The organism is Kitasatospora sp. NPDC056076, from assembly GCF_042266305.1.
GTDB lineage: Bacteria > Actinomycetota > Actinomycetes > Streptomycetales > Streptomycetaceae > Kitasatospora.
The window spans coordinates 1-57671 of sequence record NZ_JBHJWG010000022.1 but is presented as its reverse complement, the minus strand read 5'-3'; the positions used below and the strand labels follow the sequence as shown (position 1 = coordinate 57671).

The 57671-nt window shown below is 75.0% G+C and carries 27 protein-coding genes (1 of these 27 running past the window's edge); 12 read left to right on the top strand and 15 right to left on the bottom strand.

What is annotated here, in order from left to right:
• The 7 genes from ACFC1T_RS20010 to ACFC1T_RS19980 all read right to left on the bottom strand — a co-directional run.
• Nucleotides 1-2207: the 5' portion of an acyl-CoA reductase gene (locus ACFC1T_RS20010; RefSeq protein ID WP_375890433.1), read on the bottom strand. Its footprint begins 373 nt before the window's first position; 2207 of the gene's 2580 nt are visible here — the first part of the coding sequence; its start codon is at nucleotides 2205-2207; its stop codon lies off the left edge, out of view.
• Between the two features lie 44 nt (nucleotides 2208-2251).
• Complete coding sequence (locus ACFC1T_RS20005) at nucleotides 2252-3418, bottom strand: acyl-protein synthase (RefSeq protein ID WP_375890431.1); 1167 nt, start codon at nucleotides 3416-3418, stop codon at nucleotides 2252-2254.
• 47 nt (nucleotides 3419-3465) lie between these two features.
• A complete protein-coding gene (locus tag ACFC1T_RS20000) occupies nucleotides 3466-4611 on the bottom strand; it encodes a GNAT family N-acetyltransferase (RefSeq protein ID WP_375890334.1) in 1146 nt (381 codons plus the stop codon).
• Complete coding sequence (locus ACFC1T_RS19995; protein ID WP_375890332.1) at nucleotides 4611-5969, bottom strand: MFS transporter; 1359 nt, start codon at nucleotides 5967-5969, stop codon at nucleotides 4611-4613. Before ACFC1T_RS19995 ends, ACFC1T_RS20000 begins: the two co-directional genes overlap by 1 nt.
• On the bottom strand, nucleotides 5966-7228 hold the full coding sequence (locus tag ACFC1T_RS19990; protein ID WP_375890331.1) for a phenylacetate--CoA ligase family protein: 1263 nt from the start codon (nucleotides 7226-7228) through the stop codon (nucleotides 5966-5968). The genes ACFC1T_RS19995 and ACFC1T_RS19990 overlap by 4 nt, the downstream gene beginning before the upstream one ends.
• 492 nt (nucleotides 7229-7720) lie before the next feature.
• Nucleotides 7721-8182, bottom strand: coding sequence for a hypothetical protein (locus tag ACFC1T_RS19985; protein ID WP_375890329.1), 462 nt, complete (start codon nucleotides 8180-8182; stop codon nucleotides 7721-7723).
• 377 nt (nucleotides 8183-8559) lie between these two features.
• Nucleotides 8560-9723 carry an alpha-hydroxy-acid oxidizing protein gene (locus tag ACFC1T_RS19980; RefSeq protein ID WP_375890327.1) on the bottom strand — a complete coding sequence of 388 codons (1164 nt, stop codon included), beginning with the start codon at nucleotides 9721-9723 and terminating at the stop codon, nucleotides 8560-8562.
• Nucleotides 9724-9937: 214 nt separating this feature from the next.
• On the opposite strand from ACFC1T_RS19980, the gene ACFC1T_RS19975 reads away from it, so the two are divergent.
• Entirely contained in the window at nucleotides 9938-10774 is an 837-nt protein-coding gene (locus ACFC1T_RS19975) for a class I SAM-dependent methyltransferase (RefSeq protein WP_375890326.1), read from the top strand.
• Between the two features lie 81 nt (nucleotides 10775-10855).
• On the opposite strand, the gene ACFC1T_RS19970 is transcribed toward ACFC1T_RS19975, so the two are convergent.
• Nucleotides 10856-12436 carry an amino acid adenylation domain-containing protein gene (locus ACFC1T_RS19970; protein WP_375890325.1) on the bottom strand — a complete coding sequence of 527 codons (1581 nt, stop codon included), beginning with the start codon at nucleotides 12434-12436 and terminating at the stop codon, nucleotides 10856-10858.
• A gap of 392 nt (nucleotides 12437-12828) precedes the next feature.
• Between ACFC1T_RS19970 and ACFC1T_RS19965 the strand changes: the two genes are divergently transcribed.
• The 10 genes from ACFC1T_RS19965 (at nucleotide 12829) to ACFC1T_RS19920 (ending at nucleotide 47568) form a co-directional block, all read left to right on the top strand.
• Nucleotides 12829-13656 carry an aminotransferase class IV gene (locus ACFC1T_RS19965; protein WP_375890323.1) on the top strand — a complete coding sequence of 276 codons (828 nt, stop codon included), beginning with the start codon at nucleotides 12829-12831 and terminating at the stop codon, nucleotides 13654-13656.
• A gap of 176 nt (nucleotides 13657-13832) precedes the next feature.
• Nucleotides 13833-22079: an amino acid adenylation domain-containing protein gene (locus ACFC1T_RS19960; RefSeq protein WP_375890321.1), complete on the top strand. Its 8247-nt coding sequence runs from the start codon at nucleotides 13833-13835 to the stop codon at nucleotides 22077-22079.
• 39 nt (nucleotides 22080-22118) lie between these two features.
• Complete coding sequence (locus ACFC1T_RS19955; protein ID WP_375890319.1) at nucleotides 22119-32924, top strand: amino acid adenylation domain-containing protein; 10806 nt, start codon at nucleotides 22119-22121, stop codon at nucleotides 32922-32924.
• The gene (locus tag ACFC1T_RS19950) at nucleotides 32921-39967 is read left to right on the top strand and encodes an amino acid adenylation domain-containing protein (protein ID WP_375890317.1); all 7047 of its coding nucleotides are present in this window, start codon (nucleotides 32921-32923) and stop codon (nucleotides 39965-39967) included. Before ACFC1T_RS19955 ends, ACFC1T_RS19950 begins: the two co-directional genes overlap by 4 nt.
• Entirely contained in the window at nucleotides 39964-40965 is a 1002-nt protein-coding gene (locus tag ACFC1T_RS19945) for a methyltransferase (RefSeq protein ID WP_375890316.1), read from the top strand. The genes ACFC1T_RS19950 and ACFC1T_RS19945 overlap by 4 nt, the downstream gene beginning before the upstream one ends.
• A 52-nt stretch (nucleotides 40966-41017) precedes the next feature.
• Nucleotides 41018-42163 carry a tryptophan 2,3-dioxygenase family protein gene (locus ACFC1T_RS19940; RefSeq protein ID WP_375890315.1) on the top strand — a complete coding sequence of 382 codons (1146 nt, stop codon included), beginning with the start codon at nucleotides 41018-41020 and terminating at the stop codon, nucleotides 42161-42163.
• Nucleotides 42157-42921: a thioesterase II family protein gene (locus ACFC1T_RS19935; protein ID WP_375890314.1), complete on the top strand. Its 765-nt coding sequence runs from the start codon at nucleotides 42157-42159 to the stop codon at nucleotides 42919-42921. Before ACFC1T_RS19940 ends, ACFC1T_RS19935 begins: the two co-directional genes overlap by 7 nt.
• The gene (locus ACFC1T_RS19930; protein ID WP_375890312.1) at nucleotides 42912-43736 is read left to right on the top strand and encodes a mycofactocin-coupled SDR family oxidoreductase; all 825 of its coding nucleotides are present in this window, start codon (nucleotides 42912-42914) and stop codon (nucleotides 43734-43736) included. Before ACFC1T_RS19935 ends, ACFC1T_RS19930 begins: the two co-directional genes overlap by 10 nt.
• A 38-nt stretch (nucleotides 43737-43774) precedes the next feature.
• Nucleotides 43775-46750: an amino acid adenylation domain-containing protein gene (locus tag ACFC1T_RS19925; protein ID WP_375890310.1), complete on the top strand. Its 2976-nt coding sequence runs from the start codon at nucleotides 43775-43777 to the stop codon at nucleotides 46748-46750.
• A 47-nt stretch (nucleotides 46751-46797) separates the two neighbouring features.
• Nucleotides 46798-47568 (top strand): SDR family oxidoreductase, encoded by a 771-nt coding sequence (locus tag ACFC1T_RS19920; RefSeq protein ID WP_375890309.1) that lies wholly within the window; start codon nucleotides 46798-46800, stop codon nucleotides 47566-47568.
• Between the two features lie 63 nt (nucleotides 47569-47631).
• Here ACFC1T_RS19920 and ACFC1T_RS19915 read toward each other — a convergent pair whose 3' ends face one another.
• From ACFC1T_RS19915 to ACFC1T_RS19895, 5 genes are all read right to left on the bottom strand, one after another.
• Entirely contained in the window at nucleotides 47632-48759 is a 1128-nt protein-coding gene (locus ACFC1T_RS19915) for an NADH:flavin oxidoreductase (RefSeq protein WP_375890307.1), read from the bottom strand.
• A gap of 177 nt (nucleotides 48760-48936) precedes the next feature.
• On the bottom strand, nucleotides 48937-50373 hold the full coding sequence (locus ACFC1T_RS19910) for a leucyl aminopeptidase (RefSeq protein ID WP_375890305.1): 1437 nt from the start codon (nucleotides 50371-50373) through the stop codon (nucleotides 48937-48939).
• Nucleotides 50370-52898: a hypothetical protein gene (locus ACFC1T_RS19905; RefSeq protein WP_375890303.1), complete on the bottom strand. Its 2529-nt coding sequence runs from the start codon at nucleotides 52896-52898 to the stop codon at nucleotides 50370-50372. The genes ACFC1T_RS19910 and ACFC1T_RS19905 overlap by 4 nt, the downstream gene beginning before the upstream one ends.
• A gap of 304 nt (nucleotides 52899-53202) precedes the next feature.
• On the bottom strand, nucleotides 53203-54348 hold the full coding sequence (locus ACFC1T_RS19900; protein WP_375890301.1) for an aminotransferase class V-fold PLP-dependent enzyme: 1146 nt from the start codon (nucleotides 54346-54348) through the stop codon (nucleotides 53203-53205).
• On the bottom strand, nucleotides 54345-55586 hold the full coding sequence (locus ACFC1T_RS19895) for an MFS transporter (RefSeq protein WP_375890299.1): 1242 nt from the start codon (nucleotides 55584-55586) through the stop codon (nucleotides 54345-54347). The genes ACFC1T_RS19900 and ACFC1T_RS19895 overlap by 4 nt, the downstream gene beginning before the upstream one ends.
• A 75-nt stretch (nucleotides 55587-55661) precedes the next feature.
• On the opposite strand from ACFC1T_RS19895, the gene ACFC1T_RS19890 reads away from it, so the two are divergent.
• Nucleotides 55662-56417, top strand: a complete 756-nt coding sequence (locus ACFC1T_RS19890) for a hypothetical protein (protein ID WP_375890297.1) — start codon at nucleotides 55662-55664, stop codon at nucleotides 56415-56417.
• Nucleotides 56418-56451: 34 nt separating this feature from the next.
• On the opposite strand, the gene ACFC1T_RS19885 is transcribed toward ACFC1T_RS19890, so the two are convergent.
• A complete protein-coding gene (locus ACFC1T_RS19885) occupies nucleotides 56452-57198 on the bottom strand; it encodes a G1 family glutamic endopeptidase (RefSeq protein ID WP_375890295.1) in 747 nt (248 codons plus the stop codon).
• Between the two features lie 275 nt (nucleotides 57199-57473).
• Nucleotides 57474-57671 (bottom strand): hypothetical protein (locus tag ACFC1T_RS19880; protein ID WP_375890294.1); only part of this gene is annotated, 198 nt, incomplete at its 5' end.

Below are 57671 nucleotides of genomic sequence, written 5' to 3'. Positions count from 1 at the left end.
CAGGGGCAGACGCCTTCGACGGCCCGGCCGAGGTCGCCGATCTGGTAGCGCTCCAGGCGCTGCCCGGCCCGGGTGCGGCTGGTGAAGACCAGGCGGCCCGGCTGCCCGGCGGGCGCCGGGGTGTCGGCCTCCGGGGCCAGGATCTCCAGGGTGTGCAGGTCGGTCAGGACGTGGTGGACCGAACCCTCCGAGTGGGTGCACTGGTAGCCGAGCGGCCCCAGGTCGGTACTGCCGTACGCCGCCGAGCGGATCACCTCGACGCCGAACTCCTCGGTGAGCACCCGGCGTTGTTCCGCCGTGAAGTGCTCGCCGCCGTAGAACACCTTGCGGATCCCGCCGTACGCCCGCAGCGCGGTGGCCTGGTCGTGGAACAGCTGCCAGAGGTACGAGGGCATGCCGAACACGGTGTCCGCCCGGTGCGTCACCAGGGCCTCGGCGGTGGCGGCGTGGTCGGGGCCGGCGGCGATCGGGAGCTGGGTGGCGTTGAGGCGCTCCAGGATCGAGAAGAAGCTGATGAAGCTCCCGTACATGCCGCCGCAGTAGAACAGGTTGGCGGCGCGGTCCCGGGCCGGGTCGAACCCGGCGGCGAGCAGGCCGTCGGCGGAGGCCCGCATCTGGGTGTCGTAGTCGGCGTTGGTGAACACCGACAGGGCCGGGGCCCCGGTGCTGCCGCCGCTGCGGAAGTGGAGGTGGGCGTGCTCGGGGGCGAGGGCGCCCAACTGCTCCTGCACCCCGGCCTTGTCCAGCAGCGGGCCGTCCGGTGCGGCGGGGACGAAGGCGGGGGCCGCCAGGTCGTCCAGGCAGGCGGTGGTGGCGAAGGCCTCGTCGGCCCGGACGCTGACCCGGCGGCTGTAGCGCTGGAGTGCGTACACGCCGTCGTGGGGCTCGCCGTGGTAGCCGTCGAGCATCCCGCCGACCGGGGTGACCCGCAGCACGCCGGCGGCGAGCACCGCCTGCGACAGCCGGGCGACGTCGGCCCGGCTGCCGCCGATCGCGGCGGTCTGCAGGTAGCGCCGCATCGGGCGCAGCACGGTCATGACGGAGCCGCGGGGCAGCGGCTTGACCCAGACGCTGCGGTGGAGCGGCGAGGCGGCCAGGGCGGGGCGGGTGTCGGCGAGGACGCGCCAGGACCCGTCCTCGGCGGCCAGGACCCGGGTGAGGCCGAGGTGTTCCTCCAGGCGGGCGATGAGTTCGGTGGTGGTGACCTCGGCGTGCTCGGCCGGTTCGAGTGCGGGCCGGGGGAGGCGGGCGGAGGCCTCGGCGAGGTGGGCGGCGAAGCGCTCGGCGAAGGCGAAGACCTCGGTGGCGTCCGTGGCTTCGGCGTCGCTCTCGGTGCTCTCGGTGCCCTCGGTGTCGAGGTAGATCACCTGGGGGCTGGAGCAGGCCTGCTGTTCGAAGCGGCAGACGTCGGCGGCCAGCGCGTCCAGGGTCCGCGGGTCCGACCAGGCGTCACGGGTCAGGTAGGCGAAGGAGATCCGGTGGCCCCACTCGACCAGGCGGCAGCCGGCCGGGACCAGTTCGGCGACCGAGCGGACGGCGTCCTCGCCGCCCCACACCGCCACCGCGTCGGCGGGCTCGCACAGCAGGCGCAGCCACTCGGTGCGGGAGGAAGGGAAGCGCAGTGCGACGATCCGGCGGGCCAGCGCGCCGGTCGGGTCCGCGGCGGCCAGCTCGGCGAGCAGGAGCTGGGGGAGCAGCGTGTCGTTGCTGCTGGTCTTGAGCACGTTGAGGTTGCCGGTGAGCAGGCCCTCGATCACGCTCAGCGGGGCCACGGCGGCGGCGTTGCCGGGGGCGATGTGGACCAGGAGCCCGACCGGCGCCCACGCCTCGAAGGTGGTCTCCCGCGCGTCGGGCCGGGTGAGCCGCTCGGGGCGCAGTCCGCCGAGTTCGCGCCGGAGCTTGAGTTCCAGGGCCGGGCGGGCGATCGCGCCGGTGATCTCGGCGAGCGTCGCGGCCGCTTCGTCCGGGTCGACACCGTCGCCGCCGGTGACGAGTTCGGCGAGGAGGCGGGTGCGGACCGGGCTGCCCGGCGTCGCGAGGGTGTCGGCGAGGCGCTGGCAGGCGCTCAACACCAGCTCGGTGGGCAGGGGTTCGGCGAGGACGCGGGCGGCGAGCGCCGGGAGCTCGGCGAGCCGGCGGGCGGCCTCGGCGTCGTCGATGAACGAGCCCTGCCAGAAGTGGGGCCCGGTGCCGGCGAGTTCACCCATCGCGGGCGCAACGGTCGCGGGTTCGGTGGTCATGGGTTCGGTGGTCACGACATCCCCTTCAGGAGTTCGGCGGCGGCCGCCGCGCAGTTGCGGTTCCGGCTGACCCCGGCGCGGCCGTGGATGGTGAACCACGGGGTGGGCAGCGGGCAGGGGCACTCCTGCCCGGGGTGCAGCGAGGCGAGGTCGCCCATGACGACGCTCTGCGCCGGCACCGAGGTGATGTACGGGGAGACGAGGTGGAGGAAGCCGCGTTCGCCGTACGGCAGCGGCTCCAGGGTGCGGGTGTCGCGCACCGCCGCCCGCGACCAGACCGGGACGTGCAGGCGGTGGTGCCCGCACTCGATGTACGGCACGCAGTGCTCGACCGAGCCGAAGGTGTCGCGGATGCGGTCCGAGGGGATGCCCAGCTGCTCCGTCACTCCGGCGTAGAACTGCTCCTTGCCGATCTGCCGGTCGGTGTGCCCCTTCCAGCCGCCCCCGAGCAGGACCAGGGAACCGGCCGGGAGCCGCAGCGGCGGGAGGCCGAGGGCGCGCATGCGCTCCAGGGTGAAGTGGAGGAAGGACGGGAAGCCCAGGATCCGTACCGGCAGGCCCTCCTCGGCGTAGCGCTGCAGGGCCTCGATGCAGCCGTGGACGTCGAACTCGTGGCCGCTGCCGGTGTGCCGCAGCGCGTGCGTGGTGTGGTTCGCCGGGGCGAAGTCGCAGAGGTAGTTGTCGGTGAACGAGGTGCCGAGTTTCAGCTGCGGGGCCGGCTCGTAGCTGTACAGCAGGTAGTTGACGGGCTGGTCGGGCGTGATCCAGCCGTAGTGGTCGAAGATGCGGGCCACCATGCGCTGCGCGGAGCGGATCGTCCAGCTGTCGAAGAACATCTGCGACTTCTGGCCGGTGGTGCCGGAGGAGGTGAGGTGGAGGAACACGTCCTCGCGGGGGATGGAGAGCACCTCGTGGCGCTTGAAGAAGTTGGCGTGCACCAGGGGCGTGCGGATCCCCTCGCCGACGGTCGGCGCCGGGGTCTCCACCGGGCCGTCCAGCAGGGACCGGAGGAACGGCGAGCGCTGTGCGTGCCAGGCGTGGGACTCGGCCATCGCGGCGGCGAACAGGGCGTCGGTCTCCGGCCCGGCCGTGTACGGGGCGGCGAGGTCGCAGAGCTGCTGGACGTGTGGGAGCGCGGCCGGGTCGGGGACGGTGACCGGCGCGAGATGGGTGTTCACGGGTCGGTCGGCCGGGTGGTCGGCCGGGTGGTCGGTCAGGTGGTCAGTCATCGTGAGACCTCGGGAAGGGGTAGGTAGGTCGACGTCCAGGCGGTCAGGTAGGCCAGCAGGTACGGCTGGAGCGGACTGCTGACGGCCGCGGCCCGGAAGTCGATCTGACGGCTGGTGCGGGAGAGCACCACGTAGTCGTGGAACCGGTCGCCGATCCGGCGCATCGCCGGGTAGACGGCGCTCGGGATGAACCCGGCGGCCAGGAACGCGTCGAGCCCGGCGGTGTCGGCCAGCGGCAGCAGCGTCTCGACGTAGTCGGCGCCGGCCCGGGTGACGGCCGCCATCAGCGGCTCCAGCGCCCCGGTGAGGGCCGCCGGGGACGGGTGCACCGCGATCAGCGAGCAGCTCGCCGCGACCCGGTCCAGGTCGGCGTAGGCCTCGAACGCGCCGTCCGGCGGGGTGAGTACGGCGTTCGGGACGTGCAGCGGGAAGAACCGCTCCCCCGGATCGGGGAAGAGTTCGAGGAAGCGGCGGCGGACGAAGGCGGGTGCGGTGACCAGCTCCATCGGCGCGGTGACCGGCGCGGTCCGTCCCAGGGCCGGGGCGGGGGCGTCCGTCGGGCGGGGGTGCCCGTAGTCGACGCCGGTGCTCTGCCGGGCCGCCTCCAGCAGCGGGACCAGGGCCCGGGGCACGGCGTCGACGTGCTCCCGGCGGGCCAGGACGCCGTCGGCGTGCCGGGCGAACAGGGCGAGGCTCTCGCACCCGGCCACCTCGACGGCGTTCGGCATCAGGCCGAGCGCCTGGAAGCCGTTGCGGGAGAGGACCTGCTGGGGGCCGGGGGTGACCACCCGGGCGGTCGCGTAGACCGAGTCCAGGGTGCCGGCGGCGAAGGCGTCCGCGCAGACGGCGGCGGTCAGCCGTCCGGCCAGCCCGGCGCCGCGCTGGTCCGGATGGACCGCCAGGCCCACCAGTTTGCCGATCCGGCCGCCGGGGTCGGTCTGCACCGCCACCGAACCGGCCAGCCGGCCGGCACCCTCGGGGCGGGCGGTCAGCCAGTGGGTGTGCGGGTCGTCGATCAGGCGGCGCATCTCGGCGGGGTCGCTGCCGAGCGCGACCGGGTAGCCGTGGCCGTAGACGTCGAAGTAGAGCTGCCGCAGCTGCGCGACGTCCTGCGGTACGGCCGGGGCGAGCGTCACGGTCATCACACGGCCCCGTTCGGCTGCGCGGTGGCGGTGGCGGCGGCGCTGGTGTCGATGGCCGGGGCCGGTTCGCGGCGGCCGGTCCACCACAGCGCGGCGGCGACCGGCAGCACGCCGACGGCCTGGACCAGGCACAGCGTCCGCGCCGGGAGGTGGTCGCCGAGCAGGCCGAACGCCAGCGAGGACACCGGGAAGGTCGCCCCGAGCAGCGCCTGCATGACGGCGAAGAAGCCGGGGCGGTCCTCGGCCGGTACCAGGCGTTGGAACAGTGCCACGAACCGTACGCCGATCACGCCGACGCACCAGCCGGCGACGGCCATCGCCCCGACGGCCGGCGCCTGTCCCACGGCCAGGCCGGGCAGGCCGAGCGCGGCGGCCATCAGGCCCAGACAGCCGGCGCCGACCGCGGTCGGCGAGCCCGGGAGCCGGCCGCCCGTGAAGGAGCCCACCAGGGTGCCGGCACCGAGGGCCGCCTCCAGGGCGGCGACGGTCGAGCCGTCGGCGTGCAGCACGGTCCGGGTGTACAGCGGCATCACCACGAACACCGCCGTGGTGAACACGTTCGCGGCGGCGAAGCAGAGCAGCACCCGGCGGATGAAAGGGAGTTCGGCCAGGATGCGGCGCAGCGGACGCCGGGCGGCGGGCGACGGGACGTCCGCGGTTTCCGGGCCGTCCACGCCCGGGGCGGCGGGGGTGCCCGGGGCTGCGGGGGTGCCCGGGAAGCGGGTCGCGCCGACCAGGGCGGCCGCCAGCAGGTAGGCCCCGGCGCACCCGGCGACGATGCCGGGCAGACCCGCGCCGTCGACCACCAGCGGGCCCAGCAGCCCGCCGGCGAGGCCGGCCAGCGACTGGGTGGCGAGTTCGAAGCCGGTCGCGGCCTCGATGTCGGCGTCCTGGACCAGCTCGGGGACGGACGTGGTCAGACAGGGGTCGAAGACCGCCTGGCAGCCCGCCAGCAGCAGCGCGGCACCGTACATGACCGCCATCGGCGGTGTCGCGGTGTACGTCCAGCAGGCCGTGCCGAGCGCGACCAGACCGGCGACGGCCGCGGAGGCGGCCAGCACCGTGCGGTGCGGGCGGCGGGCGATGAGCGCGGCCACCAGCGGGGCCAGCGCCACCGCGGGCAGGGTGCTGACGGCGAGGAAGGCGCCCGAGGCGAGGCCCCGGTCCGGGCCGGCGGCGTAGCCGATCAGCCACCACACCGCGCCGACCTGGAACATCCGTCCGGCGGCCTGGGTGAGGACCTGCGCGCCCCAGACGGCGGCGAAGCGCCGGTTGCGCAGCACGAGCGGCAGGCGGCGGGCGGCAGCCTCGGTCGCGTCGACCGCTTCGGCTGCTCCCGCAGCCCGGCTCCTCGTCACGAGTGCGGCCGTTCGTCGAGGACGCGGATCAGCTTGCCGGTCCGCGGGTTGACGGCGAGTTCGTGCGGACGCACCCACGTGACGGACAGCGGGTGGACGTGGCCGGCGGCGGCCGCCTCCGGGTACAGCGGCCGCGCCGTGTGGACGGCGGTCGTGACGGCGGCGGCCAGTTCGGGGAGCCCGGTGGGGTCCCCGTCGCAGGCCAGCCGCAGGACCAGCCCGTCGCGGCCCTCCCAGCGGCGCACCACCAGCTGGACGCCGATCACCCGGCCGGCCGGGTCGGCGGCCCGGACGAGGTCGAGCACGTCCTGGGTGTACAGCGACACCGGCCCCACCCGTACGCCCTCCTGGGCCCGGCCGAGGATGCGGAACCGGCCGGTGGCGACGTCGGTCCACTCCGCGCGGTCTCCGACGGGGTAGCGCAGGACGGGCATCAGCCGTCGCCGCAGGTCGGTCACCACGACCCGGCCCGGTACGCCCTCGGTGTCGATCGGCTCGCCGGTGTGGTCGTCGAGGATCTCCACCACCGTCTCCGGGGTGAACGCCCGGTGCACCCGGGTGTCCGGCCCCGGCACCGGGCGGCCGAGCAGCCCGGCATCGACGGCGGCGTAACCGATCGACGAGACACGGGCGTTGGGGAACACCTTGCCCAACAGCGGCTGCTGGTCCTGGTAGAGGCCCTCGCCGCCGAACAACAGCAGTTCCACGGAGGGGAGTTCGCGGCCGGAGGCCAGGAGGTGGTCGGCCAGGGCGCACAGTGTCGTCGGGGTGCCGGCGACCACCTCGACCTGGAACTGCTCCAGGGTCTGCGCGGTCGACTCCAGGGGCGCCGCCCCGCCGATCGGCAGTCGGACGTTGGAGACGGGCGAGCGGTGCAGCGAGTCGAGGATGAAGGTGTAGCTGGCGTACAGGTCGCCCGCGTAGAAGAGGTCGGCGACCCGGTGCCCCGGGCGCAGCCCGGCGTCGACCAGTCCGGCACCGAAGGAGGTGGTGAACTCCCGCCACTCCTCCCGGCTGTAGAAGGAGAACTTCGGCGAGCCGGTGGTGCCACCGCTCTTGAAGACGACGGCCTCCTCCAGCGGCCCGGTCAGCAGCCGGTTGTCGCGGGGCGTGTTGGCCTGCCAGAACTCGGCCTGCGGGACGACCGGGAGGTCGGTCAACCGCGCGGTCGGGTCGGGCAGGCCGGCGTACAGCTCGGCGTAGAAGGGTGAGTTGCGGCGGGCGAAGCGTATGAGCTCCGCCAGGGGTTGAACGGGCATCAGTTCCTGCTTTTGGGCGTGCGAGGGCGGAGCGAGGTCGTGCGGGTGCACGAGCTCGCCCTACGGGTCGGAGGCGATCTTGGAGCCGGCGGTCGGTGGAATTCGATTCCGGTGCGACGCGGCGGGCCATGGGTTCGGGAAACGGACCGAGCGTGCGCACCGAGGTTCATTGGTGCGCGGATGGTTCGTCAGCTGATGCGACATCGGGGTCTGTGGGGTCACCCGCTCGCAGAATGCAAGGCTATCACCAGGATATGCCTTCGGAATCCTGGTTGAGTTGTCGTCGAATGGTATGGATACGACCCGAGCCTTCATTGCTGCCGTGTTACGGCGATATGACGCGCGGAGGGTGAGGTGGATCTCCCGGTGGCCGGACGGGGGCGGGGGGTCCGCGCCCCCGTCGGCCGGTATTCGCCATTCAGTTAGTTGAATTGACGACATTTCATGCTCGGACTGCCTGATGGCGGACCGGAAGTCGGAATTGCCGACGCCTCAGGAGGTGCGGGCGGCCAGGCCCTCGGCGACGGGGGTGAACAGCAGCCCCCAGTTGCCCGGGAGGGCGGCGATCGCGGCGGTGAGGTAGCCGCGGGCGACCGTCCATTCGTCGGGGTGGTGCGACGGGCCGTGGGTGGCGACGGTCTCCAGGCAGTCGTCGACCGTGTCGGCGAAGTCGTCGTCGTCCGGCGCGGCGTGGCCGAGGCGCTCGCAGGCCCGCGCGAGTCCGGCGGGCAGGTCGGTGGCCGGGTCGAGGTCGGTGGCGGCGTCGAGGAGGTAGAGCAAGTGTCCGCCCGGCTCCGGGAGTTCGGTGCGCAGGGCGTCGGTGCGGAACTCCCGCTCGGCGTCGTCGTCGACCAGGGCGGAGGCCTCGGCGGCGTCGGCCACCAGGGCCGCCCAGTAGGCCCGGTCGTGCGGGCCGTCGCTCTGGCGCAGGTGGGCGGCGGCGAACGCGGCCATCGCGTCCGGGTCGTCGACGAGGGGCGAGACGACCAGGTCGCTGCGGTGGTCGAAGGCGAAGTAGTGGCGGCGGCCGTCGAGCGTGAGCGACTCGATCCCGGCGACGTGGCCGACCCGCCCGGGCAGCGGTTCGTGCGGGGAGCCGTCCCGGGAGCTGTGCGGGGAGCCGTCCGGGGCCTGTGGTGGGACGCGTGCGGGGAGGTCTGGGCGGCGCTGATGTCCATGGCCGGACCGTAGCGGGGGCCGCCGACAACGCCGGGCGCCGTGCGCTCCCCGCCCACCTGGACGGGCCGGGCCCGGATCCGGCGAACTCGCCCCGGCGGCAGCCGCGTTCGGGCCCGGCCGGGAACGGCCGACCGGGCCCGGGCGTCCCCGTCTCAGAGCCGTACCAGCGCCTCGGGGGTCAGGTCGGCCAAGGTCGGGTAGCCGTCGACGGCCATGAGGAGGTCGGCCTCGGCGAGCAGGGAGCGCAGGACGTGGACGATGCCGTCCGTGCCCTCCAGCGCCAGCCCGTAGGCGTACGGGCGGCCGACGCCGACCGCCGTGGCGCCGAGGGCGAGCGCCTTGACGACGTCGGCGCCGGTGCGCACCCCGGAGTCGAACAGGACGGGCAGGCCGGCCGCGGCCTCGACCACGCCGGGCAGCGCGTCGAGCGCGGGCAGGCCGCCGTCGGCCTGGCGGCCGCCGTGGTTGGAGCAGTAGATGCCGTCGACCCCGCCGTCCCTGGCGCGGCGGACGTCCTCGGGGTGGCAGAGGCCCTTGAGGATGATCGGCAGGTCGGTGAGGGACCGCAGCCAGGGCAGGTCGTCCCAGGTCAGCGGGTTGCCGAAGACGCCCGCCCACTCCAGGACGGCCGCGCCCGGGTCCTCCTCTGGGGCCTTGGCGAGGCGGGCCCGGAAGACCGGGTCGGAGGTGTAGTTGGCGAGGCAGTGGCCGCGCAGCTGGGGGAAGTTGGAGGCGGCCAGGTCACGCGGGCGCCAGCCGGTGATCCAGGTGTCCAGGGTGACGACGATGCCCTTGAACCCGGCGGCCTCGGCGCGGTGGACCAGGCTGGCGGCGAGGTCGCGGTCGGTGGGCGTGTAGAGCTGGAAGAAGCCGGGGGTGTCGCCGAACTCGGCCGCGACCTGCTCCAGCGGGTCGACGGTGAGGGTGGAGGCGACCATCGGCACGCCGGTCCGGGCGGCGGCCCGGGCGGTGGCGAGGTCCCCGTGGCCGTCCTGGGCGCACAGGCCGATCACCCCGACCGGGGCCATGAACAGCGGCGACGGCAGCCGCAGCCCGAACAGCTCCACCGACAGGTCCCGCTCCTTCGCGCCGACCATCATCCGCGGGTAGAGGCCCCAGCGCTCGAAGGCGGTGACGTTCGCCCGCTGGGTGGCCTCGGCCCCGGCCCCGCCCGCGACGTACGACAGCACCGACGGCGGCAGCGCGGCCTGCGCCCGCGCCTCCAGCTCCGCGAAGGCCATCGGCATCGTCGGCAGCACGCCGCCGAGCCCGTTGAGGTAGATCTCGTTCTGGTAGTCGCCGAAGTGCTGCGCCATGGTTCTCGGGCCTTCCTCGTCGGTGTCGGTCCAACGGTCGCGAAGGTACCCCGGGTACGGCGCCCGCCCGTGGGGCGGGTGGTGGGGGTGGGGGCGGGCGGGGTGGCGGGGCTCGGTGGAGGGGCGTGACGGCCCCATTCCCTTGGGCATGTTCATGCTCTAGCTTGTTGGTGGTGGTCGATCTCGCTAGTGATCCTTGGGGAGGATGGAAACCATGCGTCCCATCGCGAACAAGCACCACGCAGAGGCCTGGAACGGTGAGGAAGGCGCCCATCGGGCGGAGAACGCGGACCGGTACAACGCGATCGTGGAGGCCTTCAACGAGGACCTGTTCCGGGGGGCCGCGATCGGCCCCGGGGACCGGGTGCTCGACGTGGGCTGCGGCACCGGGCAGGTCGCGCTGCTGGCCGCCCGGCAGGCGGCCGGGGGGCAGGTGCTCGGAGTGGACCTGTCGGTGGCGTCACTGGCGCGGGCCCGCGCCGACGCCGCCGAACAGGGCGTCGGGAACGTCGAGTTCGCGGAGGGGGACGCGCAGGTCTACCCGTTCCCCGACGGCGGGTTCGACGTCGCGCTGAGCCGGGGCGGGTGCCTGTTCTTCTCGGACCCGGTGGCCGCGTTCGCCAACATCCGGTCCGGGCTGCGGGAGGGCGGCCGGCTGGTGTTCATGGTTCCGCAGGCGGGGTCGGCCGACAGCCCGATCGCGCGGGCCACGTCGGCGCTCGTTCCGCTGATGCGGATCCCGGCGCCCACCGCCCAGGGCATGGACTCGCTGCTGGAGCCGGACCGCATCCGCGAGGTGCTCGGCGGGGCCGGGTTCGACGGCGTGGAGATCGCGCCGGTCCGGGCGCTGATGAACTTCGGCCAGGACGCCGACGACGCGGCCGAGTTCATCCTCGGCCAGGGCGGTGTGCGGATCAACCTCAAGGACGCGGACGACGCGGTCGTCGAGCAGACGCGGCAGGGGCTCAAGGACGGGCTGCTGGGCCACGAGACGGCGGAGGGCGTACTGATCCCCGGGGACGTCTGGCTGGTCAGCGCCGTCCGCCCCTGAGGCCGGAGGCGACGGCGAGGCCCCCGGACCCGGTTGCGGGTCCGGGGGCCTCGGCCGGTACGGCTGCGGTTGCGGTTGCGGCTACCCGCGGGCCGACCGGGCCAGCAGGGCCTTCTCGTCGACCTTGCCGTTGAGGGTGAGCGGGAGTTCGGGCACGGGCACGTACACGGTCGGCACCATGTAGGCCGGGAGCGTGCGCGCGAGTGAGTCGCGCACGGTCTCCACGGGCACGGCCTCCTCGAGCACGAGGTGGGCGACCAGCCGCTGCGCGGGCGGGGCGGTGTCGAGCAGCACATGGCAGTCGAGGACCCCGGGCAGGCCGCGGAGCGCGGTCTCCACCTCGCCCAACTCGATCCGGTAGCCGTTGAGTTTGGTCTGCCGGTCCAGCCGGCCGAGGTAGACCAGGTCGCCGTCGGCGGTGCGCAGCACCTCGTCGCCGGAGCGGTACCAGCGGCGGCCGGGTTCCACGTCCTCCCGGAACCGGGCCGCCGTCATCGCGGGGTCGCCCAGGTAGCCGAGCGCCAGTCCGGCCCCGGAGACCAGCAGTTCACCGGGGGTGCCGTCGGGGACCGGCCGCAACTGCTCGTCGACGACGCGGACCTCCAGGTCCGGGAGCGGCCGGCCGATGGTGCCGGGGCCGCCCGCCTCGGCGTCGCGCGGCGACAGCCTGGCGCAGGTCACGTGCACGGTGGTCTCGGTGATGCCGTACATGTTGATCAGCTCGACCGCGTCCCCGGCCAGGGCGTACCACGGGCGCAGCGCGCCGGGGTCGAGCCGCTCCCCGCCGAGGACCACCCGGCGCAGCGCCAGCCGGTGCGTCTGCTCGGGGGTGAGGACGGTGCACAACTGCCGGAAGGCGGACGGGGTCTGGTTGAGGACGGTGACCGCCCGGTCGCCGAGGAAGCGCGCGAAGTCGGCGGGCGTGCGCTTGGTCCCGGGCGGCACGATCTCCAGCCGGCCGCCGTGGAGCAGGGGGCCGAACAGCTCCCACACCGAGAAGTCGAAGGCGGGGGAGTGGAACAGGCACCAGACGTCGTCCGGGCGGAAGTCCAGGTGCCGCGCGCAGGAGCGGAACAGCCGCAGCACGTTGTGGTGGCTGACGACCACGCCCTTGGGCACGCCGGTCGAGCCGGAGGTGAAGATGACGTAGGCGGGGGACTCCGGGTGCGGCTCCGCGGGGGCGAACGGCAGGCCTGCGGGGGCGAACGGCGGCTCCGCGGAGGGGAGCGGCGGAAGGCCGTCGGCGGCCGCCATCGCCTCGGAGATCCGGACCGGCCGGACGCCGGGCAGCGCGGGCAGTCCGGGGAGCACCTCGTCCTCCGCGAGGAGCGGCAGGGCGAGGAACTGTTCGAGGATCCGGCGCATGCGCTCCGGCGGGCTGTCGGGGTCGACGGGGACGTAGGCCTTGCCGGCCCGCAGGACGGCCAGCACGGCGGCGACCAGGTGGAGCCCCGGCCGGAGCGCCAGGCCGACGTACGGGCCGCGGGCCGTCCGCCGGAGGTGGGCGGCCAGGCTGCCGGACACGGCGTCGAGTTCGGCGTAGGTCAGCTCCCGGTGGCCGTCGCGGACGGCGACGCGGTCGGGGTGGTCGGCGGCGGCGCGTCGGAAGGCGGCGTGCAGGGACGTCGGCGCGGTGCCTGGCCCTTCGGGTGCAGCGGACAACGAGGACTCCTTCGGGAAGGCGGCCCGGTTCGTATTTCACCGGTATTTCGACGTCTTTGCTGGTCAGCGAGCCCGAGGTGATTGTAGTTCGGGCCGGTGGCCGTCGTCTCGGGTTTGACGCGACGGGAATCGCTTCCGGTGGCATCGGTGACACCGGGAACGGCGGTGGCCCGTGGGGTTCCTGACGGCTCCTGGGCGGGGGAGGGTTAGCCGGGTGTGCCGGGTGGTGGGGGATGTATCGGGATTGACTGACATGGTCATGAATGTTAATCTATTGAAGATCATGGAACTGGCGAGTCGTGAACCGCCCTTCTGGTCCGACCGTCGTACTTCATTTGCTATCGGATTTCCGGCACCTGTCGAATCCTGGGCGAAAGTGGGGTCATGGGGTCATGAAGGTGTGGATCAACGGCGGGCTGTTCGATCCGGAAGAAGCTTCGATATCGGTGTACGACCACGGCCTGATCGTGGGCGACGGCGTCTTCGAGACGGTCAGAGCCGGTCACGGCCGACCCTTCGTCCTGACCCCCCACCTGCAGCGCCTGGCGCGCTCCGCCGAGGGCCTCGGGCTCCCCGCCCCGGACCTGGACGCCGTCGAACGCGGCGTCCGGGACGTGCTCGCCGCGGCCCCCGCGTGGGCGGTCGGCTGGATCCGGATCACACACACCAGCGGCGTCGGCCCGCTGGCCTCGAACCGCGGCGACCAAGGGCCCACCACCGTGGTGGCCGTCGCGGAGGGATGGTCGTTCCCGGCCCCCGCGGACGTGGCCGTGGTGCCGTGGCCCCGGTGCGAGAACGGTGCCCTCGTCGGCCTGAAGACCACGTCGTACGGCGAGAACGTCAAGGCCCTGGACCACGCGCGGCAACGGGGGGCCGGCGAGGCGGTCTTCGCCAACCTGGCGGGGAACCTCTGCGAAGGCACGGGGAGCAACGTCTTCGTGGTCGTGGACGGGAGGCTGACGACCCCGCCGCTCTCCTCCGGGTGCCTGGCCGGAATCACCAGGGAACTCGTCCTGGAATGGTCCGGTGGTGAGGAGGCCGACCTGCCGATCGAGCAGTTCGCGCATTGCGAGGAGGCATTCCTGACCTCCACCACGAGGGACGTCCAGCCGATTCGACTGGTGGACGGAAAAGCGCTCCCGGCGGCACCCGGACCGGTCACCTCCCGGGTGCGGGAAACCTTCGCCGAACGCAGCGCGAAGCTGCTGGAATCCTCCTAGAACCCCCTTCCTCCGACAAGGCGTTCCACCCCGGGAAACGGTGTTCCGTCCCCGCCGCCGACCCGGGTGACATTCGCGCACAGAAATACCGCCAAGGCGTTCCGGCAGAACTCGCCGCGAACTCCGTCGGCGTGCCCGTTCCTTCGTCAGCGCCGGAGCTCGGCCGAGGAGAGAGAATGCGACTGCCTGGCCGTGGAACGAGTCATCCGTTCTTCGTGGATGCCGTCCTCGCACACGCCCGCCGGGATCCCGACCGGACCGCGGTGGAGTCCGACGGGGGCCGGCTGACCCGCCGGGAGCTGGCGGTCCGGAGCGGAGAGCTGGCCGCCGTCCTGCGCGGCGCGGGCGTCGTCCCGGGCGACCGGGTCGCCATGATCGTCGGCCGCGGGGTGGAGATCGCCGTGGCGCTCCTGGCGACGCTGCGGGTCGGTGCGGTGTACGTGCCGGTCGACGTCTCGTGGCCGGACAACCGGATCCGTACGATCCTGGCGGACGCCCGGGCCGCGGCCGTCGTCTGCGACGGGGACAACGGGCGGCGGGACTGCTTCCCCTCCGGGCAACTGCTGCTCGGCGTCGGCGACCACGAGGCCGACAGGGGAACGGACTTGACGGCGGCGGACTCCACGGCAACGGACTTCACGCCGGACGGCTCCCACCCGGCGTACATGATCTACACCTCGGGGAGCACCGGCCGTCCGAAGGGCGTCGTGGTGCCGCACGGGGCGCTGGCCGCCCGCCTGGGGGCCTTCGAGCACGTCTTCCGGCTGAGCGGACGGGACCGCTTCCTCGCCCAGTCCTCGGTGGCGTTCGACGCCAGCATCCTCGACCTGTTCCTGCCGCTGGCCCTCGGCTGCCGGACCTTCATCGCCTCCGACGCCCAGCGCCGCGATCCCGACGAGGTGCGGGCCCTCCTGGAGTCCCGCTCGCTGAACGCCACCTTCGCCACCCCGACCCAGTGGCGCTCCCTCGTCCTGGTCGGCTGGCAGGGCGGCCCCGACATGCGGATGCTGTCCAGCGGCGAGGCGATGCCGCCCTCGCTCATGGAACAACTCGCCCGGCGCGGAACGGTGTTCAACGCGTACGGGCCCACCGAGGCGACGGTCGTGGTGTCGGTGGCGGACCTGCGCGCCGGGGACGCGGTGCACCTGGGCACGCCGCTCCCGGAGGTGGAGCTGAGCATCGAGGACGAGGACGGGACTCCCGTCACCGAACCCGGGCGGGCGGGCGAGCTCTTCATCGGCGGCCCGCACCTGGCCACCGGGTACTGGAACAACCCGGAGCTGACGGCGGAGAAGTTCGCCGGCGGCCGGTACCGGACCGGCGACCTCGCCTCCTGGAACGCCGACGGCTGCCTGCTGTACCACGGCCGGGTCGACGACCAGGTGAAGGTGCACGGCCACCGGATCGAGCTCGGGGAGATCGAGGAGGCCGCGCGCTCGCTCGGGCTCGTCGACGAGATCAAGGTCGTCGTGGACGACGGGGACCCGGTACGGCTGGCGGCGTTCTACACCCCGGCGGGACGGACCCCGGCCGAGGTCCGGGCCGCGCTGGCCACCGAACTCCCGGCGTACATGGTGCCCGCGGTGTGGACCGAGGTGGCGGCGCTGCCGCAGGGGACGACCGGAAAGGTGGACCGGCAGGCCCTGTTGGCACTCCTCGACCGGCGCCCGACCGGTGGAACCGCAACCGTGAGCGCGCACCGACCCGTGGCCGGAACCGCGCAGGAACCCACCGGCGGAGCCGACGACGGGCCCGCCGCCGTCGAGGCGGCGCTGCTGGACATCTGGCGGGACGTCCTGGACGAACCCGGCCTGACCGCGGAGAGCGACTTCTTCGCCAGCGGCGGCAACTCGGTGCTCGCCGTCCGCACCGTGAGCCGGGCCCGGGAGGCCGGCATCTCCTACCGGATGTCGGCGCTGTTCGCGAACCCGACCGTCCGGGAGCTGGTGACGACCGGCCTGGCGGTGCCCGAGGCCGCCCCGGGGGAGGGCCGGGCCCCGGCCGGGGCCCCGGAACGCTTCGCCCAGCTGCCGAACGCCGAACAGCTGCTGCGCGGCGGCGGGTTGGACGTCGCGCGGGTGCAGGACGCGTACCCGCTCAGCTCCGTCCAGGAGGGCATGCTGGTGCGGTCGCTCACCGCGCCGGAGAGCGGGGACTACCTGATCCGCATCCTGTGCGACCTGCGCGGGGAGCTGGACCAGGAGGCCTTCCGCCGGGCGTGGGAGGAGGAGGTCGCGAGCCAGGACCTGTTGCGTTCGGTGTTCGCGTGGCACGGTCCGTTCCCCTTCCAGGCCGTCCTCGCCGGGCCCGTCCTGCGCTGGGAGGCCCACGACTGGCGGGAGTTGGGGCGGCGGGCCGCCGAGGAGGCCTACCAGGAGCTGAGCGCGGCCCGCTTCGCGGAGGGGCTGGAGTTCGACGCGGCACCGCCCCTGCGGCTCGACCTGATCGATTTCGGCGCAGGAGCCGCCCGGCTCCTGCTCACCTTCCACCACCTGCTCCTCGACGGCCTGAGCATCCCGCTGCTGCTCCGGCGGGTCCTGCGCCGGTACGACGGGGACCCGGCCGTCGCGGGGGAGCCGGTCCTGCGGTTCGGCGACTACGTGTCCTGGACCCGCCGCCCCGCCGGAGAGCCGGCGCAGGCGTTCTGGCGGGACCACCTGGGCGGGAACGGCGGGGAACCGGCTGCGTCCCTGGTGGCCGACCGACCGGACGGTGGCGACGGCGGCCACGGCCACGGGGCCGACGGCGCGCACCTGTCGACCGCCCTGCACCTGGACCCGGACCGCTGGTCCGCCGTCGTCCGGCGCTGCCGCCGGGCCGGGATCACGCCGAGCAGCCTGGTGCAGGCCGTCTGGTGCCGGGTGGCGCAGGCCTACACCCAGGCCGACCGGGTCGTCTTCGGCCTGACCCAGGGCGGGCGCGGCCTCCAGCCGGCCGGGGCGCAGGAGGCGGTGGGCACCTTCGTGGTCACCGTGCCGGTCGCGGTCGTCCCGGGCGCCCACGACTCGCTGACCGCGGTCGCCCGCTCCGTGCAGGAGGCCAACGCCCGGACGGCGGAGCTGGACCACGTTCCGCTCAAGGACCTCCAGCGGATGGCGGGGGCGGGCCCGGACCGCCCGCTCTTCGACTGCCTGCTCTCCTTCGACCGGGAATGGACCCCGCTCACCGTGGGGCGGCTGTCGGTGGTCGCAAGCGAAACGCTGGAGACGACCGAGTACCCGGTCACCGTCAACGTGCTGGAGGGCCGGGACGGCGGCTGCGAGGTGCTCTTCGCCTTCGCGCGCGGCGCCGTCAGCGCCTTCCGGGCGGAGGGGGTGAGCGGACTCTTCGAGCGCCTGATCGGGCTGTGGGCGGACGGCGCCTCCGACCTCCTCCCGGAGCTGCCCGGCGCACCGGCCCGCGACGCGGAACAGCCCCCCGGGAACGCGCGGTTGTACGTGCTGGACCGGACGTTGGCTCCGGTGCCGCACGGCGCACCGGGGGAGCTGTGCCTGGCCGGGATCGTGCCGGCGGGCCAGGAACCGGCCGGGCGGGAACCGGCGGGCCGGCTCGTGCAGGCCCCGTGGGCTGAGGGGCAGTGGCTGATGCGCACCGGGCAACGGGCCCGGCTGCGCCCCGACGGGACGGTCGAGCACCTCGGCGTGCTCGACGCCCGGGTGCCGTCCGAGCCGGAACCCGAGGCAACCGCAACCGCAACCGCTACCGCTGCCGCTACCGATCCCGCGCCCGACACCCCGCCCGACGCCCGCCCCCGGACCGAGGCCGAGCACGCGATGGCCCAGGTCTGGCGCGAGGTCCTCCGGGCGGACGCCGTCGGACGCGACGACAGCTTCTTCGCCCTCGGCGGCGACTCGATCCTCAGCCTCCGGGTGCTGGCGCTGGCCCGCGAGGCCGGCTGGACGGTGGAGCTGCGCGACCTGCTCCGCACGCCCAGGCTGCGCGACTTCGCGGCCACCGCCGGCCGGACCGCCACCGTCGACGGTTCCGCGTCCCCCACCGAGTCCGGCCGCCGCCCCGGCTCCGAGCTGCTGACGGAGGCCGACCGGCGCGCCCTCCCGGCGGGGATCGAGAGCGCGTTCCCGCTGACCACCCTGCAGTCCGGCATGGTCTACCACACCCAGCTCGACCGGACCGGCGCGATGTACTGGGACGCCTTCGTCTACGAGATCGAGGGCCGCTTCGCCACGGAGGCGTTCCGTGCCGCGCTCGCCGGGCTGGTCGAGCGCCACCCCCTCCTCCGGGCCCGCTTCGAGCTGGCCGCCTTCCGGGAGCCGCTGCAACTGGTCGAGCGGGCCGTCGAGCCCGCGCTGACGGTGGCGGACTGGCGGGCGGTGCCGGACGCCGTGCGGCGCCGGCGCCTGACGGACTGGCGGGACGACCTCTCGGCGCCCTTCGACGCCCAGCGGGCACCGCTGTTCACCGTGGACGTCATGCTCCTGGACGAGGGCCGGTTCGCCGTCGGGCTGCGGCTGTACCACGCGATCGCCGACGGCTGGAGCCTGGCGTCGATGGTCACCGAGCTGCTGCTCGACTACCAGCGGCGGCTCACCGGGGAGGGCGAGCCGATCGCGGCGCCCCGGGCCGACTACGCCGAGTTCGTCGCGCTGGAACGCGCCGCGGTGGCCGACCCGGACCAGCGGGCGTTCTGGTCCTCCTACCTGGGCGACGCCGAGACCGTACGGCTGCCGACCCGCCGCCCGCTGCGGGACGCCGACCGCCTCGGCACCCGCGAGCTGCGCAGGTACGCGCTCCCCCGGGAGCTGGTGGGCGCGCTGGACGCGCTCGCCGCGGAGCTGGACGTGCCGGTCCGGCAGCTCTTCCTGGCGGCCCACTTCCGGGTGCTGTCGATGATCTGCGGGCAGACGGACGTGGTCTCGGGGGTCGTCATGAACGGCCGTCCGGAGACCCTGGACGCGGACCGGGTGGTCGGCCTGTTCCTCAACGCCGTCCCGCTGCGGCTCGACCTGCGCGGCGGCCGGTGGCGGGACCTGGTGCGCGCGGTCGCGGACACCGAACTCGCCGTCGTGCCGCACCGCCGGTACCCCGTCTCGGAGATCAAGCGGCACTGCGTCTCGGGCGGCCTGTTCGACGTCGCGTTCAACTACGTGGACTTCCACGTCTACACCCGGGCCGCCGAGCAGCTGCGGGCGGTGCGGATCCGCGGGATGGAGCACCGCGACGTGATGAACTTCGCGCTCTGCGCCACCTTCTACCGCGGCTGGCCGTACGACAGCGAACTCACCCTCGCCCACGACCCGGACTGCTTCACCGCCGAGCAGATCGACGACTTCGGCCGCTACTACCTGGCGGCGCTGACGGCCATGGCCCGGTCCGGCGACGCCCCGTACCAGGCGCCCCTGCTGGACGCCGCCGAACGGGACGGCCTCGCCCTGGCCGGCCCGCCGCCGACCGACCGGGCCCCGCTCCTCGACCGGGTGTGGGAGCACGCGGCCCGCACCCCGGACGCCCCGGCGGTCACGGACGCCACGCGCACCCTCGGCTACCGCGAGCTGGCCGAGCTGACCGCGGCCGTCGCGGCCGCCCTGCGGGAAGCGGGCGCGGGCCCCGGCGACGTGGTCGGGGTGAAGGTGCGCCGGGACGCCCGGCTGCCCGCGGCCCTGCTGGGCGTCATGGCGGCCGGAGCCGCCTACCTCCCGCTCGACGGCCGGGCCCCGGCCGACCGCGAACGCTTCCTGCTCGACGACGGCGGGGCCGCCCTGGTGCTCTGCGACGCGGACACCCGCGACACCCTGCCCGCGGGCACCCGCACGCTGGACCTGGACGGGATCACGTCCGCGCGCACCCCCTGGCCCGGCGCCGCCCCGACACCCGACCCGGAGTCGGCCGCCTACCTGATCCACACCTCCGGCTCCACCGGGCGGCCGAAGGGCGTCCTGGTCCGGCACCGCAACCTGGACAACCTGCTGGCGGGGATGGCCGGGAGCCCCGGCCTCGGGGCCGCCGACCGGCTGCTCGCCACCACCGCCGTCGGCTTCGACATCGCGGCCCTGGAGCTGTTCCTTCCGCTGCGCCAGGGCGCCCGGGTGGTGGTCGCCCCGGACGCCGTCACACGGGACCCGCTGGCCCTGGCCGGCCGGCTGGAGGCGCACGACATCACGGTCATGCAGGCGACCCCGTCCCAGTGGGCGCAACTGCTGGACGCGGGCTGGCGAGGGAAGGCCGACCTCAGGGCGCTGTGCGGCGGCGAGCCGCTGCCGGGCCCGCTGGTGGCGCCGCTGCGGGCCGCCTGCCGCGAACTGTGGAACATGTACGGCCCCACCGAGACGACCGTCTGGTCCTCCTGCGCCCGGGTCGAGCCGGGCGAGCCGGTCCGGCTCGGCACGCCCACCGCCGACACCCGGATGTACGTGCTGGACGCCCACCTGGCCCCCGTACCGCGCGGCGTGGCCGGGGAGTTGTGCATCGCCGGCGGCGGCGTGGCGGCCGGCTACCGCGACCGGCCCGGACTGACCGCCGAGCGCTTCGTCCGCGACCCCGCCGACGGCGGCCCGATGTACCGGACCGGCGACCTCGCCCGGATCGACGAGCACGGCCGGGTCGAGTACCTCGGACGCCTCGACCACCAGGTCAAGATCCGCGGGCACCGGATCGAACTCGGCGAGGTCGAGAACCTCCTCGAACGGCACCCGGACGTCGGCAAGGGGATCGCCGCGCTGCACCGCCACCCCGAGCGCGGCGGGGAGCTCGTCGGCTACGTCACGCTCGCCGCCGGCGCGCTCGCCCGGCGCTCGGCCGCACTGCACCGCGCCCAGGTGGCCCACTGGGAGGACGTCTGGTCCTCGGTCTACTCCGGCGCCGACGATGCCGACGACGGTGCCGAGGCTGCCGAAGCCGCCCCCGGACTGCTCAACCTGGCCGGGTGGAACAGCAGTTACACCGGCGGGCCGATGCCGGACGGCGAGATGCTGGAGTGGATCGACACCACGGTCGAGCGGATCCGGTCGCAGGGCGCCCGGCGGATCCTGGAGATCGGCTGCGGCACCGGCCTCCTGCTGGGCCGCCTGGCCCCGCACTGCGACCGCTACGTGGGCACCGACGTGTCCGCCGCGGCCCTCGACCGGGTCCGCGAAGGCGTGCTGTCCGCCCCCGGACTCGCGGGCTGCGACGTGCGGTTGGTGCAGGCCCCGGCCGACGACCTGAGCCGGCTCGGCGACGAGCGCTTCGACCTGGTGGTGCTCAACTCGGTCGTCCAGTACTTCCCCAGCCGCGCCTACCTCGACCAGGTGCTCGCCGGGGCCGTCGCGGTGCTCGACGGGGCGGGCCGGGTGCTGGTCGGCGACGTACGGCACCTCGACCTGGCCGCCGCGATGTACGCCTCGGTCGCCGACCACCGCGGCACCCTGGCGGGTTCGACGGTCGACGAGGCGGTGGCGCACGGACGGTCGCAGGAGAAGGAACTCCTGCTCGCCCCGGGCTACTTCACCGGTCTTGCGGAGCTCGGCGTCACCCGGGCCGAGGTCCTGCTGCGCCGGGGAGCCGTCCACAACGAGCTGACCCGCTTCCGCTACGACGCGGTGCTGCACGTCGGCGCGACCGCCCCGACCGTCGAGGTCGACTGGATCGGCGGGACAAACGGGATCGACGGGATCGACCGGACCGACGGGGGCGCCGGGCCGCTCGAACTCGCCGCGCTGGAGCGCCGGTTCGGCACCGGCGCGGCGTTCGGCCTGCGCCGGGTCGCCAACGCGCGGCTGGCCCGGGAACGGCTCCTCCTCGGCGGCGAGGCCGACGGCGCCGGGGTGCCGGAGGCGGACGTCGAGGTGCTCAGCGCCCTCGCGGAGCGGTACGGCTACCGGGCCCACGCCAGTTGGGCCGCCGAACACCCGCTCGGCGCGTTCGACGTGGCCTTCGTCCCGCACACCCTGGCGGGCGTGCCCGACGTCCCGGTGGCGCCGCGCCGCGACCGCCCGACCAACACGCCGCTGCTGGCGGAGCTGGAGCGCGGCCTGGTCGCCGAACTCCGAGCGGCCCTGGCCGCCGAGCTGCCCGAAGCCGCCGTGCCCACCCAGCTGGTGCTGCTGGAGGCGCTGCCGCTCACCCCCAACGGCAAGGTCGACCGCGGGCGGCTGCCCGACCCCCGCTCGGCACCGGCCGGCGACGCGTACGTGGCGCCGCGCAACGACGCCGAACGGCGGCTGTGCGAGCTCTGGGCCGACCTGCTCGGAGTGGAACGCGTCGGCGTGCACGACGACTTCGTCCGGCTGGGCGGCCACTCCCTGCTGGCCACCCGGCTGATCACCCGGGTCAACCGGGCCTTCGCCCGGGACCTGCGGCTGCGCGACCTGTTCGCCACCGCCACCGTGGCCGGGCTCGCCGCGGAGATCGAACGGCGTGAACCGCCCGCCGATGACCGGGCGGCCGAACGCCCCCGGATCCAGCGCCGACGGCGTGCTGCCCGATGACCCCACCGAGCGACACCACGCGACGACCGGAGACGCCCGATGCAGCCTGACGTTCTTCCCCTGTCCTTCGCCCAGTCGCGCCTGTGGTTCCTGGAGCAGCTCTTCCCGGGGCGGGCGACCTACCACCTGCCGCTGTTCGTCACCCTGGACGGCCCGGTGGACCAGGAGGCGCTGCGAACGGCGCTCGGCGAGGTCGCCGACCGGCACGAGGCGCTGCGCTCGACCTTCCCCGACCGGGCCGGCGAGCCGCGCCAACTCGTCCACGAGCGCGCGGTGGTGGACTTCGCGGTGGTCCCCGCGGAGGCCGACGTCGACGCGCAGCTGCTGCGGCTGGTCGGGCGCCCCTTCGACCTGGCGGCCGGACCGCTGTGGCGGGTGCGGCTGCTGCGGGTCGGGCCGCGCGCGCACGTCCTCGCGGCGGTGTTCCACCACCTGGTCGGCGACGGCTGGTCGTTGGGGATCTTCACCCGGGAGCTCGGGCACCACTACAACCGCGCGGTGCGCGGCGGCGACAGCGCCCTCGCCGAACCCGCCGATCCCACCGAACTCGCCGAGCCGGAGATCCAGTTCGGCGACTACGTGCTCTGGGAGCGCGAGCAGCTGTCGGACGAACGCCTGGCGCGCGGGCTGCGGTTCTGGAAGGAGCGGCTGGACGGCGCCCCCGACCTGCTCGCCCTGCCGACGGACCGGCCGCGCCCGGCGGTGGCCTCCGACGCGGGCCGGCTGTTCGGGACCCGGCTGCCCCGCACGCTGTCCGAGGAGGTCCGCCGCCTCGGCGCGCGCGAGGGCGTCACGCCCTTCATGGTGCTGCTGGCCGGGTACGCCGTCCTGCTGCACCGCTACGCCCAGTCCCCGGACCTCGTGGTGGGCGTCCCCACGGCCGGCCGTTCGCAGCCCGAGACCGAGGGCGTGATCGGCTACTTCGCCAACACCGTCCCGCTGCGCCTGCGGGTCGACCGGGGCCAGGGCTTCCGCGAGCTGCTCCAGCAGGTCAAGCAGACGGCCCTGGACGCCCACGACCACCAGGACATCCCGCTCGACCTGCTGGTCGACGAGCTGGGGGTGGCGCGGGACCTCAGCCGCAGCCCGCTGATCCAGACGCTGTTCGTGCTGCTGGAGGAGGGCCGCTCCACGCTCGGGGCCGGGCGCAGCGGGCTGGAGCTGGACGGGGTGACGGCCACCGGCCGCCGTCCGGTGACCGGGCACGCCAAGTTCGACCTGTCGCTGGTGGCCGAGGAGACCGGGCGGGGCTACGCCCTGGAGTTCGAGTACGCCACCGACCTGTTCGTCGAGTCCACCGTCCGGCGGATGGCGGAGCACTACGCCCGGCTGCTGGCCGGGGCGGTCGCCGACCCGGCCCGGCCGGTGGGCGAACTCCCGCTGGAGGACCCGGCGGTGGTGGCCGAGCGGGTCCGGTCCCTGAGCGGCGCGGACCTGCCGCACGACCGGGACGTCCTGCTGCACCAGTACGTCGAGCGGTTCGCGCGGAGCACCCCGGACGCCCCGGCGCTCCGGGGCGAGCACGGCGACCTGACGTACCGCGAACTGAACGAGCGGGCCAACCGCTTGGCGCGGGCCCTGGTGGCGCGCGGCGCGGGGCCCGGCGCGGTGGTCGGGATCGCGCTGCCGACCGGGCCCGAGCTGGTGACCGCGATGGTCGCGGTGGTGAAGACCGGGGCGGCGTACCTCGCCGTCGAGGTGAACCACCCGGCCGAGCGGATCCGGTCGGTGCTGGCCGACGCGGGCGCGGCGGTCGTGGTCACCACGCCCGGGCTGCGCGCGACCGTGGCGGGCGGCGCCGAGGTGCTGGTCCCCGCGGACCCGGCCGTGCGCCGGGGCATCGAGGAGCTCGGGTCGGCCGACCTCGGGGTGTCCGTGGGCGCGGACGCGATGGCCTACCTGGTGTACACCTCCGGGTCGACCGGCGAGCCCAAGGGCGTGCCGATCACCCACCGCAACGTCACCCGGCTCTTCCCCGACCCCGATCCGCTGTACGCCTTCGGGCCGGACGACTGCTGGACCCTGTTCCACTCCTGCGCGTTCGACCTCTCGGTCTGGGAGATCTGGGGCGCGCTGAGCCACGGCGCGGTGCTGAGCCCCGTCCCGCCGACGGTCGCCCGGGCCCCGGAGGAGTTCGCCGACCACCTGGTGCGGCACCGGGTCGGCGTGCTCAACCAGACCCCGGCGGCCTACGAGCAGCTGCTGGACCACTTCGCCCGGCACGGCGTCCCCGACGGGCTCCGGCTGCACACCGTGATCGTGGGCGGCGAGGCGTGGGGCGAGGAACTCGCCGAGCGGCACCGGGTGTTGCTCGGCGGGGTGGCCCTGTTCAACGAGTACGGCCCGGCGGAGGCGGCGGTGTGGACGGCGCACCGGCTCGTCCACGACCCGGTGACGAAGCGCTCGCACCCGGTCGACCTCGGTGTGCCGCACAGCGGGAGCCTGGTCGTGGTGCTCGACGAGGGCGGCCGGCCGGTGCTCCCGGGGGCGGTCGGCGAGATCTGCCTCGGCGGCGAGGGGCTCACCCGGGGCTACTGGAAGCGGCCGGAGCTGGACAAGGCCGCGTTCTTCGAGGCGGTCCTGCCGGGGGCCGGGGCGCAGCGGCTCTACCGCACCGGGGACCTGGGCCGGTGCACCGCCGACGGCCGGGTCGAGTTCGTCGGCCGCAAGGACCGCCAGGTGAAGATCCGCGGCTACCGGATCGAGCTGCGCGAGGTGGAGCGCGCGCTGCTGGCCCTGCCCGGGGTCCGGGAGGCGCTGGTCACCGCCGTCGACGGGCGGCTGGTCGCCCATGTGGTGCCGGAGCCGGGGGCCGGCGCCGGCGTTGACGCCCGAACCACCGAAGCCGCCCTGACCGGCGCGCTGCGCGCCCGGCTGCCGCTCCACCTGGTCCCCGCCCACGTGGTGCTGCTGGACGCGTTCCCGCTGACCGCCAACGGGAAGGTCGACCACGACCGGCTGCCCGCGCCGCGTCCGGCGGACCGCGCCGCCGGGGTGGAGCCGAGCACCCCGACCGAGAAGCTGGTCGCCGGGGTGTTCGCCGAGACCCTCGGCGTCGACTCCGTCCCCGCCGACGCTGACTTCTTCGACCACGGCGGGCACTCGCTGCTCGCGACCCAGGCCGCCGCCAGGATCGCCGACCGGTCCGGCCGGCCCTGCCCCGTCCGCGCGCTGTTCGAGTGCGGCACGGCGACCGCGCTGGCCCGGTGGCTGGACGAGGCCCGGGCGGCGGCCGGCGGGCCCGCCGCCCCGGACGGCCCGGCGCTGCCGCGGATCGTCGCCGACCCGCAGCGGCGCTACGAGCCCTTCCCGCTGACCGACGTGCAGCAGGCGTACTGGGTGGGGCGGACGGGCGCGCTGGACTTCGGCGAGGTCTCGGTCCACTGCTACGTGGAGTACGACGTGCCGGACCTCGACGTCGCCCGCCTGGAGCGGGCGTTCAACCGGCTGGTGCGCCGGCACGAGGCACTGCGGCTGGTGGTGGAGGAGGGCCGGCAGCGGATCCTGCCCCACGTCCCGGAGTACCGCATCGCGGTGGCCGACCTGGCCGGGCACGGCCCGGAGGAGGCGCAGCGGGCGCTCGCGGCCACCCGCGACCGGATGGCGCACCAGGTGCTGCCCAGCGAGCGCTGGCCGCTGTTCGAGATCGCCGCGAGCCGGCTGCCGGACCGTCACCGGCTGCACCTCAGCCTGGACGCCCTGGGGCTCGACGCGTGGAGCCTGAACCTCGTCCTCAACGAGTGGGCCCGGCTCTACCGCGACGAGGACGCCGAACTGCCCGCGCTGGACCTGAGCGTGCGCGACTACGTGCTGGCGGAGCGGGAGTTCGCCGGCACGGCGGCCTTCCGCCGCTCCCAGGACTACTGGACGGGCCGGCTGGACACCCTGCCCGCCGCCCCGGCGCTGCCCCTGGCGGCGACCGCCCCGACCGGGCCGCGCCGCTTCGACCGGGTGCAGCGCCGGCTCCCCGCCGCCGACCTGCGCGCCCTGCGCGAACGCGCCGAGCGCCGCGGCCTGTCGCTGTCGGCCGTCCTGGCGGCGGCCTTCGCCGACACCCTCGCCACCTGGAGCGCCGAACCGCACTTCACCGTCACCACGACCCTCTTCAACCGGCTGCCGGTCCACCCCCGGATCAACGCGATCGCCGGGGACTTCACCTCGGTGAACCTCCTGGAGCTGGACTGGTCGGAGCCGGACGTCCCGTTCGCCGAGCGCGCGGGCCGGACCCAGGGCCGGCTCTGGGAGGACCTCGACCACCGCCACTTCGGCGGCGTCCGCGTGCTGCGCGAACTGGCGCGCACCCGGGGGCTCGACGGGGGACCGCTGATGCCGGTGGTGTTCACCTGCCTGCTGGGCGGCGAGGGCGGGGCGGACGGCTGGGAGAGCCTCTTCCCCGACGAGGTCTTCAACATCACCCAGACCCCGCAGGTCTGGCTGGACCACCAGGTCTACGAGTCCCGCGGGGAGCTGGTGCTCTGCTGGGACCACGTGGCGGGGCTCTTCCCGGACGGCCTGGTGCGCGACATGCACGCGGCGTACTGCGCCGCGCTGCGCGCCCTCGCCCGGGACGAGCGGGCCTGGGACCGCGCGCGGCTCACCCCGTTCCCCGAGGCCCAGGCCGAACGCCGGGCCGTGGTCAACGACACCGCCGGGCCGGAGTCGGACCGGCTGCTCCACCAGCTCTTCGAGGACCGGGCCGCGAGCGGCCCCGATGCCGTCGCGGTGGTCGCCGAGGACCGCACCCTGACGTACCGGCAGCTCGACACCGCCGCCAACCGGGCCGCCCGGCGCCTGACGGCCGCGGGCATCGAGCCGGGCGGGCGGGTGGCCGTCCTGGCCGGCAAGGGCTGGCGCCAGGTGGTGGCCTGCCTGGCGGTGCTCAAGGCGGGCGCGGCCTACCTGCCGGTCGACGCCGGTTCGCCGCAGCAGCGGATCGAGGACCTGCTGCGCCGCGCCGAGGTGGGCGGCGTGCTGGCCGACCCGGACCGGCTCGCCCGGGTCACCGGGCCGGCCGGGCGGTGCGCCCCGGGCGGAGCCCCGGTGCTGCCGGTGGACGAGGACCTGCTCGCACCGGTCGCCGAGGGCGAGGACGTCAGCACCCCGCCGACGTGCCGGACGCCCGCCGACCTCGCCTACCTGATCTTCACCTCGGGGTCCACCGGCGAGCCCAAGGGCGTGATGATCGACCACCGGGGCGCGGTGAACACCGTCCTGGACATCAACGACCGCTACGGGATCGGCCCGCGGGACCGGGTCCTGGCGCTCTCCGCGCTGGGCTTCGACCTGAGCGTCTACGACGTCTTCGGCCTGCTCGCCGCGGGCGGCGCGGTGGTCGTCCCGCCGGACGACCAGGTCCGCGAACCGGCGCGCTGGGCCGACTGGGTCCTCGACCACCGGGTCACGGTGTGGAACACGGTGCCGATGTCGATGGAGATGTTCACGACGGCCGTGAGCGGCCGCCCGGACGAGTTCCGCGAGCGGCTGGCGCACAGTCTGCGGCTGGTGCTGCTCAGCGGGGACTGGATCCCCACCGAGCTGCCCGGCCGGGTCGCGCAGGTGTTCGGCGACGTACGGACGGTGGGCCTCGGCGGCGCCACCGAGGCGTCGATCTGGTCGATCGCCCACGAGATCGACCGGGTCGACCCGGGGTGGGCGAGCGTCCCGTACGGACGGCCGCTGCGCAACCAGACCTTCCACGTCCTGGACGGGGCCCTGCGGTCCCGCCCCGACCACGTGCCCGGCGACCTCCACATCGGCGGCACCGGGCTGGCCCGGGGCTACTGGCGGGACGAGGAGCGGACGGCGGCGGCCTTCGTCGTCCACCCCGACACCGGCGAGCGGCTCTACCGCACCGGCGACCGCGGCCGCTACCTGCCGAACGGCGAGATCGAGTTCCTGGGCCGCGACGACCTCCAGGTCAAGGTGGGCGGCCACCGGATCGAACTCGGCGAGATCGAGCACCACCTGGCCGGGCTCCCGGGCGTGCGGCACGGCCTGGCGCACGTCGTCAGGCCGGACGGGCGCACCCCGCGGCTCGCCGCGTACCTGCACGTCGACCTGCCGGAGGAGGACGAGGAGGCCGAGGCCGCGGCGGTCGAGTTCCGGCTGGCACAGCCCGGGCTGCGCGTCCTCGACGGGGAACTCCACCCCCTCGGCAGCGGCACGGACAGCGCCGACGCCGACGCCGCGCTGAGCACGCGCAAGAGCTTCCGGGCCTTCGAGGGCGCCGAGCCGGACCCCCGGGCACTGGCCGACTGGCTCACCGGGGCCCTGGCACCCCGCCCCGCGCCGGGCGACGACCGCTCGGTCGCCGCCGCCGTGCGCCCGCTGCTGGCCCGCACGGTCGAGGGCTCCGCCCTGCCCCGGCGGCGCTACGGATCGGCGGGCTCGCTGTACCCCGTCCGGACCTACCTGGTCGGTGACCGCGACGCCGAGGGTCTGGCCGCCGGGGTGTTCTACCTCGACCCCGTCCGGCACGGGTGGGTCCGGGTGGGCTCCGGCGAGGCGGCGGCCGCCTGGCGCGCCGCCCACGGCGGCCGGGGCCCGGCCCTGCTGCTGGTGGCCAAGGGCTCGGCGATCGAGCCGCAGTACGGCGGGCGGAGCCTGCGCTACGCGGCGGTCGAGGCCGGGTCGATGGCCCAGCTGGTGAGCGACGCGACCGGGGCGGCCTGGCGGCTGCGGCAGGACCGCGAGGCGGGCGGGCTGGCCCCGCTGGTGCTGGAGAGCCCGGACTGCCGGCTGCTGGGCGTGCTGGAACCCGGCCCGGTGGACGAGGCGGCCGGTGGCGCCGTGGACGAGGTGCTCCCGGACGGCCTCACCGTGCTGGTGCACGTCAGGCCGGGCGCCGTCCCGGCCGGGGCCGGCGGCGGACTGTCGGCGGGCTGGCACCGCTGGGAGGGTGGTCGCTGGGCCGGCTTCGCCGGGCCGGAGCCCGCACCCGACCTCAGCAACCCGGACAACTGGTCGATCTACCAGGGCGCGACGGCCGCCGTGTTCCTGCTCGGCCCCACGTCCGGCGGTCCCACGCCCGGGGTGGAACGGGAGCCCGGGGCAGCCGAGTCGGCGGCCGGCCGGCTGGTGCAGCGGCTCGCGGACACCGGCCACCGCCACGGACTCGGCGGCTGCTCGATCGGCGAACTCGACCCGACCGGCGACCGGATCGTCCGGGCCGCGGCCGGCGGCGGCGAGGTCCTGCACGCCTTCTTCGCCGGTCCGGTGGCCGACGCCCAGCGCGCCGACCCGCGGCCGAGCGAAGCCGTCCCGTTCCGCCGGGTGCTCGCCCGGCTGGCCCGGACGGCGCTGGAGCGCCGGCTGCCCCCGTACATGGTCCCCGAGCACTACCTGGTGCTCGGCGAGCTGCCGCTGTCGCGCAACGGGAAGGTCGACCGCGGCCGGCTGCCCGCCCCGGCGGCGGCCGCGGCGCAGCGGCCCGCGCGGCCCGCGGGCGACGGGCGGCCGTACGGCGCGACCGAGCAGGCGGTCGCCCGGCTGTGGGCCGAGCTGCTGGGGGTCACGCCCGGGCCGGAGGACGACTTCTTCGCCCTCGGCGGCCACTCGCTGACCGCGACGCTCCTACTCAACCGCGTCCGGGAGGTCTTCGGGGTCGAACTCCAGCTGCGCGGCATCTTCCTGCACCCCGACGTGGGCGGGCAGGCCGGGCTGATCGAGGCCGCCCGCGCCGACGGCCCCGCGGCGGTGGTGGTGGCGGCGGACCGGACCCCGGCCCTGCGGCGGCGCTCGGCCACCCGGGCACCGGCCTCCTCCGGCCAGCAGCGCCTGTGGTTCGCCGAGCAGCTCGCCCCGCCCGGGCTGCGCGGCGCCGTCTACGCGATGCCCTCGGCCGTCCTGATCGAGGGGGCGACGGACTGGCCGCTGCTGTGCCGGGCCGTGCAGCGGATCGTGGACCGGCACGAGGTGCTGCGGACCACCTTCCGGATCGCCGACGGGCGGATCGAGCAGGTCGTCCACGCGCGGATGCCCGTCGACCTGGAGGTCGAGGACTGCCCGGGCGTGGACGAGGCCGACCGGCGGGCGTACGCCGACCGGCGGCTGCGCGAACTGGCCGGGCACCGCTTCGACCTGGCCCACGGCCCGCTGTTCCGCTTCCACGTGCTCCGGCTGGCCGAGGACCGCCACCTGCTGTTCAGCGCGCTGCACCACATCGTCTCCGACGGCTGGTCGGTCGGCGTCTTCGCCGCCGAGCTCGACCTCGCCCAGCGGGCCGAACGCGACCGACAGGCTCCCGAACTGCCCGAGTTGGCGCTCCAGTACGCCGACTACGCGGCCTGGCAGCAGGAGCCCGCCACCCAGCGGGCCGCCACCGCGCGGGTCGACTTCTGGCACCGGACGCTGTCCGGGGCGCCCGCCACCTCGGTGCCGCCGGCCGACCTGCCCCGGCCCGCCCGGCAGGACTTCACCGGATCCAGCGTCAGCCGGCCGCTGCCGCCCGGACTGGCCGCCCGGATCGAGGAGCACTGCCGCACCCTCGGCGTCACGCCCTTCGCCTTCCACCTGGCGGCCTACACGGCCTGGCTGTCCCACAGCACGGGCCAGGACGACCTGGTGGTGGGCACCCCCGTCGACTCCCGCCACCACCCGGACCTGGAACGGCTGATCGGCTTCTTCGCCAACATGCTGGCCCTGCGCGTCGACCGGGCGGCGCGGAGCACCTTCGGCGAGCACGCCCGGGCGGTGCAGGAGCGCCTGCTGGCCGCCCACGAGCACCGGGAGGTGCCGTTCGAGAGCGTGGTCGACGCGCTCGGCCTCGACCGCCGCTCCGGCCGGCACCCGCTCTTCCAGACCACCTTCGTGCACGAGAGCGCCGACCGGGCCGCCACCCTGCCCGGAGCCGTCCCCGTACCGCTGGAGTCGACCGTCGCCCGCTACGAGGTCAGCGTGCTGCTGCGGCCGCGCGGCGGAGAGTGGGAGCTCACCGTCGAGTACGCGACCGGGCTCTTCCTGCCCGGGACGGCGCACCGCTGGCTCGACGAACTCCTGCTGCTGCTGGACGCGGCCGCCACCGACCCGGGGGCGCGCCTCGACGAGCTGACCGCCGTGCTGGACGCCGCCGAACAGGACCGCACCGGAGGCCGCCGCGGCCCGCACCGCCCGCTGTCGGAGACCACCGTCGCCGAGCGCTTCGAGGAGATGGCGCGGCTGCACGCCGACGCGTGCGCGATCCGCTCCGGCGACGGCGGCCGGGAGACGCTCACCTACCGCGAACTGGACGCCCGGGCGAACCGGATCGCCCGGCTGCTGCTCGCCCACGGGGCCGGACCGGGGCGGGTGGTGGCCGTCCGCCTGCGCCGTACGGCCGACCTGTTCGCCACCTACCTGGCCGTGCTCAAGACCGGCGGCTGCTACGCGGCGATCGACGGCGGCAACCCGCCCGCCCGGATCGCCGCCCTGCTGGCCGACCTGGCGCCCGACCTGGTCGTCACCGACCGGGCCGACGCCGCCCCGACCACCGACGGCCCCTGCCTGGTGCTGGACGAACGGTCGGGCGCCGACCTCGACGACGGCCCCCTGCCCACCGCGGCCGGCCCCGACGACCTGGCCTACATCGTCCACACCTCGGGCTCCACCGGCGAGCCCAAGGGCGTGCGGATCCGGCACCGCGGCGTGGTCAACCTGGCGCTCTCCCAGCACGACCACTACGAGGTCGGACCGGGCCGCCACGTGCTCTCCCTGGCGTCCTGCGGGCACGACGGCTCGGTCTGGGAGTGGACCACGGCGCTGCTCAACGGGGCGACGCTCAGCATCGTGGCGGACTCCGCCGCCGAGGTGGTCAACCGGCTGCACCACCCGGACCGGCACCCGCCGGTCCACCTGGCCGCGCTCACCCCGACCGTGCTGGCCACCCTGCCCCCACACGCCCTGCCCGACCTCCAGGTGCTGGTGGTCGCGGGGGAGAGCTGCCCGCAGAGCCTGATCGACCGGTGGTCCGGCCGGGCCCGGATGTTCAACTTCTACGGGCCCAGCGAGGCCACCGTGACCGCCACGGCCTTCCCCGTCGACGGGCGGCGCGGCGCCGCCACCATCGGGCTGCCCGTGCGCAACACCGAGGTCCGGCTGCTCGACGAGCGGCTCCGCCCGGTGCCCCCCGGCGGCAGCGGCGAGATCTGCATCGGCGGCGTCGGACTGGCCGAGGGCTACCACCGGCGGGACGGCGAGACCGCCGCCGCGTTCGTCGAGACCGTGATCGGCGGCCGCCCCACCCGGCTGTACCGCACCGGCGACCGGGGCCGCTGGTCGGCCGACGGCCTGCTGGAGTTCCTCGGCCGGCTCGACGAGCAGGTGAAGGTCCGCGGCGTCCGGGTCGAGCCCGGCGAGGTCCGCGCCCGGCTGCTCGACCTGCCGGGCGTCGACCAGGCGGCGGTGGTCGCCGACGCCGGGTCGGGCGAGGTCCGGCTGCTCGGCTACCTGGTCGCGGCACGACCGCTCGACCTGGACGCGCTGCGGGACCGGCTGCGGGCCGCCCTGCCGGACGCGATGGTCCCCGCCTGGCTCTGCCAGGTCGACGCCCTGCCCCGGGCCCTGAGCGGAAAGGTCGACGCGGCGCGGCTGCCCCGGCCCGAGGCGGCCCCGGCGCCGGAGGAGGCCTCCCCGGGGGCCGGCTCGACCGTGCAGCGCCTCCAGGGGCTGATGGAGACGGTCCTGGAGGGCCGACGGCTCGGGCCCGAGGACGACTTCTTCCGCCACGGCGGCCACTCGCTCAAGGCCGTCCAACTCGTCACCGCCGTGTACGAGGAGTTCGGCACGGAGCTGGAGGTCCGGGACGTGTTCGACCACCCCACGGTGGCGGAACTGGCGCAGCTGATCGACGACAAGGGGCAGACCCGATGACCGGCGCACCCACCCGGACCCGGCGTCAGCCGGTCTCCCGCTTCCAGCGGCAGCTCTGGCTGGCCGAGCGGATCGCCCCCGCACCGGGCACCTACAACCTCCCGGTGCTCCTGGAACTGCGCGGCACCCCGCAACTCCCCGCCCTGGCAGAGGCGTTGCGCACCCTGCTGCGGCGGCACGCCGTGCTGCGCTGGCAGTTCCCCGAGGCGGACGGCGAACCCCACGCCGAGGACAGCGGCGACCCGGAGGTGCCGGTCGCCGAACTCGACTGGCGGGAGCTGTCCGCACCGGACCGGGAGGCACGGCTCGCCGCGTTCTTCCGGGAGCCCTTCGCGCTCGACCGGGGGCCGCTGGTCCGGGCCGCGCTGGCCCGGACCGGGCCGGACCGCCACTGGTTCGCGCTCTGCGTGCACCACCTCCTGGTGGACGGCTGGTCGATCGGCATCCTGCTGCGCGAACTGGCCGCCGCCTACAGCGCCGCCGTGCACGGCCGGGAGCCCGAACTCCCGCCCCCCGGCACCCCGTTCGCGCAGGACGTCGAGCGCGAACCGGCCGACCTGACCCGGCAGTCGGAGTTCTGGAAGAAGTCCCTGGCCGGTGCTCCGCAGCGGCTCACCCTGCCCTTCGAACGCGGCCGCGACTCCTGGTCGGGGCAGGCCCGGCGGTACGACTTCGGCCTCTCCCCGGAACTCAGCGCCCGACTGCGCGGGCTCGGCGAGGAACGCCGCGCCAGCCCCGCGATGACGCTGATGACGGCCTACCTCGCCCTGCTGGCCCGGTTCGGCGCCACCACCGACGTGCTCGGCACGGTGCCGGTGGTCAACCGGCTGCGCCCGGGCCTGGGCGACACCGTGGGCCTGCTCACCAACACCCTGCCGGTGCGGCTGACCCTCGCCCCCGGCGCGAGCTTCGCCGACGCCCTGACCCAGGTGCGCGACCGGCTGCTGAACGCCATGGCCAACGCCGACGTGCCGTACCAGCAGATCGTCGACGCCGTCGCCACCGGGCGCGAGCCCCACGTGCCCACGCTCTGCCAGACGCTGTTCACCTGGGGGGAGAGCGGGCCGCCGCTCGTCCTGGACGGCCTGGAGACGGAGCTGCGGCCGGCCCCCGAGATCGCCGTCAGGTTCGACCAGATGCTGTTCGCCGGGGAGCGGGACGGCCGCATCGAGCTCCGCCTGGAGTACCCGGCCGAGCTCTACGACGAGGACTCCGTCGCCGAGTTCGCCGAGAGCTACGTCGCCTGCCTGACGGCGATGGCCGAGGACTGCGACCAGCCGGTCGAATCGGCCTCGCTGGTCTCCGAGCGGCAGCGCCGCCGGATGGCCGCGTGGTCGCGGCCCCGGCCCGAGCCGCCGCGGTCGCGCACCGTCCACCAGGCGGTCGAACACTGGGCCGCCACCGGCCCGCGGGTGGTCGCGCTGCACCGGGGCGAGCGCACCTGGGACTACGGGTGGCTCAACGCCACCGCCAACCGGCTCGCCCGCAGGCTGCGTGCCGCCGGGATCGGGCCCGGCGACGTCGTCGCGCTGCGGATGGAGCGCTCGGTCGAACGGGTCGTCGCCTGGCTGGCGACGGCCAAGGCCGGCGCCTGCTACCTGTCCGTCGACCCGGGCGACAGCGAGGCCGGGGAGGTCGGTAAGGCCGTCGCCGGGGCCGCGCTGCTGCTGGCGCACGAGGCCCTGGCGGCCGACCCCCTCCCGGGCGTCCCGCTGCTGCTCTGGGAGCGGATCGCCTCGGAACTCGCCGCGCTGGACGGCACCGACCTCGGGCTGGACGTCGACCCCGACGACCCGGCCTGCCTGGTGTTCACCTCCGGAACCACCGGGCCGCCCAAGGCGGTCCGGCTGGCGCACCGCGGCCTGGTCAACCTCGCCGCCCACCACCGGGAGGCCTTCGGGGTCGGGCCGGGCGAGGTCGTCCTCCAGCTCGCCGCCGCCGGCTGCGACGCCTCGGCCGGGGAGTGGGCGGGCGCGCTCGCCAACGGCGCCGCGCTGCGGCTCCCGCCGACCCGGGACGTCCACGACCGTCCGGCCGAGGTCGTCGCGGCGCTGCGCGAGCCCGGTGCCACCGTGGTCGCCCTGCCGCCCTCCCTCGCCGCGGCGCTGCCCGACGACGCCCTGCCCGCCGTCCGGGTGCTGCTGCTGCGGGGCGAGCCGTCCCCGCCCGAGCTGCTGACCAGGTGGGCGGCGCGGGTGCCGGTGGTGGCCGACACCTACGGCGTCGGCGAGGCCACGGTGACGAGCACCAGCTTCGTCCACCGGCCCGGGTTCCCCGCCCGGACGGTGGGCACGGCCCTGCCCGGCGTCGGGATCCACGTCCTGGACGAGGCCGGCCGTCCGCTCCCGCCCGGCCTGGTCGGCGAGATCGGCGTCTCCGGCGAGGGCCTGGCACCCGGCGAGGGCCTGACGCCCGGTGGGGGCCTGACGCCCGGCCACCCGAACAGCCCGAACGGCCCGGACGGGGCTCCGGCTCGGATCCACCGCACCGGCGACCTGGGCCGGTTCCTGCCCGACGGCAACCTGGTGTTCGAGGGCCGCCGCGGCGACCGGACCGAACTGCGCGGCCACCGGGTCGACCCGGACCGGATCGCCTCGGCCCTGCGCACCCACCGCACGGTGCGGGACGCCGCGGTGACCGCCGCCCCGGTCGGCACCGACGGCCCCCGGCTCACCGCCTACGTGGTGCCCGCGGGCCAGGCCCCCGTCGGCGAGGAGGCCCGCGCCCGGCTGCGGCTGGAGCTGCGCGACCACCTGGCCGAGCGGCTCGGACCCCACCCGGTGCCCGAGGCGTATGTCCTGCTCGACGAACTGCCGCTGAACCCGCGCAGCCTGACCCTCCGGCCGCGGGCCCTGCCCCGCCCCGGGGCCGACAGCCTGCTCGGCCCGGACGCCTCCGCCCTGCGCACCGCCACCCAGCGGGAACTGGCCGGGATCTGGAGCGGGTTGCTGGGCGTGGAGACGGTCGGCCCGGACGACTCGTTCTTCCTGCTGCGCGGCAACTCGCTGCTGGTGGTCAAGGTCGGCCACGCGATCCGCGCCCGCTTCGGCGTCGACCTGCCGGTCCGCCGGCTCTTCGAGCGCAGCACGCTGCGCGACCTCGCCGAGACCGTGGACGAGGCACTGGCCGCCCGGGACGCCGTGGACCCGGCGGCGCGCCGGGCCCCGGCCGAGCCCCTGCCGCGGGCCACCGACCGGCCGGAGTGGCCGCTGTCCTTCGCCCAGGCCCGGATGTGGTTCCTGGACCGGCTCACCGACGGCAACCCCGCCTACCACGTGCCGCTGGCCCTGCGGCTGACCGGGCGGGTGTCGGCCGAGGAGGTCGGGCGGCTGCTGACCGCGCTGGTGCGCCGGCACGAGGTGCTGCGCACGGCGTACGTCGAGACCGACCGCCGGCCCGTCCAGCGGGTCCTGGCGGCCGCGCCGGTCCGGGTCGATGTCAGCGACCTGCGGGGCCTCGACCGCGCGGCCGGCGAGCGGGAGTGGCGCCGCCTGGCCGCCGCCGACCTGGCGCGGCCGTTCGCCCTCACGGCGGGGGAGAACCTGCGGGCCCGGCTGGTGGAACTGGGCGAGGAGCACGCCGTCCTGCTGCTCTGCCTGCACCACATCGCCGTCGACGGCTGGTCGGTGGAGCAGCTGCTGGCGGAGCTGGCCGCGCTCTCCCGCGGCGAGGACCTGCCGCCGGTGCCGCTGCGCTACGTCGACTACGCCAGCTGGCAGCGGGAGATCGGCTCCGACCGGCTCGACCAGCAGCTGGCCCACTGGAAGTCCCGACTCGACGGCGCCCCCGAGCGGTTGGAGCTGCCGACCGACCACCCCCGGCCGCCCGAGCAGGACTACCGCGGCGCCACCGTGACCCGCCCGCTGGCGGAGGGGCTCAGCGCCGGGCTGCGGAGGCTCGCCGCCGACCGCGGGGTCACCGAGTTCGTGCTGTACCTGACGGCGTTCCAGGTGTGGCTGGGCCGGATGGCGGGCAGCGAGGACGTCGTGGTGGGCACGGCGGTGGCCGGCCGGCACTACGTGGGCAGCGACCGGCTGGTCGGGCTGATGGCCAACTCGCTCGCCCTGCGGCTGCGCCACGAGGGCACCGAACGCTTCACCGACCTGGTCGCCAGGGCGCGGGACACCGTCGTCACCGCCCAGGAGAACCAGGACCTGCCGTTCGAGCTGCTGGTCGACCACCTGGACATGGCCCGCGACCTCGGCCGCACCCCGGTCTTCCAGACCATGTTCACCCTCGCCGACCGGCTCCCCGCGCCGTTCGACCTGGCCGGGGCCACCGCCGAACTGCTCACCCTGGACGCCGACACGGCCAAGTTCGACCTCTCCCTGCACGTCCAGACCGGCGGCGTCGACGGCCCCTACCTGCGGGCCGACCACGCGACCGCGATCCTCGCGCCGGACACCGTGGCGCAGTGGCTGGAGGGCTTCGAGACCTTCCTGCGGTCGGTCCTCGCCCGGCCCGACGGCCCGGTCCGCGACCTCGACCTGCTGCCCCCGGCGAGCCGCGCCGCACTGCGCCGCCTCGGCTCCGGACCGGTCCGCGCCTACGGGCCGGAGCCGGTCACGGACCTGGTCGCCGACTGGGTCCGCCGCGACCCCGGGCGCACCGCCGTCGAGGACGCGACCGGACGGCTCGGCTACCGCGAACTCTCCGACCTGGCCGACCGGGTCGCCGCCGGCCTGCACCGGCACGGCGTGTGCCCCGGGGACCCGGTGGTCGTCGCCCTGCCTCGGGACCGCCGGCTGCCCGCCGCGCTGCTCGGGATCCTGCGGGCCGGCGCCTCCTTCGTCCCCGTCGACCCGGCCCACCCGGCCGCCCGCACGGCGCACGTCGTCGAGGACTGCGGCGCCCGCCTGGCGCTGGGCGACCCGGGCGCCGCCGGGCTGTCCTGCGTCGGCTGGGCGGACCTCATCGAGGCCGGCGGGGCGCCCGGGCCGATCGGGCCGGGGCCCGACGCGGTCGCGTACACGATCTACACCTCGGGCTCCACCGGCCGCCCCAAGGGCGTGGTGGTCTCCCACCGGAGCCTGGCCAACTCCCTGCGGGCGATGGCCGAGGTGCTCGGCACCGGCCCGGGCCACCGGCTGCTGGCGATCACCACCACCGCCTTCGACATCTCCGTCCTGGAACTGCTCCTCCCGCTCACCGCCGGGGGCACCGTGATCGTGGCGGACGAGCAGGCCCAGCGGGACCCGGACACCCTGCGGACGTGGCTGGAGGAGCACCGGGCCGACGTCCTCCAGGCCACCCCGGCCACCTGGCAGGGCCTGCTCGACACCGGATGGGCCGCGCCCCGCGACTTCACCGCGGTCGTCGGCGGCGAAGCCCTGCCCCAACCGCTCGCCGACCGGCTCACCGAGCGGACGGGCACCGCGTGGAACGTCTACGGCCCCACCGAGGCCACCATCTGGAGCACGGCGGCCCGGCTGGTCCGCCACGAACGCGTGCACCTGGGCCGGCCCCTGCCCAACACCCGGGCGTCCGTCCTGGACGCCTCCGGCCGGCCGGTGCCCCAAGGGGTCGTCGGGATGCTGCACCTGGCCGGGGCCGGGCTCGCGGTCGGCTACCTCGGGCGCCCCGACCTGGACGCGGCGGCCTTCGGCACCGACCCGGAGACCGGCGAGCGGCTCTACCGGACCGGCGACCTGGCCAGGATGCGCGCCGACGGCACCCTGGAGTTCCTCGGCCGCCAGGACGCCCAGGTGAAGATCCGCGGCTTCCGGATCGAACCGGGCGACGTCGAGGCGACGCTGTCCCGACTGGCCGGTGTGGAACGGGCGGTGGTGACCGCCGTCGGCTCCGGGGCGCACGCCCGGCTGGTCGCCTTCCTCCAGCAGGCCGGCCCGGACGCGGACGGCCCGGGCGCGGACGGACTGGATGCGGACGGACTGGCCGAGGCCGCCCGCCGCCGGGCGCAGGAGCAGCTGCCCGAGTACCTGCGGCCGTCCCAGTACCTCGTCCTCGCCGAGCTGCCGCTCACCCCGAACCGCAAGGTGGACACCGCCGCGCTGCGCGCACTGGCGGCCGAGCGGACGACCGCCGCCCGACCGGACGACCCGGTGATGATGACCCCGGTGCAGTACGCGCTGCGGCGGCTCTGGCGCACCGTCCTCGGCGGGGCCGCGCCGGGCCTGCGGGACGACTTCTTCGCCTCCGGCGGGACGTCGGTGCTCGCCGTCCGGCTGGCCCGGGAGATCCAGCGGGAGTTCGGCACGGAGGTCCGGGTGGCCGACGTCTTCCACGGCCGCACCGTCGAGCGGCTCGCCGAACTGGTCGGCCGGGCCGGCGGCACCCCGCCGCAGCTGCCCGTCCTGCTCGACCTGCCCGACCTCGGCAACGGCGCCGCCACGGCACCGGCCGACGGCGAACCGCCCGTCTTCGCGATCCATCCGGCCGGCGGCACCGCGTACTGCTACCAGCCGCTGGCGGAACTGCTGCGCTCCGTGCGCTGCGTGGGCGTCAACCACCCCCACCTCGACGACCTGGAGCACCGCTACGCAACGCTGCGCGAGATGGCCGAGGAGTACGCCCGGCTGCTGCGGGCCCGGCAACCCGCCGGCCCGTACCGGCTGCTGGGCTGGTCCTTCGGCGGAACGCTCGCCTACGAGATCGGCCGGGTCCTGGAGCGGGCGGGGGAGCGGGTCGCCGGAGTCGTGATCCTCGACGCCCACAACTGGGGGCCGCGCGCCGCCGCGCTCGCCGCCCTCGACATCGACGAGGTGCTGGAACACCAGCGCCGCAACGGCCAGCACGTCGACCGCTTCATGGAGAAGGACGCCCGGGAGAGCGACCGGCTGCTGCGGGCGAGCTGCGCGACGGCGGCCGGCTTCCCCGTCCTGCTGTTCAAACCCACCGACCGGGACGAAGTCGCCCCGGCGCTGTTCGACGACGAGCACAACGGCTGGCGGGGCCTGCCCGCCGCACTGACCCTGCGGCGGGTCGAGGGCAACCACGGCAGCCTGCTCCGCAAGCCGGCCCTGGACCGGATCGCCGCCGAGGCCGACGACTTCTTCGCCGTGACGATCGGAGTGACGACATGATCCCGCCTCCCCTGGAGAACGCGCTCTACGGCATCCACGCCACCCACGCCCTGCGGCTGGCCGACCGGCACGGCGTCTTCACCCACCTGCTGCGCCACGGCCCGGCCACCGCACCGGCCGCGGCCGCCGAACTGGGGCTCGACGCCGAGACCCTGGAACGGCTGATGCTGCTGCTCAAGGTCTCCGGACTGCTCGCCGACGCCGGCGGCGGCCGGTACGAACTCCCCGCCGGGACGGCCGACTTCCTCGCCCCCGACGGCCCCCGCTACCTGGGCGGCTTCGTCGAGCACCTGGTCACCGACGCCTCCCGCCAACTGGAGCTGCTGGACGGGTACCTGACCCACGGCAAGGACGCCGTGGACGCGGACCTCCCGGACGCGTTCGCCCGGATCCACCGGGACGGCGCGTCGACCGAGCGGTTCCTCGCGGCCATGTGGCAGCTGAGCCACCACGCCTCCGACCGCCTGGCCGAACTCGCCGACCTGGGCACGGTGACCAGGCTGGTCGACGTCGGCGGGGCCAACGGCCCCTTCGCCGTCGCCGCGCTGCGCCGCCACCCGGCCCTGCGGGCCACCGTGTTCGACCTGCCCGAGGTCGAGCCGTTCCTCAAGGCCAAGCGGAGCGAGCACGGACTCGACGACCGGCTGGACTTCCGGGCCGGGGACTTCTTCCGCGACGAGCTGCCCCCCGGCGACTGCTTCGCCTTCGGCTACGTCCTGTCGGACTGGTCCGACGCCACCTGCCTCGACCTGCTGCGCTCGGCCCACCGGGCCTGCGCGCCCGGCGGCCGGGTGCTGGTGATGGACCGGCTGTTCGACGAGGACCGCGACGGCCCGCTCGGCGCCGCCGTGATGAACCTGTCGATGCACGTGGAGACCCAGGGGCGGCACCGCTCGGCCCGGGAGTACGCCGGACTGCTGGAGGCCGCCGGGTTCACCGCCTGCGAGGTGCGCCGCTCCGACGGCGACAAGCACCTCGTGACGGCCCGCCGGTCGTAGGCCTCGTCCGGGCCCGGCCCCAATCCCTCGTCGAACCACCGGAGGTGACCCCGTGGAACCGCGCTTACCGGAACACTGCGCACACATCGTCAGGATCCAGCGGGAGCGCGGCCGCGCGGCGCTCGCACCCGAACGGCTCGACGAGCTGGCCGGGTACCACGACCGGCCCCCGGCGCCCGCCGACGGGGAGGCGGACGGCGAGGCGGAACTGCTCGGACTGCTGACCCGGCCGTTCAGCCGGACGACGGACATACCGAGGTACTACCGCTACACCGACCTGCACATCTTCGACTGGTTCCTGGAGCAGCGGCCGGACGACCAACTGACCGGCGCAGCCGAGGCGTTGGCGGTCTCACTGACCGCCCTGCTCGCAGTGGAGCGGGCCGCCCCGGCCGGAGCGATCGACCCCGCGACCTCGGCCGAGCGGCAGCAGCGGCTGCGGGCCCCGCTCGACCGGGTGGCGGAACTGACCTTCGACCCGGCCGGGGCGGTCCCGCTGGGGGAGGCGCTGCGCGCCCGGGAGAGCGACCCGCGGGCGCGCTGGAACCGCTTCGTGCTGGCCGAGTGCACCGGCTTCCCACAGTCCGACAAGCACGACGAGCACCTCTTCCTGCGCTCCGTGCACGCCTGCGAGATGGTCTTCTTCCTGGTCCGCGCCCTCGTGCTGCGGGCCGCCGAGACCTGCGCGGGCGACCGGCGGGAGGCCCGGACCAGGCTCCGCCAGGCCGTGCTGACGGCCGAACTGCTGAACGGCGTGTTCAGCGCGCTGTGGACGATGTCGCCCGAGCGCTTCATGGAGTTCCGGGCGGAGACCGGCGACGCCAGCGCCGTGCAGTCCATGAACTACCACGCCATGGAGATCGTGCTCTACGGCCTGGACCCGGAGAAGGAGAAGGTCCTCGCGGAGTACGGGCACCTGGCCGAACTGCGCGGGATCCTCGCCGAGGAGTGGCAGGCCCAGGGTGCCCGGGTGCGGGCCGCCGGGGACGGCGAGATGGACCGCCACCTCGACGCACTGCTACGGGTGCTCCGCCGTTGGCGCGGGCGCCACTACGGCTTCGCCGTCCGGTACCTGACCCCCGAGCTCACCGGCTCCGGCGGCACCGAAGGCGCGAACTACCTCAAGAGGTTCGTGGAGAAGCGGGGCCTTCCGGCACCCGAGCGGTCCCGGGGCGTCCGGACCTTCCTCACGTGCTGACCACCGGAGAGAACGAGGAGACCATGCCGACCGAGCGACTCACCCTGGTGTGCCTGCCCTTCGCCGGGAGCGGGGCCGGCTTCTACCGCGCCTGGGCCGACCTCGCGGTGCCCGGCCTGACGGTGCTGCCGGTCCAACTGCCCGGGCGGGAGGAGCTGTTCCTGGACGAACCGCTCACCGAGGTGGCCCAGGCCGTCGCCCTGCTCACCCCCCGGATCGCCGAACTCACCGAAGGCCGGCGGTTCGCGCTCCTCGGCCACAGCCTCGGCGCCGTGCTCAGCTACGAGATCGCGCTCGCCCTCGACCGGCAGGGCGACGGAGGCCCGGAGCACCTGTACGTCAGCGGCTCACCCGGCCCGTCGAACGGGCGCGAGGCCCGCGCCACCGGGCTGGACGACACCGAATTCCTGGCCCGCGTCCAGGAGTTCGCCGGCTACCGGCACGAGGCCTTCGACGACCCGGACCTGCGGGAGGTCCTGCTGCCGGTGCTCCGCGCCGACGTCGCCATGCACGAGGACTACGCGCCGAGCACGACCGAGCCCCTGCGCGTCCCGGTCACCTCGCTGCGGGGCGCCGAGGACGACCTGGTCACCGCCGCGCAGGCCCGGCAGTGGCAGGACGTCACCGAGGGGGAGTTCCGCTACCTCGAACTGCCCGGCGGCCACATGTACCTGGTCGACTCGCCCGAAGCCCTGCTGCGGGCCGTCGCCCGGGGCCGCACCGAGCAGGGGACGGAGGAAGCGCGGACATGCAGCTGACGGACCGGACCGCCGTGATCACGGGAGCGGCCCGCGGGCTCGGCCGCGCGTGCGCCCTCCGCTTCGCCCGCGAGGGCGCCGACCTGGTGCTCCTCGACCTCGCCGGCGACCTGGACGGCGTGGACTACCCGCTGGGCAGCCGCAGCCAGCTGGACCACACGGCCGAGCTGTGCGAGGAGCACGGCAGCGCGGTCGTCACCGCCGCGGTCGACCTGCGCGACCCGGCGGGCGTGCAGGAGGCGGTCGGCCGGGCGCTGGAGCGCTTCCACCGGATCGACGTGCTCGTCAACAACGCCGGCATCGCGGCGCCGTCCGGCCGCCCGGTGCACGAGACCAGCGAGCGCGACTGGGCGCTCATGCTGGACGTCAACCTCTCCGGCGCCTGGCGGATGATCAGGGCGGTCGCGCCGGGCATGGTCGAGCAGGGGTCCGGGAGCATCATCAACGTCTCCTCGACCGCCGGACTGGTCGGCTACCGCTACTTCGCGGGGTACGTCGCCGCCAAGCACGGACTCATCGGCCTGACCAAGGCCGCGGCCCTGGACTACGCGCCCCACCGGATCCGGGTCAACGCGCTCTGCCCCGGCTCGGTGCGCGACGACCCGCTGGTCGAGGGCCGGATGCTCACCGAGATCGCCCGCTCCCTCGACCTGCCGCCGGAGGGCCACGAGGAGGCCTTCCTCCGCGACCAGCCCATGAACGCGCTCGTCGAACCCGCCGACGTGGCCGGGGCGGCGCTCTGGCTGGCCGGGGACGACTCCCGCCGGGTGACCGGAACGGTCCTCACCGTCGACGGCGGCTTCGTCACCCGGTGACGGCACCGGACCGTCCAGAGCTCGGCAGGAGGCCGACCGTGGTTGCACAGACCGAAGTGACGCCGCCCCCACCCGTGGCCGGACCGCCCACCGGCACCGGCCACGACCGGGCGCACCCCGGGCTGCCCTCCGGCCTGCGGCTGCCCGCGCAGGGGCGGGCCTGCCACGGGGTGATCGCCCGGCTGCCCGGCACGCCCGGCCCGGACGACACCGGCCGACGGCTGGAGCAGGCCGCCCGCCACCGGCCGGAGCTCGGCTCGCCCCGGCTCTGGGAGACCAGGGTCCCGACCGCCCGGGACGACCCGCGGGCCGCCGCGCGGGCCCGGCGGGAGCTGCTGCGCCCGGTCGGCGACGAACGCTCCCCGCTCCGCGCCGTCCGGCTGACGTACGCCGACGGAACCGCGGACCTGGTGCTCGTCGCCCTGCGCCACCTCGTCCCGCGCGCCCTGCTGGAGCAGCTGGCCGGGGCCCTGCTCACCGGGGCGGCGGTGGAGCCGCCGTCCGCCGACGCGCCGTCCGCGCCGTCCACCCCGTCCACCCCGTGTGCCGCGCCCGCCCCGGCCGACTGGGGCCTGGGGGACCGGCACCGTGGCGGTACCGTCAGCGCCCGCCCGCTCGCCGTGCCCGGCCCCGGAGCGGGCCTGGGACCGGGGACCGCGCGGCTGCTCCTGGAGGCCCTCGCCCTCACCGTCGCCCGGTACGCCGGAACGGAGACCGTGACGATCGGGCACCTCGACGTGGCACGCGGACGAGCGGAGCGCGCGCGCCTGAGCACCCGGCAGATCGACGAGCAGCAGAGCGTCGCCGACCGACTCGCCGCACCTGGACCCGAAACCGGCCTCTCCCCTGGTCCGGCCCCCGGTCCGGAGCTCCCGGCGGTCGGCGTCGTCCACGCCGAGGCCTGGGACGGCTGCACCTACCTGCCCTGCCTGACGCCCGTCTTCCCGATCACCGTGCACCTCCTGGAACGCCCCGACGGCGCGGTCGAGGCGTCCTGCTGGTTCGACGAGGGCGTCCTCGCCCCGGAGGTGGCCGACACCTTCTGCGCCTCGGTCGAGCGGCTGGCCGCACGGTTCGCGGCCGACTCCGGCACGACCGTGCCGGCCACGCTGCCGCCCCTGACCCCGGAGGAGACGGCCCGGGTCCTGCACCGGGGCGGCGCCGGCCGGGCCCCCGGCCCCGGCGCCGACCGGCGGATCGACGACTGCTTCGAGGAGGCGGCCCGCCGACGCCCCGACGCGGTGGCGCTGACCGACGGGCACGGAGAGCTGACGTACGGACAGCTCGACGAGCGCGCCGGCCTGGTCGCGGCAGGCCTGCACGCCCTCGGAGTCGCCCCGGGGAGCAAGGTCGGTGTCTGCCTGGACCGCGACGCCTCGGTGGTCGTCGCGATGCTCGGCATCCTGAAAGCCGGGTGCGCCTACGTCCCGATGGACGTCCGCTACCCGGCGGACCGGCTGCGGTACGTCGTCGAGGACGCGCGACTGCCCCTCGTCGTCGCCGACGCGGAGTCCTTCCCCGCCGTCGCGGACGTCCGGGTCGTGGGCCTCGACGAGCTGAGCGCCCTCGGCCTGCCCGGCGGGGGCGGCGACCGACGGCCGGGAACCCCCGCCGACGACGCCTACGTGATCTACACGTCCGGGTCCACCGGCCGCCCCAAGGGTGTGGTCGTCCCGCACCGCAACGTGACCGCCCTGCTGGCGGCGACCGGTCCGGACTTCGCGCTGCGCCCCGACGACGTCTGGACGCTGTTCCACTCCACCGCCTTCGACTTCTCGGTCTGGGAGACCTGGGGCTGCCTGCTCAGCGGCGGACGCCTCGTCGTCGTCCCGCACTGGACGGCGCGCGACCCCGAGGAGTTCCACCGGCTCCTGGTCGAGCAGCGGGTCACCGTCCTCAACCAGACCCCGTCGGCCTTCGCCCAACTCGTCCGCGCGGACCGGGCCGCGAAGGCCGAACTGTCGGTGCGCCTGCTGGTGTTCGGCGGCGAACCGCTCGACGTGGCGCTGCTCGCCCCCTGGTTCGCCGGGCACTCCCCGACCCGGTGCCGGGTGGTGAACATGTACGGCATCACCGAGACCACCGTGCACGTGACCGCCCAGACGATCACCCCGGCCGAGGTGGTCGCCGGCTCCCGTTCGGTCGGACGCGCCCTGCCCGGCTGGTCGGTCTCCGTCCGGGACGCGCGGGGACGCGTCCTGCCACCGGGGGCGGCGGGCGAGATCCACGTGGGCGGCGCCGGACTCGCGGCGGGCTACCTGGGCCGGCCGGAGCTCACGGCCCAGCGGTTCGTCACCGACGAGGCGACGGGCGAACGCCTCTACCGCAGCGGGGACCAGGGGCGGCTGCGCCCCGACGGCAGCCTCGACCACCTCGGACGGCTGGACCAGCAGGTCAAGATCCGCGGGCACCGGATCGAACCGGGCGAGATCCGGGCCGTGCTGGCGGCCGACCCGGCGGTGAGCGAGGCCGTCGTCGTCGCCACCGCGGCGGCTCCCGACGATCCGGCGAGCAGCCGGATCGACGCCTACGTCGTGCTGGCCGGAGAAGCGCAGGAGGCCGGAGAGGCCGGGGACGCCGACACCGTACGGATCCTCGACAGCGCCCGCCGCATCCTGCCCGACTACATGGTCCCCGCCACGCTCACCCGGATCCCCGCGGTCCCGCTCACCACCAACGGCAAACCGGACCTCGACCGGCTCCCGCCACCGGCCGCCGCCGGTCGGGCCGTCGGCCGGGCCGACGCCACCGCGACTGGTACGGCCGCGACCGACGACCTCGCCGCGGAGGTCCTGGGCATCTGGAGCCACCACCTGGGGGCCGAGGTGTCCATGGCCGACAACTTCTTCCTGCTGGGCGGCAATTCGCTGCTGGTGCTGCGGGTGCTCAGGTCCTTGCAGGAGCGGGGGCTGCCGAGGATCGCGCCCCGTGACTTCTACCGCAACTCGACCGCCGACACGTTCATCCGGCTCGTCGCCGCCCGGCGCGACGCGCCCGGCACCGACCGGCCCTGACCGGCCCTGCCCTGACCAACCGATCCTGGAAGAAGGTACTGCGAGCCATGGACACGAACGGGATCTCCGCGGTGGTATCCGGCGGCGCGAGCGGACTCGGCGCGGCCACCGTCCGCGAACTGGCCGCCCACGGCGTCAAGGTGGTGATCGCCGACCTCGGCGAGCAGCCGGGCAAGGCGCTGGCCGACGAGGTCGGCGGCCTCTTCGTCAGGACGGACGTGACCGACGAGGCGCAGGTGGAGGCCGCCGTCCAGGCCGCCGTCGACACCGGCCTCCCGCTGCGCGTCATCGTCAACAGCGCCGGTATCGCCTGGGCCTCCCGGACGGTCGGGCGGGACGGCGCCCCGCACGACCTCGGCCAGTTCGAGAACGTCGTCCGGGTCAACCTGGTCGGCACCTTCAACCTGCTGCGGATCGGCGCCGCGCGGATCGCCCGGACGGCGCCCGTCGACGCCGACGGCCTGCGCGGCGTGGTGGTCAACACGGCGTCCGTCGCGGCGCTGGAGGGCCAGACGGGCCAGGTCGCCTACGCCGCCTCCAAGGCGGGCATCGTCGGCCTGACCCTGCCCGCCGCCCGCGACCTGGCGGCGGTCGGCGTCCGGGTCAACACGATCTGCCCGGGCATCATCGACACGCCGATCTACGGCGAGGGCGAGGCCGCCGAGGCGTTCAAGGCCAAGCTGGTCGCGCCCGTCCCCTTCCCCAGGCGGGCCGGCCGGGCCGCGGAGTTCGCGCACCTGGTGCGCTTCCTGATCGAGAACGACTACGTGAACGGCGAGACGATCCGCTTCGACGGCGGGATCCGCTTCCAGCCGTGAACCCCGACCCCGTCGCACCGGCGGGGGGATCGGCAATCCCCCCGCCGGTGTCGCCGCTGCCGGTCAGCTCAGGGTGCGGACGGCGGCGGCGTCGTAGGGGCGCAGCTCGGAGAAGCGTCCGCCGAGGACCTTGGCGGCCCACTGCGGGTCCTGGAGCAGGGCGCGGCCGATCGCGACGAGGTCGAACTCGTCGCGCTCCAGGCGGTCGAGGAGGTTGTCGATGCCCTGGGTGTCGGAGCCCTCGCCGGCGAAGGCGGCGATGACGTCGCCGGCCAGGCCGACGGAGCCCACGGTGATGGTGGGGCGGCCGGTGAGCTTCTTGGTCCAGCCGGCCAGGTTGAGGTCGGAGCCGTCGAACTCGGGGACCCAGTAGCGGCGGGTGGAGGCGTGGAAGGCGTCCACGCCGGCCTCGGCGAGCGGGGCGAGGATCGACTCCAGCTCCTGCGGGGTCTCGGCGAGCCGGGCGTCGTAGTTCTCCGACTTCCACTGCGAGTAGCGGAAGATCACCGGGAACTCGGGGGAGACGGCGGTGCGCACGGCCGCGACGAGTTCGGCGGTGAACTTCGTCCGGGCGACCGGGTCGCCGCCGTAGCCGTCGGTGCGGCGGTTGGTGCCGGCCCACAGGAACTGGTCGAGCAGGTAGCCGTGGGCGCCGTGCAGCTCGACGCCGTCGAAGCCGATCCGCTCGGCGGCCGCGGCGGCCTCGGCGAAGGCGGCTATGACGGCGTCCAGGTCGGTCCGGGTCATCGCCCGGCCGGTGCCCTCGGTGCCGTCGAGCCGGATGCCGGAGGGGCCGACGGCCGGGGCGTCGGCGACCGGCGGCTCGCCCTGCTTGCGCACCATGCCGATGTGCCAGAGCTGCGGCACGATGGTGCCGCCCGCCGCGTGCACCTCGGCGGCGACGCGGGCCCACCCGGCGAGCTGCTCCTCGCCGTGGAAGCGCGGGATGCTGTCGCTCTGCCCGGCGGACTCGTGGTTGACGTAGGTGCCCTCGGTGACGATCAGGCCGACGCCCGCGGCGGCGCGGCGGGCGTAGTAGGCGCTCACGTTCTCGCCGGGGACGCCGCCCGGGGAGAACTGGCGCGTCATCGGCGCCATGGCGATGCGGTTGGGCACGGTCAGCCCGTTGATCGTGACGGGCCGGGAGAGGATCTCGGCCGCGCGGGAGGAGGAAGGCTCGGTGACGGTCATGGGGTTTCCTCGCGGGTAGCGGTGGGGTGCGCCGGGTCAGCGGTGATCGCCGGTGCCAACCACCGCGGCGGCCCCGGCATTTCGCCCTCCGTCCGGATCCCGGCGTGATCCACGCCACTCCGCGCCGCCCGCGTGCCGGTCCCGGGTCGCCGCGGGCCGCTCCGCGCGGGCGGACGGTCAGACGGGCGGGTGGGGGTGGCCGGTGAGGAACTCCGCCAGGGTGCGGACACCGAAGCCGGTGGCGCCGGCGACCCATTCCGCGTCGGTCCCGTCGGCGAGGGCGGTGCCCTGGATGTCGAGGTGGGCCCAGGGGATGCCGGGCGGGACGAACTCGCGCAGGAAGTGGCCGGCGAGCAGCGCGGTGCCGTGCCGGGTGCCGAGGGTGTAGTTGACCAGGTCGGCGATCCGGGAGCGGAGTTGGGGCCGGTACGCGTCGGGCAGCGGCAGCGGCCAGAGCGGCTCCCCGGCCCGGGTGCCGGCCGCGCGCAGGCGCTCCACCAGGGTGTCGTCGGTGCCCATCAGCGCGGCGACCCGGCGGCCCAGGGCGATCGCGGCGGCGTCGGTGAGGGTGGCGATGTCGATGATCGCCTGCGGCCCGGTCTCGCCGGCCAGGACCAGGGCGTCGGCCATGATCAGCCGTCCCTCGGCGTCCGCGTGGCAGATCTCGACGGTGGTGCCGTTGCGCATGACCAGGACGTCGCCGACCCGGATCGGGTCGGCGTTGGGCATGTTCTCGGTGAGCGGCAGCCAGGCGTCCACCGCGACGGGGCAGTCCAGCGCGTCGAGGACGGACATCGCCCCGAGGACGGCGGCCGCCCCGGCCATGTCGGCCTTCATCCCGGCCAGTTGCGCGTTGGGCTTGAGGGACAGGCCGCCGGCGTCGAAGGTGACGCCCTTGCCGACCAGCGCGATCCGTGCGGCCCCTGTCGTACCGTCGGCCCGGCCGTCCGGCCGGTAGCCCAGCTTGACCAGCCTGGGCGGCTCCAGGGAGCCCCGGCTGACCCCGAGCAGTCCGCCCAGCCGCTCGTCGGCGATCCGGCGGCCGTCCCAGACCTCGCACTCCAGACCGGTCGCCGCGGCGAGCTCGACCGCACGGTCGGCGAACACGGTCGGGGTGAGGGCCTCGCCCGGTTCGTTGACCAGGTCCCGGGCCAGGAGCACGGCCTCGGCCAGCCTGCGGCCCTCGAACAGGCCGCGGGCGGCGTCCGGTGTCCCGGGGGTGAGCACCTCGACGAGCTGGTCGGTCGGCGCGGCCGCGCCGCTCCGGTACCGGGTGAACCGGTACCCGCCGAGCAGGTACCCCTCGACCAGCGGCCGGAGGTCCGGGCCCGGCGGGTGGACGGCCAGCCGCCGGTAGGCGCCGACGGCCCGGGCCAGTCCGGCCGCCGCGGCCCGGATCGCGTCCCGGTCGGTCCGGTCCCGCGGCCCGACCCCGAGCAGCACGGTCACGGGGGTGCCGGGCAGTTGCAGCACCTCGCCCACCTCGCCGCTGAACCCGGTGCCGGTGAGGAACGCGGCGGGCAGGTCGGCGGGCAGTTCGCCGACCCGCACCGGCCGTACGACGGCCTCCGCCCCCGGGCCGGGCTCGGGGCGCAGCACCCAGGTGACGCTCACGCCCGCTCCCGTCGGGCGGCGCGCCGGGCCGCGCCCCAGGCCTCCAGGTCGGCGAGGTAGGCACTGGCCAGTTCGGCCATGCCGTCGGCCGCGCCGACGGCCGCCCAGCCGCGCGCCGCGGAGATCGCGTACGGGTCCACCCTGAGGGCCTGGAGGTAGCAGTCCTCGGCCAGGACCGGCCGGCCGGCCCGCCGGAAGCACTCGGCCGCGGCCGCGTAGCCGAACGCGGTGGAGACCGGGCCGAGCCGGGCGGTCCGCAGGAAGCTGTCGGCCGCCTCCCGGGGGCGGTCGCGCCGCAGCAGGCCCTCCGCCACCTCGATGTGGGTCTTGGGCTCGTACGGGTCCAGGGCCAGCGCCTCCGCGACCAGGAGGTCACCGCGGTCGTCCTCGCCGAACGCGTAGCACTCCTTGGAGCGGCTCTCCACGCAGGCCCGCAGGTTCTCCCGCTTGAGGAACTCCTGGTACGGCCCCTCGGCGGGCACCGCCCGGGCCAGCTCCTCGGCGCTGTCCATGTCGCGGGCCAGCCAGGCGCGGTCCTCGGCCATGAACGGGACGAAGCTGACGCTGCGGTAGAACCGGCTCTCCATCATCGTCTTCTCGAACGCCGACCGGTCCGGGTCCGCCAGCAGCTCCTCCAGGGCGCGGGCGCCGATCTCCCGCCAGCGTGCCGCCTCCTCCTGCGAACGCGTCTCGCGGGCGTGGAACACCACCGCCACCACGGCGATGACGAACCGCAGGTGGGTCGGGCACTCGGGGTGTCCGGCGATGGCGAAGGAGGTCTCCGGTGCGGCCACTGTTCCGCCGACCGAGGCGACGTACCGCACCAGGTCGCGCCAGTGGTGCAGGCGCAGTTCGGCCGGGGTCCGGAGCCGGTCGACCGGTACGGGCGGGACCAGCTCCAGGACGAGCTTGGTGAACCCGAGCCGGTACAGCACCATGGCGACCTGCCGGCGTCGCTCGGGGTCGCAGCGGTCGAAGTCCTCCAGCCATTCGCACAGCCGGTTCCAGCGCGGTGTGCGCAGGTGCTCGGGCAGATCGGCCGGGTGGTCGACCGCGAACTCGGTCAGCCCGGACTCGCGGATCAGGTTGCCCCGGAAGGCCGGCGGCATGAGGCGCTGCCAGTTGACCTCGGCCCGTTCGCCGCCGCGCTCGGCGAACTCGTAGGCGAGGCTGGGCAGTCGGGCGTACAGGCCGGGGGATTCGGACTCGCCCAGGTTGAAGTACGAGGCGTACATCCGGTAGTGCCAGTTGTTGGCGTACGGCCGTTCCCGGTCCCGGGTGGCGGCGCGCCCGGTCAGTTCCTCCAGCGGCCGGTCGCCGTCCTCGCGGCAGGCCTCCAGCAGCGCGTCCCGGGTGGCGGCGGCGCGCGGTGCGGCGCGGAAGGCCCGTTCGTTGAGCACCCGCGCGAACTCGGTGTCCCCGAGTTCGCGCGCGCAGTGGGCGGCCCGCAGCAGCGCGAAGCCGGTGCCGAACGGGCCGAGCCGGGCGGCGTGCAGGTAGCCGGCCAGCGCCTGCTCGTGCGCGCCGGCGCGCTCGTGGGCCTGCGCCGCCTGCATCCGGATCTTGACGTCCCACGGATCGAGGGCCAGGCCCTCCTCGACGGCTGTGCGCTCGGCCTCGGTGTCGCCCATCCGCACCGCGATCTCCAGGTGCCGGTCGAGCAGCCGCCGACGGGTCTCCAGCAGGACCAGTGCGTCGTCCTGGTCGGGTGCGGTCAGCTCGGCGACGCCCGCCCGGACGTCGGCCAGCAGCGCCCGGGCGCCGCCGAAGTCCCGCTGCCGCTCGGCGTACATCACCTCGCGCAGCGCCAGCCGGGCGGTCAGGACGGTGTGGGTGAAGGGGGTGAGCTCGCCCGCGACCTCCTTGAGGAGCTCCCGGGCACGGTCGAGGAGGAGCGGCGCGGCGGAGTCGTCCCCGGCGTGCCGGGCGAGCAGGTAGCCCCAGGCGGCCACCGCCTGGACGTGGGCGACCGTGGGCGCGGGGTGGTCGGCCAGCACCCGGTAGGCCGCGGTGGTCCGCTCGGAGAGGCCTTCGGAGCCGAACAGGGCGGCCGCGCGGGCGGCCTGGACGCCCGCCGTCACCTGGTCGCGGCAGGCCGCCGGGTCGAGGTCCTCCGGGACGACCTCCAGGACCGCGGCGGGGAGGCAGACCGCGACCAGCCAGTGCGCGAGCCCGGACCGGTCCACCTGGTCCAGTTCGGCGTGCCGCCGGTAGGCCTCGGTCATCCGCCGCCAGGCGGGGGAGGCCAGCTCGTCGGGCAGGTCGGTCGGGAGCACCGCCCGGTAGGCGGTCAGCCGGGACTCCTGCACCAGCAGCCGGCGGTAGCTCGCGGGCATCGTCATGCCGAACCGCAGCGCGCCCGGAGCGGGATTCTCGAAACGCCGGGCGGCCAGGACCGCCGACCGTGCCTGGACGGCGGTGGCCGGTGATTCGGCACCGTCGAAGTACGGGCGGTGCACCTCGAAGGTGAGCCAACTCGGTGCGTTGACCCCGACGATTCCGTGACTGAATTCCCAACGGTTCACGCGGTCATTCCTCTGCTTTTCTGGAGTCGGCCACCGGGCGATCGGCGACATGCCCCGCGACGGAATATCCGGACGGACCGGAATTCCCTCGCGGGGCATGCGTGGAGCGCCGGGATCAGACGCCGGCGTCGTCGATCAGACAGGTCCAGCAGTCCGCCGCACCAGTGCTGATCTCGACCTCGTCCTCCAGGGACTCCCAGGTCTCGTAAGCCATTTCGCCACCCCTCTCTTCTCACGGGCCGGACCGGATATCCGGTCCGGCGAAGCGGTTGGGCGATATTCTTCGGGAACCGGAACGGCGTCGTCAAGGCTTCTGCGCGGCAAGCTCCGAGAGGATCTCGGCCACTTCTCCGTCGGTCGTCCAGAAATGCGGGGAAACCCGGACCCAGCCGTCCGGAACGGAAACGTGTATTCCGGCCGACGCCAATTTCCGGACGATCTCCACCCCTTCCGTCCGGTGGCCGGTGAAACTCACGACGCCCGAGTGCCCGGTGCCGCCCGGGGGGAGCGCCAGGTCGTAGCCGAGCTCGCCGATCCCGGCGCGCAGCCGGTCGGCCAGGGTGCGCACCCGCCCGGTGACCGCGGTGATGCCGGTCTCCTCCAGCTCGGCCAGCGCGGCGGCGAGCCCGGCCATGCCGACCAGGTCGTACATCCCGCCCTCGACCCTGGCCGCCCCGGCCCGTTCGGGCAGGTTGTAGCGCAGGTGCCCCGGCCCCTTGGACACCTCCGCGGCGCCCTGGTGGCCGAACCAGCCGGTGGGGGTGGTGCGCAGCAGCTCCAGCCGGTCGGCCCGGCAGTAGAACACCCCGGTGCCCGGCGGTCCGCACAGCCACTTGTGCGCGCCCGCGGCCAGGAAGTCCACCGGGGTGTCGGCCACCGACAGCGGCAGCGCGCCGAAGCTCTGCACGGCGTCCACGCAGACCAGCGCCCCGACCTCGGTGGCCAGCGCGCAGATCCGGTCGAGGTCGCAGCGGAAGCCGGTCGCGAAGTTGACGTGGCTCACCGCCACGAGGCGGGTGGCCGGCCCGACCGCCGCCGCCACGTCCTCGATCCGGTGACCGCCGTCCCGCATCGGCACCCAGACCGGCTCGACCCCGAAGCGGCGCAGCCGCAGCCAGGGCCGGACGTTGGCCGGGAAGTCCCGGTCGAACAGCACGACCTGGTCGCCCGGGCGCCAGTCCAGTCCGTCGGCCACCAGGTGGATGCCGGTCGAGGTGTTGGGGACGAAGGCGACCTCGTCGGGCGTGCAGCCGAGCAGCCGGGCGACGGACCGCCGGGCGGCGTTCCGCGCGCCGAACAGGGGCCCGACCCTGGCGCTGCCGTACGGGAGCACCTCGTCCACGGCGCTGCGCATCGCGGCGACGGCGGCCGGTCGGAGCCGGCCGAGTCCGGCGTAGTCCAGGTAGATCTCACCGTTCGCGGTGCCGGCCGGCGGGCGGGGCCCGCTCACGAGAGCGCCCCGGCCGAGCGGACGGCCCGCGTCGCGGTGACCGCCATCCAGCCGGCCACCAGCAGCGGCACGCCGTGCAGCAGCAGCACCCACTGCGCCACCCAGGCCGGCTGCAGCACCAGGCTCGTGACGAGCAGACCGGACATGAAGCCCGCGTTGACCGTGATCTGGGACAGCCCGAACGCCCGCCCCCTGCGCCCGTCGGGCAGCTGCTGGAGGGACTGCTTGTAGGTGATCTCGCTCAGCGCGTCGCCCAGACCAGCCCCGGCCGCCGCCAGCAGCCGCGGCCACCAGCCGTCGAGCCAGAACACACCGATGAAGCCCAGCGACATCACCATCGTGGCCACGCAGTACACCGGGGCCGGTGCGCGGTCGACGATGCGCTTGGCCAGGGGCCGCAGCACGAAGCTGGCCAGCAGCAGCCCGGCCGCCCAACTGCCCCACACCGCGCCGGAGACCACGGCCGGTTCGTCCGGGCGCAGTTCGCTGCCCAGCAGCGGCAGTCCGACGTGCTGGGAGGCGCTGCCGAAGGCGTCCAGTCCGCGCAGCACGACCAGGCCGGCCAGGCCCGCGGCCACCAGCAACGGCCAGGCGCCGGCGCGCTCCCGGGCTCCGGCGGCCGGGCCGTCCGGCTCCCTCATCCGCAGGCGCAGCGCGAGCAGCACCGCGGCCGAGAGCGCGTAGCTGGCCGCGTCCAGCCCGAACACCCAGCGGTACCCGGCCAGGGGGACCAGGACGGTGGCGAGGCCCATGCCGACCATGAAGGCCACCCCCTTGAGCCCGGCCAGCGCGCTGTTCACCGACGGGGTGCGCGGCCCGGCCAGCACGGGCGTGGCGGCGGACAGCGTGGCCTCGAAGACCGACCGCCCGCTGCCGATCACCATGACCGCCGGGTACAGCCACCAGTTCTGCGCGCCCGCCGGCAGCACCGCCAGCAGCGCCAGCATGAGCGACCGGGCGAGGTCGGCGCCGATCATCACCCGGCGGCGGTCCCAGCGGTCCCCGTAGCGGTGCCCGAGCCGCCCGCCCGCGATCGCGCCCGCGTACAGCGCCACGCTGACCAGCCCGGTGTCCAGGGCCGAGTGGTCGAGCTCCCAGACGAAGACGGACAGACAGATGAAGTCGAGCGCGTAGCCGACGTCCGAGATCGTCTTGGCGGTCAGGAGGACCGCCAGCTGACGGCGACTCGCCGCGGCCGTCCGCCGTGCCGTTCCGGTGCCGGCCGCCACGGCGCCCATGAGGTCTCAACTCCCCGGTTGTGTGAGGGCTGTCATGATTCCCTCACCAACCCCCCACTTTCAAGAGGTAGTTCGATGAGAACTCCGCACCGTGTGGTGGGCCTCCCGGTGGACCTCTCCGGCCGCGCCCCGGTGGTGGTCGGGGTGGCGGTCGGGACGGTGCAGGACCGTGCGCGGACCCGCTTCCCGGGAGACGATGCCTCCATGGACGCCGAGACGCTCGTACGGACCCGTCGCTCCCTGCACGCGGTGGCGGAGCTGGTGCTGGCCGGGCCGCAGTACCGGGCGAGCGGGACGATCCGGCTGCGGGCCCGCCCGGGCGGGTTCGGAACGGTGGCCGAGCCGGGGCTGCGGGTGGTGGGCGCGGAGCTGGTGGGCCGCGGGCGGGCGGTGTCGCTCGAACGGACCAGCTGCGTCGCGCTCGGCGCGGCCCTCGGGCTCGGCGTCGGCGCCCCCGAGGGGGTGTACCGGGACGGTCCGGGCGTCGCCGCCGACCGGCCGATCGAGGTGGACCCGGCTGCGGCCCGGTGGCTCGCGCACTGCTTCGCGCTCGGCGAGGCGGCGCTGAGAGAACTGTTCCCTACGGAGGAGCCGGTCATCTGGCCCGAGCACTTCGACCTGGGGATCACCGTCGACGCGGTGAACTACGGCCTCTCGCCCGGGGACGCGTTCCTCGCGGAGCCGTACGCCTACGTCGGCCCGCACGAGCGGCAGCAGGGGGAGTTCTGGAACGCGCCGTTCGGCGCCGCCCGGACGGTCCACGGGCTCGGTGGCGCCGGCGGGCTGCTGGACTTCCTGGAGCGGGGCCGACGGCTGACGGGCGACGCCTGACGGTTGTGGACGTCAGGCGTCGCCGGGGGATCGGTCAGCTGTGCTTCCAGGTCACCGAGAACGCGGTGCCGTCGGTGATTCCGGAGGTGGTCGCCTTGGTGACGCCGTCCTTCGTGGCCATGTCGATGACCGACGGGTTCGAGGCGCCGAGGCTCTTCCCGTTCACCTTGGCGTTGGTGAACCCGACGGTGCCGAAGTCGGCGAGCGGAAGGACGCCGGTGCTGCTGGACGGTGCCTCGGCGATCACCTCGGCGGAGGCCAGGGCAGCGTTCTTCAGCGTCTTCGCCACGCTGTGGGACCAGCCCCTCGTGGTGTTGCGGAGGGTGAGGGTGAAGGTGCCGCTGCCGTTGGTGGTCACGCTCGCGGTGAAATGGTCGCCGGCGTGGACGGTGCTGAGGAAGTTCGTCGGGTAGGCCGGGTACATCTCGTACCAGGAGGAGTAGACCGGCCTGCCGCGCGAACAATCGGCCTCGGTACCGATTTGCTCGACCGTCTCGCTGCCGTCGCCGTCCAGACCGACCCAGAAGGCGGACCAGGTGTTGGTGCTGGTGCAGACGACCTCCGGCTGCGTCCACTCGGCGCTGACGCTGGTGAACTTGCCGCCGGTGGCCGCGTAGCCGGACCAGTTACTGCTGGTGCCGTACATCAGTGAGCTGTCGTGGTGGTGCTCGGCGATCGGGGCCAGGAAGGTGCCCTGGGCGGGGAGGGCGGGCGAAGCGCCGGCGAGCAGCGCCAGCAGGGAGGTGGCGGCGACGAAGGTGCGCCGAAGGGCTTTGGACATGGCTGGTCCCTGGGGTGTTCGAGGGGAGTTGACCAAGCGTCGACAAAGCTAGCGGCCAAGGCCCTGGGCGACGGGCCACGAAGCGGCGGCGGTCCCCGGATTCCCCTGGTCGGCCCAGCCCGGCCCAGCCCAGTACGGGCGGGTGACCGGGCCTGACGAGCCGAGTTTGTCCCGGGGGCCGGACGGGGGTACTGTCTCCCAGTCGCTCGGCAGGGAGCACCGGACACGCATCGGCGCGGACGGTCCCGGGGCGGCCAATCCCTTGAAACACCGCGTCAGGTCTGCGCCTGCCGTTTCGCTTTTCGCGTCTCGGCTCGGTGCTTATGTGGCATGTGCGTTTTATCGGATTGCGGCTGGATTCGCTTTTCGGAGCGAGGGTCGGCTAGAGTTTGAAACGTCGGACGGGGCGTCAAGCCGCAGAAGACACCAGCGAGTTGGATGACGAAGCCCCGGAAAACGGAGCGGAAAACATC

What these genes read in the sequence shown, in the direction of transcription:
- ACFC1T_RS20000 (WP_375890334.1), bottom strand. Translation starts at nt 4,611, where the DNA reads ATGACCGTGACGCTCGCCCCGGCCGTACCGCAGGACGTCGCGCAGCTG.
- ACFC1T_RS19990 (WP_375890331.1), bottom strand. Translation starts at nt 7,228, where the DNA reads ATGCCCGTTCAACCCCTGGCGGAGCTCATACGCTTCGCCCGCCGCAAC.
- ACFC1T_RS19985 (WP_375890329.1), bottom strand. Translation starts at nt 8,182, where the DNA reads ATGGCCGCGTTCGCCGCCGCCCACCTGCGCCAGAGCGACGGCCCGCAC.
- ACFC1T_RS19980 (WP_375890327.1), bottom strand. Translation starts at nt 9,723, where the DNA reads ATGGCGCAGCACTTCGGCGACTACCAGAACGAGATCTACCTCAACGGG.
- ACFC1T_RS19975 (WP_375890326.1), top strand. Translation starts at nt 9,938, where the DNA reads ATGCGTCCCATCGCGAACAAGCACCACGCAGAGGCCTGGAACGGTGAG.
- ACFC1T_RS19965 (WP_375890323.1), top strand. Translation starts at nt 12,829, where the DNA reads ATGAAGGTGTGGATCAACGGCGGGCTGTTCGATCCGGAAGAAGCTTCG.
- ACFC1T_RS19960 (WP_375890321.1), top strand. Translation starts at nt 13,833, where the DNA reads ATGCGACTGCCTGGCCGTGGAACGAGTCATCCGTTCTTCGTGGATGCC.
- ACFC1T_RS19955 (WP_375890319.1), top strand. Translation starts at nt 22,119, where the DNA reads ATGCAGCCTGACGTTCTTCCCCTGTCCTTCGCCCAGTCGCGCCTGTGG.
- ACFC1T_RS19950 (WP_375890317.1), top strand. Translation starts at nt 32,921, where the DNA reads ATGACCGGCGCACCCACCCGGACCCGGCGTCAGCCGGTCTCCCGCTTC.
- ACFC1T_RS19945 (WP_375890316.1), top strand. Translation starts at nt 39,964, where the DNA reads ATGATCCCGCCTCCCCTGGAGAACGCGCTCTACGGCATCCACGCCACC.
- ACFC1T_RS19930 (WP_375890312.1), top strand. Translation starts at nt 42,912, where the DNA reads ATGCAGCTGACGGACCGGACCGCCGTGATCACGGGAGCGGCCCGCGGG.
- ACFC1T_RS19920 (WP_375890309.1), top strand. Translation starts at nt 46,798, where the DNA reads ATGGACACGAACGGGATCTCCGCGGTGGTATCCGGCGGCGCGAGCGGA.
- ACFC1T_RS19915 (WP_375890307.1), bottom strand. Translation starts at nt 48,759, where the DNA reads ATGACCGTCACCGAGCCTTCCTCCTCCCGCGCGGCCGAGATCCTCTCC.
- ACFC1T_RS19895 (WP_375890299.1), bottom strand. Translation starts at nt 55,586, where the DNA reads ATGGGCGCCGTGGCGGCCGGCACCGGAACGGCACGGCGGACGGCCGCG.
- ACFC1T_RS19890 (WP_375890297.1), top strand. Translation starts at nt 55,662, where the DNA reads ATGAGAACTCCGCACCGTGTGGTGGGCCTCCCGGTGGACCTCTCCGGC.
- ACFC1T_RS19885 (WP_375890295.1), bottom strand. Translation starts at nt 57,198, where the DNA reads ATGTCCAAAGCCCTTCGGCGCACCTTCGTCGCCGCCACCTCCCTGCTG.